This is a genomic window from Actinomadura fulvescens (assembly GCF_039533225.1).
GTDB lineage: Bacteria > Actinomycetota > Actinomycetes > Streptosporangiales > Streptosporangiaceae > Spirillospora > Spirillospora fulvescens.
In genome coordinates this window covers 684,356-742,026 of record NZ_BAAATD010000004.1, presented here as the reverse complement: position 1 = coordinate 742,026, position 57,671 = coordinate 684,356, and the positions used below count along the sequence as shown (strand labels likewise).

General features: G+C 70.1%; 48 protein-coding genes (2 of these 48 running past the window's edge). 18 read left to right on the top strand and 30 right to left on the bottom strand.

Translation table 11 applies throughout. The features are described 5' to 3' along the window. From ABD333_RS19005 to ABD333_RS18950, 12 genes are all read right to left on the bottom strand, one after another. Positions 1–2,866 carry the 5' portion of an Rne/Rng family ribonuclease gene (locus ABD333_RS19005; protein ID WP_344542624.1) on the bottom strand. 26 nt of this gene lie to the left of the window's left edge, so the window shows 2,866 of its 2,892 coding nt (coding positions 1–2,866); the start codon lies at positions 2,864–2,866; the stop codon falls past the left edge of the window. Between the two features lie 209 nt (positions 2,867–3,075). Then, positions 3,076–3,936, bottom strand: a complete 861-nt coding sequence (locus ABD333_RS19000; RefSeq protein ID WP_344542622.1) for a TIGR03936 family radical SAM-associated protein — start codon at positions 3,934–3,936, stop codon at positions 3,076–3,078. 115 nt (positions 3,937–4,051) lie between these two features. Next, positions 4,052–5,974: a TIGR03960 family B12-binding radical SAM protein gene (locus tag ABD333_RS18995; RefSeq protein ID WP_344542620.1), complete on the bottom strand. Its 1,923-nt coding sequence runs from the start codon at positions 5,972–5,974 to the stop codon at positions 4,052–4,054. A 171-nt stretch (positions 5,975–6,145) separates the two neighbouring features. Beyond that, positions 6,146–7,351: a rod shape-determining protein RodA gene (gene rodA / locus ABD333_RS18990; RefSeq protein WP_344542618.1), complete on the bottom strand. Its 1,206-nt coding sequence runs from the start codon at positions 7,349–7,351 to the stop codon at positions 6,146–6,148. Continuing rightward, positions 7,348–9,456: a penicillin-binding protein 2 gene (mrdA, locus tag ABD333_RS18985; protein ID WP_344542616.1), complete on the bottom strand. Its 2,109-nt coding sequence runs from the start codon at positions 9,454–9,456 to the stop codon at positions 7,348–7,350. Before mrdA ends, rodA begins: the two co-directional genes overlap by 4 nt. Beyond that, positions 9,453–10,046, bottom strand: coding sequence for a rod shape-determining protein MreD (gene mreD / locus ABD333_RS18980; RefSeq protein ID WP_344542614.1), 594 nt, complete (start codon positions 10,044–10,046; stop codon positions 9,453–9,455). The genes mrdA and mreD overlap by 4 nt, the downstream gene beginning before the upstream one ends. 1 nt (position 10,047) lies before the next feature. Continuing rightward, positions 10,048–11,046, bottom strand: coding sequence for a rod shape-determining protein MreC (gene mreC, locus ABD333_RS18975; RefSeq protein WP_344542612.1), 999 nt, complete (start codon positions 11,044–11,046; stop codon positions 10,048–10,050). Positions 11,047–11,089: 43 nt separating this feature from the next. Further along, positions 11,090–12,124, bottom strand: coding sequence for a rod shape-determining protein (locus ABD333_RS18970; protein ID WP_410557728.1), 1,035 nt, complete (start codon positions 12,122–12,124; stop codon positions 11,090–11,092). A gap of 231 nt (positions 12,125–12,355) precedes the next feature. Then, the gene (gene ndk, locus ABD333_RS18965) at positions 12,356–12,766 is read right to left on the bottom strand and encodes a nucleoside-diphosphate kinase (protein ID WP_151571204.1); all 411 of its coding nucleotides are present in this window, start codon (positions 12,764–12,766) and stop codon (positions 12,356–12,358) included. Positions 12,767–12,805: 39 nt separating this feature from the next. Next, a complete protein-coding gene (locus tag ABD333_RS18960; RefSeq protein WP_344542608.1) occupies positions 12,806–14,260 on the bottom strand; it encodes a hypothetical protein in 1,455 nt (484 codons plus the stop codon). A 979-nt stretch (positions 14,261–15,239) separates the two neighbouring features. Beyond that, positions 15,240–15,566, bottom strand: coding sequence for a DUF4233 domain-containing protein (locus tag ABD333_RS18955; RefSeq protein ID WP_344542606.1), 327 nt, complete (start codon positions 15,564–15,566; stop codon positions 15,240–15,242). Between the two features lie 19 nt (positions 15,567–15,585). Beyond that, complete coding sequence (locus ABD333_RS18950) at positions 15,586–16,956, bottom strand: bifunctional folylpolyglutamate synthase/dihydrofolate synthase (protein ID WP_344542660.1); 1,371 nt, start codon at positions 16,954–16,956, stop codon at positions 15,586–15,588. Positions 16,957–17,105: 149 nt separating this feature from the next. Between ABD333_RS18950 and ABD333_RS18945 the strand changes: the two genes are divergently transcribed. Continuing rightward, the gene (locus tag ABD333_RS18945; RefSeq protein ID WP_344542604.1) at positions 17,106–18,338 is read left to right on the top strand and encodes a folylpolyglutamate synthase/dihydrofolate synthase family protein; all 1,233 of its coding nucleotides are present in this window, start codon (positions 17,106–17,108) and stop codon (positions 18,336–18,338) included. 133 nt (positions 18,339–18,471) lie between these two features. On the opposite strand, the gene sigJ is transcribed toward ABD333_RS18945, so the two are convergent. Beyond that, positions 18,472–19,341 (bottom strand): RNA polymerase sigma factor SigJ, encoded by an 870-nt coding sequence (gene sigJ / locus ABD333_RS18940; protein WP_344542593.1) that lies wholly within the window; start codon positions 19,339–19,341, stop codon positions 18,472–18,474. Positions 19,342–19,511: 170 nt separating this feature from the next. On the opposite strand from sigJ, the gene ABD333_RS18935 reads away from it, so the two are divergent. Continuing rightward, positions 19,512–20,969 (top strand): MFS transporter, encoded by a 1,458-nt coding sequence (locus ABD333_RS18935; RefSeq protein WP_344542591.1) that lies wholly within the window; start codon positions 19,512–19,514, stop codon positions 20,967–20,969. A 56-nt stretch (positions 20,970–21,025) separates the two neighbouring features. Here the strand turns inward: ABD333_RS18935 and ABD333_RS18930 are convergent, their stop codons facing one another. Then, the gene (locus tag ABD333_RS18930; RefSeq protein ID WP_344542589.1) at positions 21,026–22,486 is read right to left on the bottom strand and encodes a hypothetical protein; all 1,461 of its coding nucleotides are present in this window, start codon (positions 22,484–22,486) and stop codon (positions 21,026–21,028) included. 135 nt (positions 22,487–22,621) lie between these two features. After that, on the bottom strand, positions 22,622–25,237 hold the full coding sequence (locus ABD333_RS18925) for a valine--tRNA ligase (protein WP_344542587.1): 2,616 nt from the start codon (positions 25,235–25,237) through the stop codon (positions 22,622–22,624). 134 nt (positions 25,238–25,371) lie between these two features. On the opposite strand from ABD333_RS18925, the gene ABD333_RS18920 reads away from it, so the two are divergent. The 4 genes from ABD333_RS18920 to ABD333_RS18905 all read left to right on the top strand — a co-directional run bounded on the left by ABD333_RS18920 (position 25,372) and on the right by ABD333_RS18905 (position 28,832). Beyond that, positions 25,372–26,367 (top strand): collagen-like triple helix repeat-containing protein, encoded by a 996-nt coding sequence (locus tag ABD333_RS18920; protein WP_344542585.1) that lies wholly within the window; start codon positions 25,372–25,374, stop codon positions 26,365–26,367. Positions 26,368–26,515: 148 nt separating this feature from the next. After that, positions 26,516–27,250 (top strand): hypothetical protein, encoded by a 735-nt coding sequence (locus ABD333_RS18915; RefSeq protein WP_344542583.1) that lies wholly within the window; start codon positions 26,516–26,518, stop codon positions 27,248–27,250. 141 nt (positions 27,251–27,391) lie between these two features. Beyond that, positions 27,392–28,219 carry a sensor histidine kinase gene (locus tag ABD333_RS18910; RefSeq protein ID WP_344542581.1) on the top strand — a complete coding sequence of 276 codons (828 nt, stop codon included), beginning with the start codon at positions 27,392–27,394 and terminating at the stop codon, positions 28,217–28,219. Continuing rightward, a complete protein-coding gene (locus ABD333_RS18905) occupies positions 28,182–28,832 on the top strand; it encodes a response regulator transcription factor (protein ID WP_344542579.1) in 651 nt (216 codons plus the stop codon). The genes ABD333_RS18910 and ABD333_RS18905 overlap by 38 nt, the downstream gene beginning before the upstream one ends. A gap of 213 nt (positions 28,833–29,045) precedes the next feature. On the opposite strand, the gene ABD333_RS18900 is transcribed toward ABD333_RS18905, so the two are convergent. From ABD333_RS18900 to ABD333_RS18875, 5 genes are all read right to left on the bottom strand, one after another. After that, on the bottom strand, positions 29,046–29,225 hold the full coding sequence (locus ABD333_RS18900) for a DUF397 domain-containing protein (RefSeq protein ID WP_344542577.1): 180 nt from the start codon (positions 29,223–29,225) through the stop codon (positions 29,046–29,048). A gap of 47 nt (positions 29,226–29,272) precedes the next feature. Further along, positions 29,273–29,458, bottom strand: coding sequence for a DUF397 domain-containing protein (locus tag ABD333_RS18895; RefSeq protein WP_344542575.1), 186 nt, complete (start codon positions 29,456–29,458; stop codon positions 29,273–29,275). A 208-nt stretch (positions 29,459–29,666) separates the two neighbouring features. Further along, complete coding sequence (locus tag ABD333_RS18885; protein WP_344542573.1) at positions 29,667–29,837, bottom strand: DUF397 domain-containing protein; 171 nt, start codon at positions 29,835–29,837, stop codon at positions 29,667–29,669. 155 nt (positions 29,838–29,992) lie between these two features. Beyond that, a complete protein-coding gene (locus ABD333_RS18880) occupies positions 29,993–30,178 on the bottom strand; it encodes a DUF397 domain-containing protein (protein ID WP_344542571.1) in 186 nt (61 codons plus the stop codon). Beyond that, complete coding sequence (locus ABD333_RS18875; protein WP_344542570.1) at positions 30,169–30,975, bottom strand: helix-turn-helix domain-containing protein; 807 nt, start codon at positions 30,973–30,975, stop codon at positions 30,169–30,171. The genes ABD333_RS18880 and ABD333_RS18875 overlap by 10 nt, the downstream gene beginning before the upstream one ends. 157 nt (positions 30,976–31,132) lie before the next feature. Here ABD333_RS18875 and ABD333_RS18870 point away from each other — a divergent pair, with 157 nt between their 5' ends. The 3 genes from ABD333_RS18870 to ABD333_RS18860 all read left to right on the top strand — a co-directional run bounded on the left by ABD333_RS18870 (position 31,133) and on the right by ABD333_RS18860 (position 32,612). Continuing rightward, positions 31,133–31,582 (top strand): ATP-binding protein, encoded by a 450-nt coding sequence (locus ABD333_RS18870; RefSeq protein ID WP_344542569.1) that lies wholly within the window; start codon positions 31,133–31,135, stop codon positions 31,580–31,582. After that, positions 31,561–31,941 (top strand): hypothetical protein, encoded by a 381-nt coding sequence (locus ABD333_RS18865; protein WP_344542666.1) that lies wholly within the window; start codon positions 31,561–31,563, stop codon positions 31,939–31,941. Before ABD333_RS18870 ends, ABD333_RS18865 begins: the two co-directional genes overlap by 22 nt. A gap of 188 nt (positions 31,942–32,129) precedes the next feature. Then, positions 32,130–32,612: a hypothetical protein gene (locus tag ABD333_RS18860; RefSeq protein ID WP_344542568.1), complete on the top strand. Its 483-nt coding sequence runs from the start codon at positions 32,130–32,132 to the stop codon at positions 32,610–32,612. A 55-nt stretch (positions 32,613–32,667) separates the two neighbouring features. On the opposite strand, the gene ABD333_RS18855 is transcribed toward ABD333_RS18860, so the two are convergent. The 3 genes from ABD333_RS18855 to ABD333_RS18845 all read right to left on the bottom strand — a co-directional run bounded on the left by ABD333_RS18855 (position 32,668) and on the right by ABD333_RS18845 (position 36,641). Further along, positions 32,668–34,923: an Orn/Lys/Arg family decarboxylase gene (locus ABD333_RS18855; RefSeq protein ID WP_344542566.1), complete on the bottom strand. Its 2,256-nt coding sequence runs from the start codon at positions 34,921–34,923 to the stop codon at positions 32,668–32,670. Positions 34,924–35,079: 156 nt separating this feature from the next. Further along, entirely contained in the window at positions 35,080–35,568 is a 489-nt protein-coding gene (locus tag ABD333_RS18850) for a carboxymuconolactone decarboxylase family protein (RefSeq protein ID WP_344542565.1), read from the bottom strand. Beyond that, entirely contained in the window at positions 35,565–36,641 is a 1,077-nt protein-coding gene (locus ABD333_RS18845; protein WP_344542563.1) for an NAD(P)H-dependent amine dehydrogenase family protein, read from the bottom strand. The genes ABD333_RS18850 and ABD333_RS18845 overlap by 4 nt, the downstream gene beginning before the upstream one ends. Positions 36,642–36,793: 152 nt before the next feature. On the opposite strand from ABD333_RS18845, the gene ABD333_RS18840 reads away from it, so the two are divergent. Then, positions 36,794–37,153 (top strand): DoxX family protein, encoded by a 360-nt coding sequence (locus ABD333_RS18840; RefSeq protein WP_344542561.1) that lies wholly within the window; start codon positions 36,794–36,796, stop codon positions 37,151–37,153. Between the two features lie 206 nt (positions 37,154–37,359). On the opposite strand, the gene clpX is transcribed toward ABD333_RS18840, so the two are convergent. From clpX to tig, 4 genes are all read right to left on the bottom strand, one after another. Continuing rightward, a complete protein-coding gene (gene clpX / locus ABD333_RS18835; RefSeq protein ID WP_344542559.1) occupies positions 37,360–38,634 on the bottom strand; it encodes an ATP-dependent Clp protease ATP-binding subunit ClpX in 1,275 nt (424 codons plus the stop codon). Between the two features lie 175 nt (positions 38,635–38,809). Next, positions 38,810–39,481 (bottom strand): ATP-dependent Clp protease proteolytic subunit, encoded by a 672-nt coding sequence (locus ABD333_RS18830; RefSeq protein WP_344542557.1) that lies wholly within the window; start codon positions 39,479–39,481, stop codon positions 38,810–38,812. A gap of 28 nt (positions 39,482–39,509) precedes the next feature. Continuing rightward, positions 39,510–40,142, bottom strand: a complete 633-nt coding sequence (locus tag ABD333_RS18825; RefSeq protein WP_344542658.1) for a ClpP family protease — start codon at positions 40,140–40,142, stop codon at positions 39,510–39,512. 364 nt (positions 40,143–40,506) lie between these two features. Further along, positions 40,507–41,985: a trigger factor gene (tig, locus tag ABD333_RS18820; RefSeq protein WP_344542555.1), complete on the bottom strand. Its 1,479-nt coding sequence runs from the start codon at positions 41,983–41,985 to the stop codon at positions 40,507–40,509. A gap of 281 nt (positions 41,986–42,266) precedes the next feature. On the opposite strand from tig, the gene ABD333_RS18815 reads away from it, so the two are divergent. After that, positions 42,267–43,514: a hypothetical protein gene (locus ABD333_RS18815; RefSeq protein ID WP_344542553.1), complete on the top strand. Its 1,248-nt coding sequence runs from the start codon at positions 42,267–42,269 to the stop codon at positions 43,512–43,514. Between the two features lie 6 nt (positions 43,515–43,520). Here ABD333_RS18815 and ABD333_RS18810 read toward each other — a convergent pair whose 3' ends face one another. Both ABD333_RS18810 and ABD333_RS18805 read right to left on the bottom strand, forming a co-directional pair. After that, complete coding sequence (locus ABD333_RS18810; protein ID WP_344542551.1) at positions 43,521–46,094, bottom strand: Tex family protein; 2,574 nt, start codon at positions 46,092–46,094, stop codon at positions 43,521–43,523. 57 nt (positions 46,095–46,151) lie between these two features. Next, positions 46,152–48,380 carry an MMPL family transporter gene (locus ABD333_RS18805; protein WP_344542550.1) on the bottom strand — a complete coding sequence of 743 codons (2,229 nt, stop codon included), beginning with the start codon at positions 48,378–48,380 and terminating at the stop codon, positions 46,152–46,154. Between the two features lie 261 nt (positions 48,381–48,641). Here ABD333_RS18805 and ABD333_RS18800 point away from each other — a divergent pair, with 261 nt between their 5' ends. Together ABD333_RS18800 and ABD333_RS18795 are read left to right on the top strand one after the other, a co-directional pair. Then, a complete protein-coding gene (locus ABD333_RS18800; protein ID WP_410557757.1) occupies positions 48,642–49,910 on the top strand; it encodes a sensor histidine kinase in 1,269 nt (422 codons plus the stop codon). Next, positions 49,862–50,506 (top strand): LuxR C-terminal-related transcriptional regulator, encoded by a 645-nt coding sequence (locus ABD333_RS18795; RefSeq protein ID WP_344542547.1) that lies wholly within the window; start codon positions 49,862–49,864, stop codon positions 50,504–50,506. The genes ABD333_RS18800 and ABD333_RS18795 overlap by 49 nt, the downstream gene beginning before the upstream one ends. 40 nt (positions 50,507–50,546) lie before the next feature. Here the strand turns inward: ABD333_RS18795 and ABD333_RS18790 are convergent, their stop codons facing one another. Further along, positions 50,547–50,963, bottom strand: coding sequence for a cupin domain-containing protein (locus tag ABD333_RS18790; RefSeq protein ID WP_344542546.1), 417 nt, complete (start codon positions 50,961–50,963; stop codon positions 50,547–50,549). 63 nt (positions 50,964–51,026) lie between these two features. Here ABD333_RS18790 and ABD333_RS18785 point away from each other — a divergent pair, with 63 nt between their 5' ends. The 5 genes from ABD333_RS18785 to alaS all read left to right on the top strand — a co-directional run. Further along, a complete protein-coding gene (locus tag ABD333_RS18785; protein ID WP_344542544.1) occupies positions 51,027–51,497 on the top strand; it encodes a MarR family winged helix-turn-helix transcriptional regulator in 471 nt (156 codons plus the stop codon). Between the two features lie 78 nt (positions 51,498–51,575). After that, positions 51,576–51,962 carry a tautomerase family protein gene (locus ABD333_RS18780; RefSeq protein ID WP_344542543.1) on the top strand — a complete coding sequence of 129 codons (387 nt, stop codon included), beginning with the start codon at positions 51,576–51,578 and terminating at the stop codon, positions 51,960–51,962. A 316-nt stretch (positions 51,963–52,278) separates the two neighbouring features. After that, positions 52,279–54,102 carry a glycosyl hydrolase family 18 protein gene (locus ABD333_RS18775; protein ID WP_344542542.1) on the top strand — a complete coding sequence of 608 codons (1,824 nt, stop codon included), beginning with the start codon at positions 52,279–52,281 and terminating at the stop codon, positions 54,100–54,102. Between the two features lie 224 nt (positions 54,103–54,326). Further along, positions 54,327–55,142 carry an alpha/beta fold hydrolase gene (locus tag ABD333_RS18770; RefSeq protein WP_410557759.1) on the top strand — a complete coding sequence of 272 codons (816 nt, stop codon included), beginning with the start codon at positions 54,327–54,329 and terminating at the stop codon, positions 55,140–55,142. Positions 55,143–55,382: 240 nt separating this feature from the next. Next, positions 55,383–57,671 carry the 5' portion of an alanine--tRNA ligase gene (gene alaS / locus ABD333_RS18765; RefSeq protein WP_344542539.1) on the top strand. Its footprint extends 366 nt past the window's final position, so 2,289 of the gene's 2,655 nt are visible here — the first part of the coding sequence; the start codon lies at positions 55,383–55,385; its stop codon lies beyond the right edge, outside the window.

The window sequence follows — 57,671 nt, the reverse complement described above, 5'->3', positions numbered from 1 at the left end:
TGGCGCGGGGACGACGGGTGCGGCTGCGGCGGCGGCCGTTGCCGACGGCGGCCTCCTCGTCGGGGGCGGCGCCGTTGAGGTCGGCCTCGGCCGAGCCCGGCTCCAGGGTGCCGGGAACGGTCTCGGTGGCCTCGACCGCGGCCTCGGCGGCCTCTTCGACGGCCTCCTCGGCAGGCTCGTCGTTGCCGTTCCTGGCGAGCTTGTCCTCGACGGCCTTCTCGATGTCGCCCTTGCGCTTGCGGCGGCGCCCGCTCTCCTTGGCGGTCTTGCCGTCCGGCTTGGGCTCGACCGGCGACAGGTGAACGTGGATGCCGCGGCCGTTGCACGACTCGCAGGTCTCCGAGAACGCCTCCAGGAGGCCCTGGCCGACCCGCTTGCGGGTCATCTGCACCAGGCCCAGCGAGGTGACCTCGGCGACCTGGTGTTTGGTACGGTCCCGCGACAGGCACTCGACCATGCGGCGCAGGACCAGGTCGCGGTTGCTCTCCAGGACCATGTCGATGAAGTCGATCACGACGATGCCGCCGATGTCGCGCAGCCGGAGCTGGCGGACGATCTCCTCGGCCGCTTCGAGGTTGTTGCGGGTGACCGTCTCTTCGAGGTTGCCGCCCTGGCCGGTGAACTTGCCGGTGTTGACGTCGATGACCGTCATGGCCTCGGTGCGGTCGATCACCAGGGAGCCGCCGGACGGCAGCCACACCTTGCGGTCGAGGGCCTTGGCGATCTGCTCGTCGATGCGGTAGGCGGACAGGACGTCCTGGTCGCCCTCCCACCGTTCGACGCGGTCGGCCAGGTGCGGCGCCACGTACTGGACGTAGTCGGAGACCGTGTCCCAGGCGCCGGCGCCGGCGACGACGAGCTTGGTGAAGTCCTCGTTGAAGATGTCGCGGACGACGCGGATCGTCAGGTCGGGCTCGCCGTGGAGCAGGGAGGGCGCCGAAGCGGACTTGACCTGCTTCTGGATGTGGTCCCACTGGGCGGCCAGGCGGGAGACGTCGCGCGAGAGCTCCTCCTCGGTGGCGCCCTCGGCGGCGGTACGGACGATCACGCCCGCGTTCTCCGGCATGACCTTCTTGAGGATCGACTTGAGCCGGCTGCGCTCCTTGTCGGGCAGCTTGCGGCTGATGCCGGTCATCGAGCCGTCGGGCACGTAGACCAGGTAACGGCCGGGGAGGGACACCTGGCTGGTCAGGCGCGCGCCCTTGTGGCCCAGCGGGTCCTTGGTGACCTGGACCAGGACGGACTGGCCGGACTTGAGCGCGGACTCGATACGGCGCGGCTGGCCCTCCAGCCCGGCGACGTCCCAGTTGACCTCGCCCGCGTACAGGACGGCGTTGCGGCCCTTGCCGATGTCGACGAACGCCGCCTCCATCGAGGGCAGCACGTTCTGGACCTTGCCGAGGTAGACGTTGCCCACGTACGACTGGTGCGTCGCGCGGTTGACGTAGTGCTCGACGAGCACGTCGTCCTCCAGCACGGCGATCTGGGTGCGCTCGCCCTCCTGGCGGACCACCATGACGCGCTCGACCGACTCGCGGCGGGCCAGGAACTCGGCCTCGGTGATCACCGGCGGGCGGCGGCGGCCCTGCTCGCGGCCCTCGCGGCGGCGCTGCTTCTTGGCCTCCAGGCGGGTGGAGCCGCGGACGGACTGCACCTCGTCCTCGGCCGCGCGCGACTCCGCGCTCCGCACCGCGCGGACGTGGGTGACGGTGTTGGGCGGGTCGTCGACGATCTCGGCGTCGGTGGTGCCGGAACGGCGGCGACGGCGACGGCGGCGACGGCTCGAACCGCCGGCCGAGTCGTCCTCGTCGGTGTCGTCGTCGCCCTCATCGGCCTGGTCGCTCTCGGCGGCCTGCTCCTCCTTGGCCTCCTGGGCGGCCTTGCGGGAACGGGTGGCCTTCGTGCCCGTCTCCTTGGGCTCGTCGGCCTCGGCCTCGTCGGCGCCCTCGTCGTCGCCGTCCTTGCCGGTGCGGCCACGTCCGCGGCCGCCCCTGCGGCGGCGGCGGCGCGACGGGCGGTCGCCCGACTCGTCGTCCTCGTCGTGCTCGTCGTGCTCGGCTCCGGCCTCGTCGGTCTCGTCCTCGGCGAGCTCGGCGTCCTTGGCCTCGTCCTTCGGCTCCTCCTTGGGCTTGGCCTTGGACTTGGACTTGGCCGGTGCCGCGGTGGGCTCCGGTGCCTGGAAGACGACCATGGGCGGCTGGAAGCTCACCGAGGGCACTCCCCCGGCGGCCGTCTCGTCCTCGTCCGCCTCGGCCTCCGGCTGGACGGGAGGAACGACGGGCACCGCGGGAACGGCCGGAGCCTCGGCGGCGCTCTTGCGGCGCGTACGAGTGCGGGTGGCCTTGACAGGCTTGTCGGGTTTGTCGGCCGGGGCCGCGGACTCGGCGGCCGGGGCGTCAGCGTCCGCGGCCGGAGCGTCGGCGGCCGGGGCTGTGGACTGGTCGGCGGGCGCCTCGTCGGCCTTGGCCTTGGACTTGGCGGTCTTCGCGCGGGTCGCGCGGGTGCGGGTGGTCTTCTTGGGCGGCGCGGCCTCCTCGGACGCGCCCTCCTCCGGGCCTGCCGCGGCCGGTGGCGGCGGGGGCGGCGTCTCCGACGCGGCGGCCGCCGCGGCCGCCGCACTGGTCGCGGTCTCCGCCCCGGCGGTGGTCGCCCGGGCGGGGTCCGCCCCGGCGGTGCTCGTGCCGGGGGCGGTCGCCGCCGGAGGGGTCTCGTCGATCTCGGGCGGTGGACCGGCCGGACGGCTGGCCGCACGGCGGCGTGTCCTGGTGGTCTTCACACCGGCCGGCTGCGCGCCGGTCGGCTGTGCGCCGGTCGTGGCGTTATCGGTGCCTTCGGCATTCGCCGAATCGGCTTCGTTATCAAGCATTCGGGCAATCTCCCGTCAGGCTCCCGGGCGCGACCGTCCGTATCCGCCTCGGGCGGTACGGTGCGGTGCGCCGCACGGGAACACTCCGTCAGTCGTCGGCGCCGTCGCGTCCGGGCATGGCCCGGCAGCGACGACAAAGTCGTCGGGGGTGCGCCGATCTTTCCCTGCGGGCCGGTTCCGTGGCGGCGCCACGGCTTCGGCTCGTTCGATCAGGCGCTGACCACATCCGCGCTCACGGCTTCGCCGGAGATCGGGAGAGCGGACCCCGAAGCCGCTCCGGCTTCGTCGCCGGACGGCTGGCCGTTCTCCCGGTCGGAATCCAGCGGATCCGCGAGGCCACCGGTGGCCGCGTCGAGGGGCCCCTGCGCCAGCCTGGTCACCAAGGGCGGTGACGGCGGCGCTAGGTCGGCGACCTGGCGCAGTCCGGTGAGGATGTCGTCGGGTCGTACGGCAGGTGTGGTATGCCGAACAACCATTCGAAGTATCGCACAAGGGGCATCCGCCGTCTCCTCGGCACGCCGGTCCAGCTCCAGAGCGGACACGGCGGCACGGACGTCGAAACGGCGTCGTCCCTTTTTCGTGAGGCGTTCCACCTCGATCTCGGTGGCGGCCAAGAAGGCGGCCACGGCCGCGGCGGCGTCGTCGGAGGCGACACCGTCCAGCCGGATCCGCCACTCGGACGCCTCGAGCCGATCCGCCAGCGCGCCCGGCTTGGCCTGGGCTTCACCGGTGCGCACCGGCCGGACCGTCACGACATCCACGATGTCGAGACCGTCGGGCAGGGCGGCGTCGAGATCGGCCCGTACCCGCGCAGGGTCGCGGGGCTCGGTGAGCCCGATCTCGAGGTACTCGGCCTCACTGGCCACCCCGGTTGCCGCCGCACCCGCATACGAGATCTTGGGGTGCGGAGTGAATCCCGCGCTGAACGCGACAGGAATCCCGGCACGCCGAACGGCGCGTTCCACGGCCCGGGAAATGTCGCGATGGCTTGTGAACCGCAGCCTGCCGCGCTTGGCATAGCGCACGCGCAGGCGTTGGGTCACAGGGGCCGGCGCAGGGCCCTCCGGCATGGGAGCCAGGGCACTAGTCCTTCCTACTCGCGTCGAGTCGAAAACGTCTCCCTATAGAGTACGGGGCTCGCGGCGATGCTGCGTTTGTCGCCGGCGGCGGTCCTGTACTACGAGGTCAGACTACAGAGAGCGGAAGCAGGCGCTTGCCGGTGGGGCCGATCTGGATCTCGGTGCCCATGGTCGGGCAGACCCCGCAGTCGTAGCAGGGCGTCCAGCGGCAGTCCTCGACCTCGGTCTCGTCGACCGCGTCCCGCCAGTCCTGCCAGAGCCATTCACGGTCCAGGCCCGCGTCCAGGTGGTCCCATGGGAGCACCTCGACCTCGTCGCGTTCGCGGGTGGTGTACCAGTCGACGTCGACGCCGTGCTCGGCCAGCACCTGCGCGGCGCTCCCCAGCCAGCGTTCGAACGAGAAGTGCTCGCTCCAGCCGTCGAAGCGGCCGCCGTCCTCCCAGACCGCGCGGACGACCCGGCCGACGCGCCGGTCACCGCGCGACAGCAGGCCCTCGACGATCGACGGCTGGCCGTCGTGGTAGCGCAGGCCGATGGCGCGGCCGTACTCCTTGTCGCCGCGCAGGGCGTCCTTGAGGGCCTTCAGGCGCCGGTCGACGGTCTCGTGGTCGCACTGGGCGGCCCACTGGAACGGGGTGTGCGGCTTGGGCACGAATCCGCCGATGGAGACCGTGCAGCGGATGTCGCGGCGGCCGGTGGCGTCCCGGCCCGCCTTGATCACGCGCTTGGCCATGTCGGCGATGGCGAGGACGTCCTCGTCCTCCTCGGTGGGCAGCCCGCACATGAAGTAGAGCTTGACCTGGCGCCAGCCGTTCTCGTACGCGGTGGTCACGGTCCTGATCAGGTCGTCCTCGGTGACCATCTTGTTGATCACCTTGCGCAGGCGCTCGGAGCCGCCCTCGGGCGCGAACGTCAGCCCGGACCGGCGCCCGCCGCGCGAGAACTCGTTGGCCAGTGTGATGTTGAACGCGTCGACCCGCGTGGACGGCAGCGACAGCGAGGTGTTGGTGCCCTCGTACCGGTCGGCCAGGTCCTTGGCCACCTCGCCGATCTCGCTGTGGTCGGCGCTGGACAGGCTGAGCAGGCCGACCTCCTGGAAGCCGCTCTGCTTGAGGCCCTCGTCGACCATCGCGCCGATCGTCGTGATCGAACGTTCCCGCACCGGCCGGGTGATCATGCCCGCCTGGCAGAACCGGCAGCCGCGCGTGCAGCCCCGGAAGATCTCCACGCTGAAGCGTTCGTGCACGGTCTCGGCCAGCGGGACCAGGGGCTTCTTGGGGTAGGGCCACTTGTCCAGGTCCATGACGGTGTGCTTCTCGACCCGCCACGGCACGCCGGGCCGGTTGGGCGCGACCCGCTGGATGCGCCCGTCCGGCAGGTACGTCACGTCGTAGAACTTCGGCACGTACACGCCGCCCGAGGCCGCGAGCCGCATCAGCAGCCCGTCGCGCCCGCCGGGGGCGCCGTCGGCCTTCCACTCGCGGATGACCTCGGTGATCGCGAGCGCGATCTCCTCGCCGTCGCCGAGCACCGCCGCGTCGAGGAAGTCGGCGATCGGCTCGGGGTTGAACGCCGCGTGCCCGCCGGCCAGCACGATCGGGTGGTCGTCGCCGCGGTCGGCGGCCTCCAGCGGGATGCCGGCCAGGTCGAGCGCGGTCAGCAGGTTGGTGTAGCCGAGCTCGGTCGAGAACGAGACGCCCAGGACGTCGAACGCGCCGACCGGGCGGTGCGCGTCGACCGTGAACTGCGGGATGCCCTCCTCGCGCATGATCGCCTCAAGGTCGGGCCAGACGCTGTAGGTGCGCTCGGCGAGCACGCCCTCGCGCTCGTTGAGGATCTCGTAGAGGATCTGGACGCCCTGGTTGGGCAGCCCGACCTCGTAGGCGTCGGGGTACATCAGGGCCCACCGGACCTCGGCCTCGTCCCAGTCCTTGATCTGTGAGTTGAGCTCACCGCCGACGTACTGAATCGGCTTCTGCACGCGTGGGAGCACCGGCTCCAGGCGCGGGAAGATCGACTCAACAGGCATGGGGAGCCCTCCAGGGGAAGGATTCGTGGGAACAATCAAGCCTACCCCCACCCGTCTCCCGGTTCTCCCGGGAACAACGGGGGTACGGCGCGATGGCGGACGTGTTGCCGGGTTGCGGCCGGGCCGCTTCAGCTTGGCCGGGCCGGGCCGCTTCAGGCGGGCCAGGAGGTCTCAGTCGAAGGCCCGGCGGCGGACGTGGACGGCCTGGAGCAGGCCGAGGGCGATCATGTTGGCGAACGTGGCGGAGCCGCCGTAGGAGACGAACGGCAGCGGCAGGCCGGTGATCGGCATGATCCCGAGCGTCATGCCGACGTTCTCGAACGTCTGGAAGCCCAGCCAGCACACCACGCCGGTGGCGACCAGCGTGCCGAAGAAGTCGGCCGCCTGCGTCGCGATCCGCAGCCCGCGCCAGAACACGATGCCCAGCAGGATGATGATCACCGCGGCCCCGAGGAAACCGAGCTCCTCCCCCGCCACGGTGAAGATGAAGTCGGTCTGCTGTTCGGGGACGAAGTGGCCGCCGGTCTGCTCGCCCTGGAAGAGCCCCTTGCCGGTGAAGCCGCCCGAGCCGACCGCGATCCGGGCCTGCTGGGCGTTGTAGCCCGCGCCGCGCGGATCGGCCGACGGGTCGAGGAACGCCGTGAAGCGGGCGAGCTGGTAGGGCTTGAGCAGGCCGAAGAACCAGGTGAGGAACGCGGTCACCACCGCGCCGCCGACCAGCCCGGCCAGCCAGCGTTTCCGCACGCCCGACACGGCCAGCATGCCGAGCACCACGGCGGCGAAGACCAGCGTCGTGCCGAGGTCGGGCTGCAGCAGGATCAGCACGGCCGGGACCCCGGCCAGGGCCAGCGCCAGCAGGATGTCGCGCCGTCCGGGTCCGACCTCGCCGTCGCGCGGCTCGCCGAGGATCATGGCGAGCAGCACCACCAGGCCGACCTTGGCGAACTCCGACGGCTGGATCTGGAACCCGCCGCCGATCACGATCCACGAGTGCGACCCGTTGATCGTCGAGCCGACCGGCGAGAGCACCAGCACCAGCCCGACGCACGCGAGCCCGTACAGGATCGGCACGTACGCGCGCAGCAGCCGGTAGTCGAGCACGGTCACCACGCCGCCCAGCACGAACCCGATGACCAGGTTGAGGATGTGGCGCTTGAGGAAGCCCTCGGGGTCCTTGCCCTGCTCGGTCAGGAGCTGGAACGTGGCCGAGCGCACCAGTAGCGCGCCGACCAGCGACAGCGCCACCACGACGAGGATCAGCGTCCAGTCGAGCCTGTGCAGGCTGCTCAGCCGCCGCCGCCAGAGCCCGCGTTCGCCGTAGCCGCCGACCGGCCCGGCGCCGCCGAGACCTCCGAGACCCCCGATGCCGCCGATCATGAGGTCGCTCCGGAGCCGCCGCGGCCCGTGAGGCCGGCCGTGCCGCCGCCCAGCCTGGGCAGGGTCTCGGGGAGCTTGCCGTCCTTGAGCGCCGGCTTCTTGTTCTTCTTGCCCAGGCCGTACATCGCCTCCCAGATCTCCCGGACGGCGGGCGCCGCGGTCGAGGCGCCCGTGCCGCCCTGCGAGAACATCGCCACCACCGCGAAGCGCGGCTTCTTCGCCGGGGCGTACGAGGCGAACCACGAGGTGTCGTCCTTGCCGTAGACCTCGGCGGTGCCGGTCTTGCCCGCCACGTGGAGCTTGCCGAGGTCGAAACCGGCGAACGCGCCGCGCGCGGTGCCCGACTTGGTCACGTCGGCCAGGCTGTCGCGGATGTACTTGAGCACCTTGGCGTCCACCGGCAGCCGCTGCGGCTGCGGCGTCTCGATGCGGCGCGCGACCGAGCCGTCCGGGCGCACGACCGCCTGCGCGATCCGGGGCACGACCAGCTTGCCGCCGTTGGCCACGGCCGCGTACGCCCTGGTCAGCTGCAGCGGGGTCACGAGCATGTCGCCCTGGCCGATGGAGAGGTTGGCCGCGTCACCGGCACGCCACTGGAAACCCTCGACGCAGTTTTCGGCCGCGATCTGCTTGACGTAGGCGGCGCGGCTCGGGTCCTTGCGTTCGAGATCGGGGTAGCCCTCCTTGGCCGCCTTGCAGTCGGCGGCCTTGGTGGCGTTCCAGTAGTCGCGCTTCCATTTGCGGTCGGGAATCCGGCCCGTGGTCTCGCCGGGCACGTCGATGCCGGTGCGGCTGCCGAAGCCCCACTGGCGGATCATCTTGACGATCGGGTCGGACGGGTTCTTCTTCGGCTTCATGCCGCCGTCGCGCAGCCACGCCTCGTACGCGAACTTGTAGAAGATCGTGTCGCAGGAGACCACCAGGGCGCGGTGCAGGTTCATGCTGCCGTGGCCCTGGCCCTCGAAGTTGCGGAACGCGCGGCTGCCGACCATGTAGGAGCCGGGACAGCTGTAGGTGGCGTGCAGGTCGTAGCCGTCGGCGAGCGCGCCGGTGAGGGTGGCGACCTTGAACGTGGACGCGGGAGCGAACTGGCCCTGGGTGGCCCGCGAGATCAGGGGCTCGCCCTTCTTCTTGCCGAGCAGCCCCTCGTACTCGTCCTCGGAGATCCCGCCGGTCCAGACGCTCGGGTTGTACGTCGGGTGGCTGGCCAGCGCCACGATACGGCCGGTCTGCACGTCCATCACGACCGCGGCGGCCGAGTCGGCCTTGTGGCCCTGGCTGCGGGCGTTCTTGATCCCGTTCTCCAGCGCCTTCTCCGCCGCCTCCTGCACCTTGGCGTCGATGCTGGTGACCAGGTTGCCGCCGGCGATCGGCGCCTTCTCCGCGGCGGTGCCGGTCACGCGGCCCTGGCTGTCGACCAGGACCTTGCGGAAGCCCGGCACGCCGCGCAGGTCGCCGTCGTAGGTCGCCTCCAGGCCGTCGCGGCCGATCAGGTCGACGCCGCTGTAGCCGGTGACCTTGAGGCCCTTGCGCTTGTCGAGCTCCTCCTGCGTGATCGGCTGGAGGTAGCCGAGGGCCTGCACCGCGCTGGCGCCCTCGGGCTCGGGGTATTCGCGGACGGGCTGGACCGCGGCCGACACGCCGGGGTACTCCTCCTGCCGCTCCATGATCTGCAGTGCGCGCTTGGGGTCGACCTTGTCGTCGACGGGGATCGGCTGGAAGGGAGAGCCCGGCCAGCAGGGCCGCTTGACCGTGGGGCTGCAGAGGCGGATGCGCTTCTCCAGCTCGGCGGTCGAGGTGCCGAGCGTCGCGGCGAGCCGGGCGAGCACGCCCTTGCCCTTGTCCTTCTGCCGCGACAGCGAGGTGCGGTCGACCGACACGACCAGCGCGGTGCGGTTGCGGACCAGCGGCCGGCCCGTGCCGTCGAGGATCATGCCGCGGACGGCGGGCACCACGATGTCGCGGGTGCGGTTCTCGGCGGCGATCTGCCGGTAGTGCGCGCCGTCGAGGACCTGCATCGTCCACAACCGCCCCATCAGGACCAGCACCATCGCCCCGAAGAGGACGTACAGCACGACGAGCCGGAAGTGGGTCCTGGAATTCACAACCGCGTCCCCACTCCACTGCGGTAGCGGGCGGCGGGGAGCATGGACCGGTCCCTGGAGGACCGTTCGCCGCGTTCGAAGCGGTGGGTCACGCGTAGCACCGCCCACACCACGAACGGGCTGGCCATCACGTCGTAGAGCACCTGCAACGGCACGATCCGCGACACGATCGTCCAGCTCGCGCGCGGGTCGCCGAGCAGCATGCCCGTCGCCGCGTACAGCACGGTGGCGACCAGGGCGCCCGCCGCGACCGCGAAGAACGGCACCAGCGACTGGCGGTCCATCTCGTCGGACGCCAGCCCGCAGATGTGGCCGATCAGGCAGTAGACCAGCGCGTACCGCCCGATGGTGTGGTCGGCGGGCGGGATGATGTCGGCCGCCAGCCCCGCGCAGAACCCGGCGACCAGGCCGGTCAGCGAGCCGTTGACCAGCGCCAGCGCCACGACGGTCAGCAGCACCAGGTCGGGCGTCACGCCCCCGGGCAGCGGCAGCCGGTTGGCCACCGACACCTGCAGGATCAGCGCGACCACGATCACGGCCGCGGTCAGGACGTTGCGGCCCGCCGGCGATACCTCCGGTGTGTTCAGCACATCAATCCCCCGATGACGGCTTTGTGGACGGCTTCTTGGACGGCCTGCCGCGCTCGCCCGGCCTGTCGTCGTCCGGCTTGCCGCTCGGTTTGGCCGACGGGGTCGCGGAGGGCGCCGGCTTGGGCTTGGGCGGCAGCACCGCGTCGCGCGGATCGACCTTGGGCGGGGCCACCACGACCGCGACGACGTCGAGGCTGGTGAATCTGGCGAACGGGCGCACGTAGGCCGTGCGGGTCAGATCGCCGACCGGCTGGTCGATGCGTTCGATCACGCCGATCGGCACGCCCGGCACGTACGGCCGCTCCGCCTGGGAGCCGAGCGTCACCAGACGCATGCCCACCCGCATCGGCGCGTTGGCGTTGAGCAACTGGAAGCGCAGCGGCGTCTCGCCACCGCCGCCGAGGCCACGGCGGCCGCGGCCCTGCACGATGCCGATCTCCTGGGAGTCCTCCAGGCGGCTGCCGACCTGCGAGGTCACGTCGGTGGCGAGCAGCACGGTGGAGGTGGCCGGGCCGACCCGGACGACGCGGCCGACCAGGCCGTCGGCGCTCATCACGGTCATCTCGGGCCGGACGCCGCTGCGCGAGCCCACGTCGATGGTGACGGTGTCCTCGAAGCCCTGTCCCGCGGAGATCACCTTCGCTGCCGCGATCTTGTAGCCGCCCATCCCGGCCGAGCCGAGCAGCCGGTCGAGCTGCGCGGCGCGGTGCTGGTCGAGCCGGCCCGCCCGCAGTTGCTCGCGGAGCCGCTGGTTCTCGCGTTCGAGCCGGTCGGCGCGGCGCCGTTCGCCCGGCGCGTCGGTGATCGCGTCGACCGTGTTGCCGATCGGCCGCACGACCGCCGCCGACACCCGCTCCACCGGGCCGAACACCGCGGCGCCGACACCGCGCAGCCCGCGCAGCGGCGAGCCGTCGCCGCCCCGATAGTCGATCGTGATCAGCGCGAGCGCCACGACGAGGAGCAAGCCGAGGACCGTGCGGGTCCGCCGGGTGTCCTTCACCCACTGACCTCCCGTTTTCCGTGCGCGAAGGGGGATTGGGTGGTCAGTGTCGCGGCTCGGGGACCAGGACCTGCCGCAGCGACTCGAAGTCCTCGACGCACTTGCCGGTGCCGAGGACGACCGAGTCGAGGGGGTTGTCGACGAGGTGGATCGGCATGCCGGTCTCCTCGCGCAGCCGCTCGTCGAGGTTCTTGAGCAGGGCGCCGCCGCCGGTCAGGGCGATCCCGCGGTCCATGATGTCGCCGGACAGCTCGGGCGGGCACTTGTCGAGGGTGGTCTTGACCGCGTCGACGATGGAGTTGACCGGCTCCTCGATCGCGCGGCGCACCTCCTCGGCGGAGATCACCACGGTCTTGGGCAGCCCGCTGACCAGGTCGCGGCCGCGGATCTCCGCGTGCGGCTCGTCTTCGCCGCCGGGGTAGGCAGACCCGATCGCCATCTTGATCTCCTCCGCGGTGCGCTCCCCGAGCATCAGGGAGTACTCCTTCTTGGAGAACGAGATCACGGCCTGGTCGAGCTCGTCACCACCGACACGCACGGACTGGCTGGTCACGATGCCGCCGAGCGAGATGATGGCGACCTCGGTGGTGCCGCCGCCTATGTCGACGACCATGTTGCCGGTGGGCTCGTAGACGGGCAGCCCGGCGCCGATCGCGGCGGCCATGGGCTCCTCGATGATGTAGACCCGGCGGGCACCGGCCTGGTAACCGGCCTCCTTGACGGCGCGCTGCTCGACCCCGGTGATGCCGCTGGGCACGGCCACCACGATGCGCGGCTTGGCAAAATGCCGGCGTTTGTGCACCTTCTGGATGAAATAGCGCAACATCCGTTCGGTGACGTCGAAGTCGGCGATCACGCCGTCCTTGAGCGGGCGGACGGCGACGATGTTGCCCGGAGTGCGGCCGATCATGCGTTTCGCCTCGATGCCCACCGCGACGATCTTTCCCGTGTTGGTGTTGATCGCCACCACGGAGGGCTCGTTCAGGACGATGCCGCGCCCGCGCACGTAGACCAACGTGTTGGCGGTACCGAGATCGACCGCCATGTCACGGCCAAGAAAAGACAGCTTGTTACCCATGAAGAAAGGGAGCCCTTCATGTTGGCGGGCGTGCAGAGCGGCGTACCCATCGTAACGCGCTGAAGCGGTGCGAGGCAGACACCGACCCGGGGCGTCTTGAATAAAAATCAGGTGCCCACCAGGCCAGTTTTGGCAAAAAGGCACGCGGGCCGGATCACTCCGGCCCGCGTGTGTCAGCCGTTCTCGCGCCCGTGCGCCCCGGGATTCGCACGGGACGGACGGGGCGCGCGGTCAGCCCAGCTCGGGGAAGAACAGCTTGATCTCGCGCGCGGCGGACTCGGGCGAGTCGGAGCCGTGCACGATGTTCTCGCCGATCTCCAGGGCGTGGTCGCCGCGGATGGTGCCCGGCGTCGCCTTGACCGGGTCGGTGGCGCCGGCGAGCGCGCGGAAGGCCTCGATCGCGCGCGGGCCCTCGACCACCATCGCGACCAGCGGGCCGCCGGTGATGAACTCGACCAGCTCGCCGAAGAACGGACGCTCGCGGTGCTCGCCGTAGTGGTCCTCGGCGGTGTCCCGGGACAGCGTGCGCAGCTCCAGCGCCACGATCTTCAGGCCCTTGCGCTCGATGCGGGAGATGACCTCACCGACCACGGCACGGCGGACGCCGTCGGGCTTGACCAGAACAAGAGTGCGCTCGGACACGGGTAGTTCTCCTCGTACAGGTGGGATTACGCGAGAAGGTTACCCGGCTCGGCGGCCTCCGGCGTGCGGGTCGCGTTCGCGCGCCGCGGTGACGCGGACGCACGCGGCGACCAGCACCACGGTCAGCACGCCCGCCGCGATCAGCCAGACGCGGTATCCGGCGGTGAGCCCGTACAACTGCTCGGCGCCGGTCTCCGGGCGCAGACGCTGGATCTGGCCCGACTGGAGCGCGAGCACCAGAAGCTGGCCGACCAGGACGGCCGGGAACGCCAGCGTCAGGCCGAACAGCGCCGCGCCCGCCCCGGCCTCCCGGAGCGAGGCGGCCAGCGCCATGCCGAGACCCGCGCCGAGGGGAACGAGCGGCGCCAGGAGCGACCAGGGACCCGAGGCCACGTCGGTGGCGAGGAAGACGAGCACCGCCACCAGGACCAGGCCGTGCCCGCCCAGCACCGCGCCGCGCGCGGCGTCCCGTGACATCCGCACGGTGGCGAGTGCGCCCAGCAGAGCGGCGAGGGCCGCGGCGGCGAACGGGACGAGCTGGAGACGCGGATCGCCGGTGCCCCGGAGCGCCGCGGACCCGTTCGCCAACCCGGCCAACGGCCCGGCCAGCGGATAGGTGAGCAGCCCGGTCGTCACCATCACGACCGCGCAGCCGAGCGGGCTGCCGGTGGTCGTGTCGCCGCTGCCCACCACCGCCAGGCCGAGGAGCGCGATCATCGCGATGCCGCCGACGACGAGTTGCGCGCCCGGCGACCAGCCGTAGGTCGTGACGACGGCGAGGAAGGCGAACCCGGCGGCGGGAACGGCGGGCAGCAGCAGCTGGCCGCGCTCGGCCCGCCGCGGCGCGGGCAGCGGGCGGCGGCCCCGGAGGATCACGCAGAGGAACGCGGCGCCGAGCGCGGCACCGGCGATGCCCGGGTACGGACCGAACGCCGCGCGCCAGTCACCGGGCGGGCTCCCACCCACAGGCAGCGGCGTCGCATAAAGCGCCAGCGGCATCGCAAGCAGAAGCACGCCGACAAGCGTGCCCGCCCAGATCGAGGCAAGAGCTCGGCTCCGCCTCTCCGCGACCAGCACGACGACGGCGGGCAGCGCGACACCGGCGCCGAGCCCCTGCAACGCCCGTCCGATACCGATCATCGGAACCGTTCCCGCGAACCGAGCCACGCCGAGCCCACCCAGCAGCAGAACGAGGCCGAACAAGAGAACGAAACGCGGCGAGAACCGTCGGGACGCCACGGCCGCGACCGGAACGGCCAGCAGCAGCGCGGGCAACGTGAACCCGGCGGCCCGAATCAGCCCGGGCAGACCGGCGTCGTCAAGGCCGAGACCGTCCCGGGCGGGCACCAGCACGTTCAGGCTGGTGTTGGGAAGCGCCAGCGCGACCGCCGGCACCACGGTGAACGTCGCCAGAAGAACACCAAGCGCCGCCAACCCCTCCCGCACCCGCCCCGCCGCACCCACGATCTCCCCGACACCCTGCTCGACCTCCACCCCAACACCCGAGCCGCCGTCCAAGCCAACGCGAGAGTCGACACCCGACCCAACACCCGAACCGACGTCCGAACGGACGTCCGAACGGACGTCCGAACCCACACCCGAGCCGACGTCCGAACCGACGCCAGAGCCGACGTCCAAGCCAGCGGCCGAGCCACCGCCCCAACCGACGTCCACCGCAACGCCTGAGCCGACGTCCGAACCGACGCCCGAACTGACGCCCGACCCGACGTCCAAGCCGCCGCCCGGACCGACACCGGAACTGGCGGCCGAGCCACCGCCCGAGCCGACGTCCAACTCGACGCTCGAACCGACATCCGAACTGGCACCCGAACCGACACCAAGCCCGGCGCCCGAGCCAACGCTCGGACCGGCGCCTGTATCGGCGGCCAGACCGGCGCCCGAGTCGACATCCGAACCGACGCCCGACCCGACGCCAAAGTCGGCACCTGAACCGGCACCCGACCCGGCGGCCGAGCCAACGCCCCTACTGACGCCCGAGTCGACGCCAAAGTCGTTGCCCGAACCGATACCCGAGCCAACGACCGACCCAATGCCCGTACCGACGCCCGAGTCTGCGCCAAAGTCGACACCCGGCCCGACAGCTGAGCCGACGCCCGTACCGGCGCCCGGGTCGGCGGCTGGGGTGATGTCCGGTTCGGCGTTCGCAGCGAGGCCTGGAGCGGCGCCAGGGTCGGTGGGTTCGTCGGCGGGCTGGATGGTGGGAAGTTCGGCGGTGGGGTGCTCGCGCCAGGTGGGGCGGTCGAGGGGGATGGTGAAGCCGTCGGGGCGGTCGAAGGTGACGGTGCGGTCGGTCGGGGAATCGGTCGGGAACTCGCTGGGATCGTCGTGGGGGGACACGGCCTTCTCCTTCAGAGGGCGTCATCCACCGAAGCAGTTTCCCGATTGTCGGATTTGCGCGTTAAATAGAGAACGCGAAAATCGGCGGATAAATTGAAACGCCGTTCCCGCGAATTTAGCGCGCCTGGACGCCGTCCGCCTTGCGTCCCATCCAAATGGCCGTACCCCAGAGCAGGCCGAAAAGGGCACCGAGGAAGAACATGGTCGGCACCATGAAACCGGTGGCGATGACCAGCACCTGCAAGCCGCTGCCCGCCGCGATCGCCCACGGGAAGCGCAGCATCCCGGCCAGCAGGAGGCAGCCCACCGCGAGCCCGCCGCAGACCAGGCCCGCGAGCCCGCCGTCCACGTCCAGCACCGAGACCGCCACCGGGATCGCGAGCGCGATCACGATCGCCTCGCAGGTCAGCACCATCGCGAGCAACCTTCGTGCCGCGCTCATCGGCTCGCTCCGCTCGCGTTCACTTCGTTCCCTCCACGCGCAGCAGCGTCCGGGCGTCGCCGGCGGTGACCACCGAGCCGGTGATCAGCACGCCCGCGCCCTGGTACTCGCCGGTCTCCTCCGCCAGGCCGATCGCCCGGTCGATGGCGTCGTCCAGGCGCGGGGACACGTGCACCCGGTCGACGCCGAAGATGCCTTCGGCGAGCTCGCCCAGTTCCTCGGCCGGCAGGGAGCGCGGCGAGGAGTTGCGGGTCACCACGAGCTCGGCCAGGACGGGTTCGAGCTGCTCCAGCATGCCGGCGAGGTCCTTGTCGGCGAACGCGGCGAAGACGCCCACCAGCCGGTTGAAGTTGAACTCCTCGGTCACCGTGGCGACGCTCGCCGCCATGCCCGCCGGGTTGTGCGCCGCGTCCAGCAGCACCGTCGGCCCGGTCCGGACGACCTCCAGCCGCCCGGGCGAACCCGCCTTGGCGAAGCCGCTGCGGACCAGCGCCGGGTCGAGCTGTCCCTCGTCGCCGCCCCCGTAGGTCTCCCCCGCGGCGATCCGCGTGGTCGCCTCCAGGTTGGCCTCTCCGCTGGTCGGGGTGCCGCTGGCGAACGCCTCCACGGCGGCCAGCGCGCAGGCGGCGTTGCTCGCCTGGTGGTCACCGAACATCGGCAGGAAGATGTCGTCGTACGCCGCGTGCAGGCCCTGGATGCGTATCAGCTGGCCGCCGAACGCGATGTCGCGGTGCACCGCGCCGAACTCGATGCCCTCCCGCGCCGCCACCGCGCCCACCTCGGCGACCCTGCGCAGCAGCACCTCGGCCGCCGCGACCGGCTGCTGGGCCAGAACGGCGATCGCGCCGGGCTTGATGATCCCGGCCTTCTCGGCCGCGATCTCCTCGATCGTGTCGCCGAGATAGCGGGTGTGGTCCAGGCCGATCGGCGTGATCACGGCCACGGTCCCGTCGGCCACGTTCGTCGCGTCCCAGGCACCGCCCATGCCGGTCTCGACGATCGCCACGTCCACCGGCGCGTCGGCGAACGCCGCGTACGCCATCGCCGTCAGCACCTCGAAGAACGACAGCCGGACGCCGTGCTTGTCATCGATCAGCCGCACGTACGGCAGCACGTCGCGCAGGGTCTCGACGAACCCTTCCTCGGAGATCGCCTCGCCGTCGATCGCGATCCGCTCGCGCAGGGTCGTCAGCTCCGGGCTGGTGTAGAGGCCGGTGCGCAGGCCGCGCTCGCGCAGCAGCGACTCGATCAGCCGCGCGGTGCTGGTCTTGCCGTTGGTGCCCGCGATGTGGATGACGGGGTAGGAGCGCTGCGGCTCACCCAGCAGGTCCACCAGATCGCGGATCCGGTCGAGGGTGGGATCGATGTCCCATTCGACCCCGCGGCCCATGATCTCGTTCACGGCGTCGCGGTAGTCGAGCGGCTCGGTTACCTGGCTCACGTTGCTCCATGCCTGCGGAAAGTGACCTTTGCAGCCTACTTGCCCCGGGTGCGCGGCCCGGCCGCGACGCCCGGGAAGGCGCCTGGAACGATGGGCGCGTGACGGCCGACGAGGTGTTCTACCGGGAATGGCAGGCGCGGAACCCGGGCGAGACCCGCAGCCTCGCCCGCGCCCGCGCCTTGGCTGAGGAGCTGGGCCTGCTCCCGGCGGGCGTTCCCGTCGTGGTGGTGGTCGGCTCGAAGGGCAAGGGCACGGCGGCGACCTACGCCTCCGCGTTCCTCGCCGCGGCGGGCCTGCGCGTCGGCACGGTGACCAGCCCGGGCCTGCGCGGCGACCGCGATCGCATCCGCGTGAACGGGCAGGCGGTCGGCGAAGCGGAGTTCGCGTCCCTGGCCGAGCGGCTGGATCGGGCCATCGGCGCTCTGCCGCCGCAAACCGACGGCTACCTCGCGCCCACTGGCCTCTTCACGTTGTCGGGAGTCGTGCATGCCCGCGAGTGCGGCGCCGACGTCCTCGTTCTGGAGGCGGGCATGGGCGGGCGGGGCGACGAGGTCTCGCTGTTCGCACCGCGGGTCGTCGCGGTCACTCCGATCTTCGGCGAGCACCTCGGCGTCCTCGGCGACACCCCCGCGGCCATCGCCATCGAAAAGGCCGGTGTGGTGGACGCGCTGACCAGGCGCGTCGTGTCGGCTCCGCAGACCCCGCCGGTCGCGGCCGCCCTGGAACGAACGGTCGAGGCAGGCACAGGCGGGAGGGCACCGGTCGAGTACGTCGAGACCACTGACATCCCACCGGAACACCTGCCCTCCGGGCTCGGCCGCCGGAACGCCGAGGCCGGTTGCATCGCCGCGCTGCGGCTGCTTGAAACCGAGGGGCTCACGCCCCCTGACGCGCAACAACTGAAGGCCGTTCTGTCCACGGTCGTCCTGCCGGGCCGCCTCTCGTGGCACCGGCTTCCGGGCACGGACACCGAGGTGCTGGCCGACTGCGCGATCAACGGCGGTGGCGTGGCCACGGCGCTGGAGACCGCACGCGAACGGTGGGGCGACGTCGATCACGTCGTGCTGTGCCTGCCCGACCACAAGGACGTGGACGGCGCCGTGGCCGCACTCGGCGGGCTGCCGGTGACGTTCGTACGGCTGCCATACGAGCGGCTGCGCTTCACCCGTCCGCTCCCCGCCCACTGGAACGTGATCGACGCCGCCGACCTGACTCCCGGACACCTGGCCGGGCTGGGACGGCACGTCGTCGCCCTCGGCACGGTCTACTTCATCGGCCGGGTCCTGGATCTCGTAGACGCCGACACCGGACATCTCTTCACAACGCCGTAGCGCCGCGACGCCGGCGCCGTTGCCCCCGTGCCTACGGCCCGCAAGAAATATGGAAATGGCTGAATTCCATGCGCCCACCTGAGTGCCACGCGCCCTAGCTGAATGCCAGGCGCCCACTTGAATGCCACACACCCTAATCGTCGATATGCGCGAGCTTGTCGGGGTTGGTAACGGCATAGATACCCCGGACCCTCCGGCCGTCAGGCGTGAGGTCCAGGACGACCACGGCGAACGGGGCGTCGCCCGTGAAGAGCAGTGCCGAGGGGTCGCCGTTGACCTCGCGGTAACGGATACAGAGATCGGGGATGGGACGGAGGGTCGCGTTGGCGCTGATCAGGCGGGCGACCCTGGCACGGCCGTGGACGGGCCGGAGACCGGCGGCCCGGGCCTTGCCGCCGCCGTCCGCCCACAGCGTGACGTCGGGCGCGAGGATCTCCATGAGGGCCGCGATGTCGCCGTCGAGCTGGGCCGCCAGGAAGCGCTCGGTCACTTCCCGCTGCAGCCGGGGATCGGCCTGGTGACGGGGGCGGCGGGCGTGGACGTGCTCGCGGGCACGGTGAGCGAGTTGCCGTACGGCCGCCGGGGTCCGATCGATGATCTCCGCGATCTCGGTGTGCGGGTAACCGAACACCTCGTTCAGCACGAAGACCGCACGCTCCAGGGGGGTGAGCGTCTCCAGCACCACCAGCATCGCCATCGACACCGACTCGGCGCGCAGCGCGGGCTCGGCGGCGTCCGTGGCGTCGGTGACCAAGGGCTCGGGCAGCCAGGGCCCGACGTAGGCCTCGCGGCGGCGGCTGACCGTGGCCCGGCGGGCGAGGGCATGGTTCACGGCGACGCGGACGAGATAGGCGCGGGGATTGCCGATCTCTCCCGTACGGTGCCTCGGCTCCCACGACAACCAGGTTTCCTGGAGCACGTCCTCGGTGTCGGCGACGCTGCCGAGCAGGTTGTAGACCACCGAGAACAGCAGCTCACGATGGGCGGCGAAGACGTCGGTCATGGGGTTCTCCCGTCTGGATGTCTCCCCCTATGAAGGTTCGGGGCGCGGAAACGTGACATCCGGGCGGGCGGTTGTGAGTTACCTCTCACCGGCTCCCGGTGCTGTCACGTTCCGAGGGGCTCACCCGCTCATGGGTCGCGAACGGATTCACACCGAGAGGGCCATCCATCGTGACCACACACAGCCTCGCCACCGGGCGCGGCAAGCTCATCCTGCTTCTGCTCTGCACGGTGGCGTTCCTCGATTTCGTGGACGCCTCGATCGTCAACATCGCGTTGCCCGCGATCCAGCATGATCTCGATCTGTCGGTGCAGAGCCTGCAATGGGTTCCCAGCGCCTACCTGCTCACGTACGGCGGGTTCATGCTCCTGGGCGGCCGGGCGGCGGACCTGCTCGGCCGCCGCCGGATACTCGTCACGGGCACCGTCGTCGTGGGGATCTCCTCGGCCCTGGGCGGCATCGCGGAGACGAGCGAGCTTCTGATCGGCGCCCGGCTCGCGCAGGGCGCGGGCGCGGCGCTGATGTTGCCCGCCGCGCTCTCGCTGCTCACCACCACGTTCCCCGAAGGCGCCGACCGCAACAAGGCGATGGGCGTCTGGGGCGGCGCCGCGGGGCTCGCGTCCGCTGCGGGCGTCTTCTTCGGCGGGCTGTTGAGCTCCGGCCCGGGGTGGCGCTGGGTCTTCTACGTCAACACGCCGGTGTGCCTGATCGTCCTGGCCGCGATCCCGCTGCTGCTCCCCCGCGACGTGCCCGCCTCCAGGAAGCGCGGCTTCGACGTGCTGGGCACCGCGCTGGCGACCGGCGGGATGCTGCTCCTGGTGTACGGGCTGGTCAAGGCACCCGACCAGGGATGGGGAGACGTGCGTACGGTCCTGCAGCTGAGCGTGGCCGCGGTGATGCTGGGAGCATTCGTGATCAACGAGAAGCTGCACCGGAACCCGCTGGTGCCATTGTCGATCTTCCGGGTCCGGGGGCTCGCGGCCGCCAACGTCACGCAGCTGATCGCCGTCGCCGGGTTCCTGGCGATGTTCTTCTTCATCACCCTCTACATGCAGAACGTGCTCGGCTTCGACGAGTTCGAGGCCGGCACCGCGTTCCTGCCGGTGTGCCTCGGCGTCGGCATCGCGGCGGGGATCGCGTCCAAGCTGTTCGGCCGGATCGGCACCCGGCCCGTGATCGTGACGGGCGCGCTGCTCTCCGGCGCCGGCGTGCTGCTGCTCGCCCGGATCCCGGTCGACGGCTCATACCTCACCGATCTGCTGCCGGGCCTGGTGATCATGTCGCTCGGCCTGGGCGCGGTCTTCGTCGGCGTCACCACCGCCGCGAACGCGGGCGTCCCGGCCGAACAGGCCGGACTCGCCGCCGCGCTCCTCAACACCTCGCAGCAGCTCGGCGGCGCCCTCGGGCTGGCGATCCTCACCGCGATCGCCACCTCCCGCACCAAGGACGAGCTCGCCGCCCGCGTTCCCCCGTCCGAGGCATTGACCTCGGGCTTCCAGCGGGCGCTGTTCGTGGGCGGCGTCCTGCTGATCGTGGCCGCCATCGTCGGCCTCCGTACCGCCAACTCACGCGGCGAACCCGACAAGCCCGACATCACCGAGCCTGCCGAGCCGGTTCTGACCGTCTGAACGCGCAGCCGCGGATGGCCAGGTCGCATGGACGGCATCTCGGCGGTCGTGCGCCTCTAGGAGGCCTTCTTCTCCAGGTCGGCCCGCATCTTGGCCATCAGCGTGGCCATCGCGGCCGTGTCAGGTGCAGAGGTCGGCGCGTTGTCGGCGATGACGCCGAACGAGGTGCGTGTCGCCCAGGCGCAGTACACGTGCACATCGGCCAGGACAGCGAACGTGCCGCAGACGCCCTGGCCGCCGCCTCGGCCGGGATTGGCCTTGACGGTGGCGATGGCGGTGCTGGGCCGGGACTTCCTGAGGAACGCGTCGGGGTCTCCGAGGTCTCCCGTGCCGCCGTAGAAGACGACGTTCTGGGGGGCCATCGGGCTTCCGGCGTAGACGGCTGCGACATTGCGCGGAAGTTCGGCACCGGCGGCCCGTACACCCGCCTGGACGAACGGGTAGGCGGCGGTAGCCGCGGCGGGCTCAGGGCTCTTGGTCAGGCCGCCCGCCGTGGGCACGATCGCGATGGCCCGCGTCAGCTTGGGCGGGGACGCCGAATCCCCGTCGAGCCTGGAGTAGAGCACCCCGGCGGCGATGAGGGCGAGCAGGCAGATCCCGGCGCTCAGGGCCGTGCCGATCAGCAGGCCGCCGCGGCTGCGCCGTTTGGCCTCGTACGGCGCGGGGAGCGGCGGAGCGGGTCCGTCGACCGGGCCGTCCGGCACGACCTGCCAGCCACCCGACGTCAGGGCGTCCGGCACCCGGTGCTCGGGCAGGGGTGGCGGGGCTTGGACGGGCAGGATCGGCAGCGGGCCGGACGCGTGCCCGCCGTCCATCAGCGTCGCGGGCGGTCCCGGCACCGGCCCCTCGGCGACCTTCACGTCAGGCGCCGACATCCACCAGGGCTCGCCCCCGTAACCACGGTCACCCCGCTCGTCACGCGAGCCTGCACCCTGCTCGTCGTACGCCCCCTCGACTTGCTCGTCACGCGCCCCTGCACTCTGCTCGCCGCCCGGCCGTTCGCCCCGTTCGTCACGCGGATCTACAACCTGCCCGTCACCCGGACCCGCGCCCTGTTCGCCACGCACCGCCGCGGCCTGCCCGTCACGCGCCGCCGCGAACTGCCGATCACGCCCCGCCGCGACCTGCTCGTCGCGCGATTCCGCGACCTGCTCGTCGTACAAGCCCGCGGCTTGCTCACCGCGCGGCCTCGCGGGCTGCTCGCGCGGGCGTTCGACCCGTTCGTCGCGCCAGCCTGCGACCTGCACGTCACGCGGGCCCGCGGCCTGTTCGTTGCGCGGGCCTGCGGCTTGTTCGTTGCGCGGGGCTGCGGCCTGTTCGTCGGGCGGGGCTGCGATCTGGTTGTCGCGTGGGCCGTCTCGGAAGTCGTCGTGGAGGAGTTCGAGGTCCGGCGGTACGTCGGGGGCTTCGACGTCGTCGATCATCTGCGGCAGGACCCGCGGAGCGTCCAGGTCATCGTCACGTTCGACGTCCTCCGGAGCATCCGGCAGGTCGGGTTCGGCGACCGAATCCGCCATCACACCCCCACATCCCACCCAAAGCGCAGTCGATCAGAGAGATCGTAGCCTGGCGCGCACGCAAAGCCGCCCTGTTCGGGACAGAGCGGCCGAAATGACACCGCCGGGGCCTCGCGCGCTCGTTCGCCCGCCGGGTCAGGCGGCGGGCAGGGCCGCCAGTTGCGCCTCCAGGCGCTGGATGTCGGCCTCGGCCTGGGCGAGGCGCTCGCGGTTCTTCGCCACGACGGCCTCGGGGGCCTTGGCCATGAACGCCTCGTTCCCGAGCTTCTTGCGGGCCTGGTCGACCTCCTTGCGGGCGGCGGCCAGGTCCTTGTCGAGGCGCTTGCGTTCGGCCGCGACGTCGATGGCTCCGGCGGTGTCGAGCTGGACGGTCACGCCCTCGACGGGAAGCGACGCGGTCGCGGCGAAGCCCTCGCCCGGGACGGTGAGGCGCACCAGCGAACGGATGCCCTCCTCGTGGCCCGCGAGCGGCGAGCCGCCGAAGTCGAGCGCGGCGGCGACCTTCTGGCCGGGCTTGAGACCCTGGTCGGAACGGAACCGGCGGACCTCGGTGACCAGCCGCTGCAGCGACTCGACGACCTCGGTGGCGTCCTTGTCGAGGAAGTCTTCGGCAGCGGTGGGCCAGGCGGCCGTGACGAGGGTTTCCGCGCCGGTCAGCGAGGTCCAAAGCTCCTCGGTGACGAACGGGGTCACGGGGTGGAGGAGGCGGAGGAGCGTGTCGAGCACCTCGCCCAGCACGCGGCGGGTCGCCTCGGCCCGTTCGTCGTCGAACTGGACCTTGGAGAGCTCCACGTACCAGTCGCAGACCTCGTCCCAGGCGAAGTGGTAGAGCGTCTCGCACGCCTTGGCGAACTCGTAGTGCTCCAGCTGGTCGTCCACCTCGGCCACCACCGTCTGGAGGCGCGACAGGATCCAGCGGTCGACGGTCGTCAGCTCGGCGGGCGCGGGCAGCGGGCCGCGCACGTGCGCACCGTTGAGGAGCGCGAACCGGGTGGCGTTCCACAGCTTGTTGCAGAAGTTGCGCGAGCCCTGCGCCCAGTCCTCCGCGACCGGGACGTCGCCGCCCGGATTGGCGCCGCGCAGGAGGGTGAAGCGGGTGGCGTCGGCGCCGTAACGGTCGATCCAGTCGAGCGGGTCGACGACGTTGCCGAACGACTTGGACATCTTCTTGCCGTGCTGGTCGCGCACCATGCCGTGCAGGGCGATGGTTGAGAAAGGCACGGCGCCGTCCATCGCGTACACGCCGAACATCATCATCCGGGCGACCCAGAAGAAGAGGATGTCGTAGCCCGTGACCAGCACGGACGTCGGGTAGAAGCGCTGGAGGTCGGACGTCTCGTCCGGCCAGCCGAGCGTCGAGAACGGCCACAGCGCCGACGAGAACCACGTGTCGAGGACGTCGGTGTCCTGCGTCCAGCCGGCGGGCGGCTCCTCGTCGGGCCCGGCACAGAACGTCTCGCCGTCCGGCCCGTACCAGACGGGGATGCGGTGGCCCCACCACAGCTGGCGGCTGATGCACCAGTCGTGCATGTTGTCGACCCAGCCGAAGTAGCGCGCGGCCATCTCCGGCGGGTGGATCTCGACGCGGCCGTCACGGACGGCGTCGCCGGCGGCCTTGGCCAGCGGCGCGACCTTGACGAACCACTGCAGCGAGACGCGCGGCTCGACGACCGTGGCGCAGCGCTGGCAGTGGCCGACCGCGTGCTCGTACGGGCGGACCTCCTTGACGATCCGGCCCTCCTCGCGGAGCGCGGCGACGACCGCCGGGCGCGCCTCGAAGCGGTCGAGCCCCTCGAACGGGCCGTGCGCGGTGATGACGCCGCGTTCGTCCATGATCGTGATCGAGGGCAGCGCGTGCCGGCGGCCGATCTCGAAGTCGTTGGGGTCGTGCGCCGGAGTGACCTTGACGCAGCCCGTGCCGAACTCGGGGTCGACGTGCTCGTCGGCGACGATCGGGATGCGGCGGCCGGTGAGCGGCAGCTCGACCTCGGTGCCGACCAGGTGCTTGTAGCGCTCGTCCTCGGGGTGGACGGCCACGGCGGTGTCACCGAGCATCGTCTCGGCGCGCGTCGTCGCCACCACGATGTCGCCGGAGTAGCGGATCGAGACCAGCTCGCCCTCGCGGTCGGAGTGCTCCACCTCGATGTCCGACAGCGCGGTCAGGCAGCGCGGGCACCAGTTGATGATCCGCTCGGCCCGGTAGATCAGACCGTCGTCGAACAGCCGCTTGAAGATCGTCCGTACGGCGCGGGCGCGGTCGTCGTCCATCGTGAACGCCTCGCGCGACCAGTCGACGCTGTCGCCGAGCCGCTTCATCTGGCCGAGGATGCGGCCGCCGGACTCCGCCTTCCACTGCCAGACACGTTCGACGAACGCCTCGCGGCCGAGGTCGTGCCGGGACTTGCCCTCCTTGGCCAGCTCACGTTCGACGACGTTCTGCGTGGCGATCCCGGCGTGGTCCATGCCCGGAATCCAGGCCGTCTCGTATCCCTGCATACGGCGCCGGCGGATCAGGGTGTCCTGGATCGAGTGGTCCAGGGCGTGGCCCATATGCAGCGAGCCCGTCACGTTGGGCGGCGGGATGACGATGGAGTATGCGGGAGCACCCGGATTCCGAGCAGCGTCCGCGGCGAAGTAGCCTGCGGATACCCAGCGTTCGTAGAGCCTGCCCTCGACATTCGCCGGCTGGTACTGGGTGGGCAGATCGACGTCGGCGGCGCCCTGGCCGCGCTCATTGCTGGGCTGAGTCACGGGACCGGATTCTACGGGGCGCCGACAGGTAGAACATGCCGCCCTCTGGGTGCGTCAATAGAAGCAGAACCAGCCGGTGCGGCTTCCTCCCCGGACCCCGAGGCGGGATCCGCTCCGGTGGCTGAGGAGATGACATGAGCGGTTGGAACCCCCCGCCGGGTCAAGGCGGTCCGGGCGAGCAGGGCGACCCCGGTGGCTATGGCCAGCAGCCACCACAGCAGCCGGGCTACCCGTCACAGCCGTCGTCGGCGTACGGCGGCGGGCACGTTCCGCCTGACGGGTACGGGCAGCAGCAGCCCGGCCAGTACGGGCAGCCAGGCTCGTACGGCCAGCCAGGGCAACCGGGGCAACCCGGCTCCTACGGGCAGCCAGGGCAGGCTGGGCAACCCGGCTCGTATGGCCAACCGGGGCAGGCTGGGCAACCCGGCTCGTACGGGCAGCCTGGGCAACCCGGCTCGTACGGGCAGCCAGGGCAGCCTGGCGCGTACGGGCAGCCAGGGCCGTACGGCCAGCCCGGCCCGTACGGTCCCCCGCCGCGCCGCAAGTCGGGCACGGGCCTGATCATCGGACTGATCGTCGGCGCGGTCGTCGTGGTCCTGGTCGCGGGCGTGGCGGTGTTCATGGCCGTCGGCGGCTCCGGACCCGAGTACACGATCAGCACCCCGCAGTCCGTGGCCGGCATGCAGCGCGACACCTCCACCGAGAACCAGCTCGCGTCGAGCATCCAGGCACTGCGCGGCCAGATGGAGAAGGAGACCGACGGCAAGATCACCTCGTTCCGCTCCGCCTTCTACAAGGACCCGAACGGGACGTCGGCCGGCACCACGCCCGCCGGGGTGATGTTCATCGGCGGCACCGGCGACATCGGCAGCGGCGTCGACGACTTCATCAAGGGCTTCAAGGAGGCCGCCGCCAAGACCGGCGCGCCGACGACCGACGCCTCGCCCGGGCCGAACGGCGGCGAGGCCGCCTGCAGCCAGATCAGCCAGTCCGGTGTGACGATCTCCGAATGCGCCTGGGCCACGAAGAGCTCGTTCGGCGTCGTCGTGCCGACCAGCCCCAACACCTCGATGGCCGCGACGGCCGACATCATGCGCAAGTTCCGGCAGGACGTGGAGACCGAGGAGTAGGCACCGAGCCGACCCCACGAGGACCGACAAGAATCGAAACCGCTCCGCGAGGCGAAACGCGACGGACGCCGCGTACGTCCAACGCATCGGAATCCACCGGGCGAGCCTCCCCCTGAATCGCTCGCCCGGCCCGACAAGGAGCCTTGATATGAGCGGTTGGAACCCTCCTCCGGCACCCGGCGGCCCGCCTGGACAGCCCGGACAGCCCTACGGTTATGGCTACGGCGCGCCACCGCCGATGGCGTACGGGCCGCCGCCGCGGCGGAGCTCGTCGAACGCGGGTTGCGTGCTGGGCGTGATCTTCGCCGCGGTCGCTGCCGTCGTGCTGGTGATCGTCGTCGCCGTCGTGGCCATCAGCATGAACGAGCACACGATCGACACCCCGGCCGTCGCGGGGAGCCGAAGCCGCGACTACGCGGCCGAGACGCGGATGAGCTCGACGATCAGCAGCCAGCGGCGGATCATCCAGCAGGTCACCGGCTACAAGGTCGACACGGTCAAGTCCGCCGTCTACGGCACCGGCTCCGACCGCTACGTCTTCGTCGGCGCCGAGGGCGACTTCGACCCCGACGACCTCGTGCCGAGCTTCCGGCGGGCGGTGGACCGCGAGATGAACTCCAGCCGGTTCAGCACGCTGACGATGCCCATCAGCAACGGCGGCGGCGACGGTAAGGCGGCCTGCGTGAGCATCCGCTACATCTCGTCCACCACCAGCATCCCCTCGGTCTCGACGGCGATGTGCGGCTGGATGACCGGCAGCACGTTCGGCCTCGTCTACCCGGCGGCGGACGCCTCGTCCTCGACCCTCTCGTCCGTCCGGGTCCACAGCACCCTGAGCGTGGCCGCCGTCATGCGCGACCTGCGCGACGACGTCGAGGACTGACCACCCGGACCATGATCAGAATGCGTTTTCCCGTTGCGCTCGGGACACAGGTCACCTGACACCGGGTCACCCCACCGGACAGGGTCGTTCCGGACGGGGGACGGCCCGGTCAGGGCGCACACCTGCGAGGGGAAGGACGGGATGCTACGGCTACTGGCGCGTGCGGCCGGCGTGGCCGGCGCGTTCATCGCGGGGGCGGTGACGGCGCACCTGGCGAGCATCCCGCATCTCGTACGGCTGACCGCGAAGTTCCAGCGCTCCCGCACGCGGATGATCGCCGCCCACGAGGAGGAACGCCGGCGCCTCCGCCACAGCCTGCACGACGAGCTCGGCCCCACGCTGGCCAGCGCCGCCATGTCCCTCGATGAAGCCAGGATCATGCTCGTCACCGATCCCACGCGGGTCGACCCGCTCCTCTGCGAGATCCGCGACCGGCTCGCCGCCGCCGTCGGGGAGGTCCGCGACCTCGCGCACGGGCTGCGCCCACCGGCACTGGACGACCTGGGCCTGGTGGGCGCGATCAAGTCTCTCGCCGAGGGCGCCTGCGAACGGGTCGACGTGCAGTTCGACGGTGATCCCACCAACCTGCCCGCGGCCACCGAGGTCGCCGCCTACCACATCGTCGCCGAGGCCCTCACCAACGTCCGCAGGCACTCCGAGGCCTGCACCGCGACCGTCCTCCTGAGCCGTGACACCGAGCTCCGCCTCATGGTGGCCGACACCGGCAAAGGCCTGCGCAACGGCCACGCCGACGGCGCCCAGCTCCGGCCCCGCGGCGGCCGGGGCCTGATCGCCATGCGCGAATGGGCGGCCGAGGTCGGCGGCGGCTGCACGATCACTTCGCGGGCCGGCGGTGGCACGGTCGTCTCGGCACGGCTTCCCCTCGCCGTGCCGGGTAGCATCGGCCTTCGACCGGCAAAGGCGGACGAACATGAGCGCAGAGGGCATCCGCGTCCTCATCACCGATGATCACCCTGTCTTCCGCCAGGGCCTCAAGGGGCTCCTGACGGCCCTCGGCGTCGAGGTCGTGGCCGAGGCGGAGAACGGGCCCGAGGCCGTCAAGCTCGCCGCCGAACTCCAGCCCGACGTCGTCGTGATGGATCTCCACATGCCCGGCGGCAACGGCATCGAGGCCACCCGCACGATCACGCGCACGAGCCCGCGGATCGGCGTCCTCGTCCTGACGATGTTCCGCGACGACGACTCGGTCTTCGCCGCCATGCGCGCCGGGGCCCGCGGCTACCTGCTCAAAGAATCGGGCGCCGAAGAGATCGCCCGGGCCGTCAGAGCGGTGGCCGCCGGCGAGGCCATCTACGGCCCCGAGATCGCCCGCCGCGTCCTGGCCTACTTCACCGACATGCCCGACCCCCGCCAGGCCGCGTTCCCCCAGCTCACCGAACGCGAACGCGAAGTCCTCGAACTGATCGCCCAAGGCCGCAGCAACCAGGACATCGCCGCCGCCCTCTTCCTGAGCCAGAAGACGGTCCGCAACCACGTCTCCAACATCTTCATGAAGCTCCACGTGGCCGACCGAGCCCAAGCCATAGTCCTAGCCCGAGAAGCAGGCCTAGGCGGCTCCTAACCACACAAAAGCAAGGCCCTCGCTAGCGCTCGGACAGCCCCATTGGGGCTCCCGCCCCAATCCCCAAGCTGGGGGCAAGCCCCCAGACCCCCACCCCTTCAGTGGTACACCCCTCCGCACCACGCCCCAGTGGCAACAAGTCGAGGACCGAGTCCAAGCAAAAGCCCCTCTCTCTGTTTCTTGCGGAGCGAGGGGCCTTTCGTGCTTCCTGCGTCATGAGCTCTTGATGTTGCCCACGAAGCACCGGAAAGCGTCAGGAGCGAAGGTCAGTTTCGAGCCGCTGGGGTCCTTGCTGTCGCGTACTGCGATGACATCCGGAAGAGATGCGATCTCTACGCAGTCACCGCCGTTGGCCGTGCTACGTGATGACTTCCGCCATACGGCCTTAGCCAAATCCGGCTGTAGCCGGGGCTCTTGGCGGACGGGTTTGCTTCTTGCCTCTACAGGTCCAGCTCTGCCCGCTTCACGCGGACCACAAGCTCCGCGAAGCTTTTGACGGACATGGTGAGGTGTCCGCTTTCTGGAGCCCTGGAGTCCCGTACGCCAACCGCCAGGGCGAGGCGCGCCAACTCAACGCAGGCGCCCTGCTCGCCATCGCTGTACGACGACTTACGCCACTCAACCATCTAGGCCCTCTCTGATCTGCCGCAACACGGCCAACGAATCCGGCGCACTCAGCGCCATGTCGCGGCTCTGCTCCAGCCACGTGTACCAGGTGACCCCGACACCGGTCAGCAAGGCGACCTCCTCGCGACGCAGGCCTGGGGTTCGGCGGCGCACACCCGCCGGCGGCAGACCCACGTCCTGCGGCGAGACCTTGGCGCGCTGCGTACCTTAGAGCTTCCGGTGGATGGCCTTGCGCAGATCTGCGCGGGCCGCCAGCAAGATGGCGCCCTGAGGGTCTTTGCTGTCCCGCACAGCCAGGATTTCCTGGAAGCTGGCTAGCTCTACACACTCGCCACCGTTGCTAAGGCTCTGAGATGACTTCCGCCACTTCAATTCCATCGTTGCTCGATCGCCCTTCTCATCAACCCTCGCGACGCTCGCGCAGGTTGTGGTTGCGGGTATACACCACCAGGTCCGCGTCTGGGCCTCTGTCAGAGTGATAAAGCCCCTCGTTCCGTGTTACGCGGAACGAGGGGCTTTATCTGATTCCTGCGTCACGCGTTCTTGATGCCGTCCATGAAGCGCCGGAAGGCATCGTGGCCAAAGGTCAGAACTGGCCCTTGAGGGTCCGTGCTGTCGCGGACCGCGATGATGCTGGGAACCTCGGCAAGTTCAACACACTCGCCGCCCTGTGAAGTGCTGCGTGAAGACTTCCGCCACGTGACGTCGCTCAGGTCCATTTGCGCTCAACCACCTTGTTAATGATCTCTACCGACTCGTCCACATTGTACGCCAGGCTTCGAATCTCCTCCAGCGCCTTATGTATCCTCCCAAGTTCCGCCGACTCTGCAAGAGTAAATCCACGGCCGATCGTCTCGACATAGGCGACCTCAGCCAGGTTGTCTAGCCGGGCGAGCGTGACTGACCCTGCGTTGCCGTCGTGTTCGCCTCGTGCCGGGACGACCTGGATCGAAAGCTGGTCGGACACACGACTCACCAGGTGTAGCAACTGATCGCGCATGATGCCGGGCGAGCCGACTCTGCGGTGCAACACTCCCTCTTCTAGCAGGAGAGTGAACCTAGGCGGGGGAGGTTCGTCCCTCGTCAGGATGGTTTGTCGCTGCATGCGTGCTTCGACATCGGCTGTGTTGCCTCGAAGGATCGCGCCCGCGTACGCCTCGGTCTGCAACAGACCATGCACCACCATGGGTTGCCATGAGATCAGCATGACGGCCTCTGCCTCGACAGGCGCCCAGTCAGACCAATCGGGGAAGGCTAGCGCTTGATCGCTCGCCAGGTCGTCGTAGAGCGAGAGCAGGACCCCGCCAGCCTTCAACAAGCGATCAGCAGTCTCGACGTGGCTGCGCTTCGGTCGTTTCTTACCTCTCTCGACCTGGGAAACGAAAGATGTGGTCACGTCCCAGCGATTGGCGATCACCTCTTGAGTTAACCCGGCTTCGTCCCTACAACGCTTGAGTTGGCGCCCGAATGCCTTGAGGCCGGGCGACGTAGACGCAGGACGTTTAGGGGTAGCCATGATCGCCCTTCGTAACCGAGGTTAACTGAGTTGGACTTCGGTTCCGATGCTAGCAACGTTTTCTTGCAGGTTCCCGGCAGTTGATAGAGACCAGAATTGAACCGTGGCTAGATGGTGACAGGCAGCAACACACCTTCAACCGTCGAAGGTCACCCCGATGATCGACACAGAAACCGGGATAGAGGCTCCACCTCTTTTCCTCGCATCCACCGATAGAGCGGCGTGGGCAGCGCGCCAATACATCAAAGATCAGTTCGCGGCCTGGGGCATCGAGAACGATCCGCAGTCCGGGCTGTCAGCGGATTACACGTCGCGCGTTGTGGTCTCCGAGCTGGTGACGAACGCGTTCCGACATGCGGGCGGTGAGGCGATCATCGTTCGGGTCTCTCTGGAGAAGGCAGCGCGTCCGCTGGGCAAGCGCGGCTACGTCCTGATCGAAGTCTGGGACCCGTCTCCCGTGCAGCCAGAAGCCCTTCCAGTTGACCTCGTGGGCGAGAACGGTCGCGGGGTTGCGATGGTGGCGAGCCTCGCGGAGGCGTGGGGGATCCGTCCGGTAAGCGATAGCGAGGGAGGAGGAAAGGTCGTATGGGCTCGGATGTGCGTCTGAAGCCTCCGGAAAGTCGTCAGCGCCTCTTGTGGTACCGCCTCACGCGCAGGCACGGCAAAGCGATTCGCCTTCTCGATCGTCTCGAAAGGGCCGCGGTCGTCGAAGGGAAAGAGCACCTGCAGTTCGCTGATCACTATGGTCAGTCCCCGCCGGTGCTGGTGGTCGGGCTCCGACGATCCGAAGCGATGGTGTGCGTTACCGCTTCCTTGGCTCCCTACTGGGACGACGAGGTGCGGTGGTGCTACTCCTCAAGACTCGGTGTCGTGCATTCTGCCCAGGACCCCGCCACGGCTCTCAGAAAGCTAGAACTGATCTTGCTGCGGATGAGCGGCGATCAAGCCGGAGGCGTAACGGGTTAACCCCTCCATGAGCGGAGGAGCCTTCGTCGTGCCTTGCGATGGTCACGTTTCATGTCGTGGGCTTGGCGGCGCGTGGGCTCAGCTGCGCTGGAGACAGCTCGGAGACGTCGTCGAGACGGGGTGGCAGTGGACTTGTCTCCCGTAGCCCAAACAGGGGCTGCGAGCCAGTGCAATCGGAAGGAGAAAGGGTGAACAATTCCCGAGCGCTGAAGACGGGTCTCGCCGGGCTGGCGGCGACCGCGTCCGTACTCACAGTCGCCGTCGCTCCGGCGCAGGCCTCTGCCGCACCGGCCAAGCCAGTGGCAGCGCAGTCATCTGCCGCTGCGTCCGACGCCCAGGCCAAGCGCGGCTACTACGTCACCCTTCGGCACCAGACGAAGAAGTTCAAGGGGAAGTGGAAGGGTAAGGCGTTCTCTCGCAGGGGCCACCCGTACGTGCAGATCGTCGTCCGCTGCTGGTCCGGTGGGGACGGAACCAAGTTCTCAGTAGGCATGGCATGGCGGTACTACGGCATCTGGAACGGACTGTGGTGGAAGGGTAAGTTCCCGTGCGACGGCAAGAAGCGCTACTTCGGCACTAACTTCAAGCACAAGACCCTGCGTGCGGAATTCGTCCTCCACGGCAAGAAGCACACCCTCGAATACTGGGCCCAGAATTACATCCGGACCTGACCGCTCGATGAGCGTAGAGAGGCTCCTGGCGCGGACCGCAGCCAGGAGCCCCGCGCTATGTGGTTACGCAGTCGATCCAGTAGTGGCCGGATTCGTCGCGGGCGGCTCCGTGGATGTCGGTGGCCAGGTACGGGAAGGTGCGGTCGAAGTCCTCCAGGGCGTACAAGTAGCTCATCAGGGGGCCGTCGTCGGGGCCGGTCGACTCGCCTGGCATCAGCATCGGGATGCCGGGTGGGGTCACGACGACGATCGCGGCGGAGGTGCGGTTCGCGAGCTCGCGTAGGGGGACGCGTTCGGTTTTGGAACGGATGAGGGCCTGGTAGCAGGCGGCTGGGGTGAGGACGGGTTCCGGTAGGTCGGTGAAGACCTGATCTAGGAGGTCGTCCAGGTTCGCGTCGCGCAGCTTGTTGTGCACCTGTGTGCACAGGGCGCGCAGGGTGATCCCGGATGGACCGAAGTCGGGCAGGACTTCAGCCAGGGGCAGGTCGGCGTCGTAGGCGCTCTTGAAGTCGATCAGCGCGTCGATGAGAGTGCCCCACTTGCCCTTGGTGATGCCGAGCGAGAACAGCACCAGCAGGGTGTGGTCCCCGATCTTCTCCACGACGATGCCGCGACGCTCCAGGTAGGCGGCCACGATCTTGGCGGGTATCCCCCACTCCGTGGTGCCGCCGGTGGCGTCGGCGCCGGGGCAGGTGATCGTCACCTTGATGGGGTCGAGCATGCAGTGGCCGTCGTCCAGGTCGTCGAATCCGTGCCAGGCCGCGCCGGGCGCTAGGGTCCAGCACTCGGGGCGGGTGGAGAGCAGCTCCAGATCGGCGTTCTCGAACGGCAGGGAACGTCCGGTGCGCGGGTCGGTCACCTCGTCGGGCTGCCACACGCCGAAGAACCAGTCCGGGCGGGCGGTGTCCTCGCGGATGCGGCCGGCGAGCCGCACCATCGCCTGCCGGAAGCGGATCGCCTCGACGATGGCCTCCCCGGTCAGGAACGGCCCGGACGGACCGTCCATCATCGCCGCCGCCACGTCCAGCGAGGCGATCATCGGGTACAGCGGCGACGTGCTGGCGTGCATCAGGAACGTCTCGTTCAGCCGCTCGTAGTCCAGGGGTGCCCGGGGAGCCGGGCGGACGTGCAGCATCGACGACTGCGACAGCGCCGCCAGGAGCTTGTGCGTGGACTGTGTGGAGAACACCGTCGGGCGGCTCGGGCCGGGCAGGGACTCTTCGTCGACGGCCATACCGTACCGCCGGTCGTACAGGGGGTTGAAGCGGCCATAGGCGAACCACGCCTCGTCGAAGTGCACACGTGGGGCCGAGGCGCCCAGCAGTTCGGCGACCCGGACGGTGTCGTAGCACAGGCCGTCGTAGGTCGAGTTGGTGACCACGGCGTACGCGGGCTCGGGAGTTGCTGCGGAGGCGGTGAACGGGTGGTCCGCGAGGCGTTCGCGTACGGCCTCCGCCGAGAGCTTTCCGGCTGGGATGGGTCCCGCTAGGCCGAGCCCATTGCGCTCTGGGACCAGGTAGACCGGGCGGGCGCCGCTGATGGTGAGGGCGTGCTGGATCGACTTGTGGCAGTTGCGGTCGACCAGCGCCAGTTCGTCGCGGGCGATCGCGTGATGGCCGACGATGCGGTTGGCGGTGGAGTTGCCGTTGACCACGAAGAACGTCCGGTCGGCGCCGAAGATCCGGGCGGCGTTGCGTTCGGCCTCACCGATCGGGCCGGTGTGGTCGAGGGGCGATCCGAGCTCGGGAACCGAGATGGACAGGTCGGTACGCAGCAGCCGTTCGCCGTAGTAGTCGAAGAACGCCCGGCCCACCGCCGACTTGAGGAACGCCACGCCACCGGCGTGGGCGGGGGTATGCCAGGAGTAGCGGTGCCGGTCTTCGAGCTTGCGCAGGGCTTCGAAGAACGGCGGGAGGATCCGCTCGGTGTACTCCTCGGCCGCATGGGCGATGCGTCCGGCGATGAAGCCGGGGGTGTCCTCCAGCAGGAGAACGTAGCCCTGGATCACCTCGTACACCCACAGCGGGAGGTCGCGCGGCTCCTGCTCGGCGGCCATCAGGAAGACCGGCAGGCGGTGGAACCGTTTGGTCACCGCGTCGAGGACCTTCTCGCCGCCCCCGTCCCAGCCGGCCAGCATCCCCATCAGCATCGACTCCGACCGGATCACCGCGAGCGCGTCGGTGGTCCGGTGCGTCCATCGGACGCGCAGCCCGTGCTCCTCCATCGCCGTGCACAGACGACGCAGCTGTTCGGCTACCGCCGAGTCCGCATCAGGCCGCTCGTCTCCGGCGACGAGGATCGTTCCCTCCACGGCTGACCTCCATTGCGTCTTGGTGATCCTTCACTCGTGTGCGCTCAGGCAACACGTGACGCAATTTAGGCCAGTCGTGACTTTCTGTGTATGTGTATTTACTAACAGTGTCCGCAAGGACAGTCTTAACACCCCATGGCCGCAAGGGCGCGGACGTCAGCCAGGGCGATGCCCTGGGAGGACGCACATCGTGTCCAGGCCTAGCACACGGTTGAGACGGCCGAAGGCCAGCCAGGAGCCCAGGCTCATGCTCAGCTCGACGACCTCTTTCTGGGTGTAGTGGGCCGACATGCGTTCCCAGAAGTCGTCGTCCAGGTTGTGATGGTCGAGGGCGTAGCGCTCGGCGTACTCGGCGGCGAGGCGGGTGCGGTCGTCGAAGGCGTCCGTGGTACGCCAGTTGATGACGGCCTCGGGGAAGTCGTCCTCGACCTTCTCGCCGTCGCGTTCCGTACGCCAGTCGAGGCAGAAGACGCAACCGTTGATCTGGGCGATGCGCAGGCGGGCGGCTTCGAACTCGCGGAGGCCGAGCGTCGTATGGGCGTAGACGGCGAGGGAGAAGTTGGCGGCGGCGGGGCCGATGCCCGGGATCATCTCGCCCCACACGTACTCGATCGGGTCCTTGCCCTGCGGGATGTCGATGTTCATGGCTTCCTTCCGAGCTTGCCGACCGCGGGACGCAGGGGGACGTCGAGCGCGTCGTAGAGGCCGGGTTCGGCGTCCACCAGCCAGTCGACGGCGCTGACGAGGCGGCCCACCGCGGTGGCGTTGCCTCCCGCGGCACGGTTGCCGCCCTCGTCGGTGGCCTCGACCGTGACCTCGATCCGGGGCCGGCCCTCGATGATCACGCGGTGCGCGCCGTCGCCGTCCGGTGGGGTCGGCCAGTCCGGGGCGCAGGACGGGTGGATGCGGGTGACGTGCTCGATTACGATGCGCGGCTCACCGCCGATGATGCCCTGCACCTCGAAACGCAGGGCGCCCTGGGTGCCCTTCTCGAACTCGCCCATCGTGGTGGTGCTGACGGTGGTGTCCAGCTCGCGCCGGGCCAGCGTCTCGCGGATCTCGTCGAGCTCGACGCCGAGGGCGCGGGCCATCAGGCGGATCTGGCCGCCCCAGACCATGGTCGGGATCGTGGGGGCGACCATGGGCGGCTCGTAGTCCATCGGCTGGCCCATACCGACCAGGTAGCGGACCGAATCCTCCTGGTCGTACGTGGAGTAGTCGAAGATCTCTTGGCAGCGGATCACGTCGATGGTGCCGCCGAGACCGCTGACGAGCAGCGGGAGAACGTCGTTGCCCCAGCCGGGGTCGACGCCGGAGACGAACAGCGAGCCGCCGCCCTCGGCGATCGCGTCCAGAACCGGGGCGCGGAGCTCGGGCGGGGCGTTGCGCTGGTCATAGAGCGCGTAGAGGGACGGGGTGACGACCACCGCCCCGGCCCGGATCGCCTTGGTGATGTCGGTGACGGCGTCATCGGGGCGCAGCTCACCGGACGCCGCGTAAACCACCGCCTGGGGGCGTGCGGCCAGCACCGCGTCGATGTCGTCGGTGGCCGTAACGCCCAGGGCGCGGTCGAGCCCGCCGAGGTCGCCGGCGTCGCGGCCGACCTTGTCGGGGTTGCTGACGAGTACGGCCGTGAGGGCGAGCGCCGGATGTGCTTCGACGGCGCGAATGGCCAGGCGGCCGACGTTGCCGGTCCCCCAGACGATCGTGGAGATCATGACCGGAGCCTAGCAAGCGTTTGGTTGCGATGTGAAGAGGGTCACAGTGGTACCGGGCGCACGTGCGCGCCGAGCCTCACCTTTGCCCGCGCTGTCCCGTCGGACGGAGGAACGAGCCAAGACAGCACAACCAACTCGACAGGAGAACCCCCGTGTCAGTCGCTTACGTGATCGTCACTGTCCTGGCGGCCGCCGCCAATCTCTTCGCCGCTGGTCTGGACTTCGTCCGCCACCCCATGATCGTCTCCAATCTGGCGAAGACGGGACTGTCGGAACGGTGGGTGATTCCGGCCGGCGTCCTGAAAGGCGCGGGCGGGCTCGGGCTGCTGCTCGGCTTCGCGGTGCCGGCGATCGGAACGGCCGCGGCGATCGGCCTGGTGTTGTTCTTTGTCACGGCCTTCGCGTTCCACCTGTGGGCGCGCTTCTACGCGCTGGCCAACTGGTCGGTCTTCTTCGCGCTGTCCGTGGCCGCTCTGGCCGTGGATATCGCCTACCGCGGAGCGTGGGCCTAGCCGTTGGGAACGGCGCTACGGCCCGGCTGACGTGCTCGTGTCATCCCCTGGGCTGGCATGGCGAAGGGCAGTGGGTCCGCGCTCTCCGCGGACACACTGCCCCTACTGCCCCCGGGGGTTCCAGGGGGTCGCCCCCTGGGCAGGCATGGCGAAGGGCAGTGGGTCCGCGCTCTCCGCGGACACACTGCCCCTTCTGCCCGAAGGCGTCAGGCCGACTTCTCGCGGGGTTCGCGCTTGGTGCGTTCGCGCGGGACGAGGGTCGGGTTGACGTGTTCGAGGACGGCCTCCCGCGTGATGACGACACGGGCGACGTCATGGCGGGACGGGACCTCGTACATCACCGAGAGGAGGACCTCCTCCATGATGGCGCGCAGGCCACGGGCGCCCGTGCCGCGGAGGATGGCCTGGTCGGCGATCGCCTCAAGGGCGTCGTCGGTGAACTCCAGGTCGACCCCGTCGAGCTCGAAGAGCCGGTGGTACTGGCGGACCAGCGCGTTCTTGGGCTCGGTGAGGATGTTGATCAAAGCCTCACGGTCCAGGTTGTGCACGCTGGTGATCACCGGGAGCCGGCCGACGAACTCGGGGATCATGCCGAACTTGAGCAGGTCCTCCGGCATGACGTCGGCGAGGACGTTGACCGACTCGTCGAACTCGGTCTTGGAGCGGATGACCGCGCCGAAACCCATGCCCTGCTTGCCGACCCGGGACTCGACGATCTTTTCCAGACCGGCGAAGGCGCCACCGCAGATGAACAGCACGTTCGTGGTGTCGATCTGGATGAACTCCTGGTGCGGGTGCTTGCGGCCGCCCTGCGGCGGGACGCTGGCGGTCGTTCCTTCCAGGATCTTCAGCAGGGCCTGCTGGACGCCCTCCCCCGAGACGTCCCGGGTGATCGACGGGTTCTCGCTCTTGCGAGCGATCTTGTCGACCTCGTCGATGTAGATGATCCCGGTCTCGGCCTTCTTGACGTCGTAGTCGGCCGCCTGGATCAGTTTCAGCAGGATGTTCTCGACGTCCTCGCCCACGTAGCCGGCCTCGGTGAGGGCGGTGGCGTCCGCGATGGCGAACGGGACGTTGAGAAGCTTGGCGAGCGTCTGCGCGAGCAGCGTCTTGCCGGAGCCGGTCGGGCCGAGCAGCAGGATGTTGGACTTGGCCAGCTCGACCGCGTCGTCCCTGCCGTTGTCACCCGACTGGATCCGCTTGTAGTGGTTGTAAACGGCCACCGAAAGGGCTTTTTTGGCCGTCTCCTGCCCGATGACGTACGAGTCGAGGAAATCAAAGATCTCCCGCGGCTTGGGCAGGCTGTCCCACTTGAGGTCGGAGGTCTCGGAGAGCTCCTCCTCGATGATCTCGTTGCAGAGATCGATGCACTCGTCGCAGATGTACACGCCCGGACCCGCGATGAGCTTTTTGACCTGCTTCTGGCTCTTCCCGCAGAACGAGCACTTGAGCAGGTCACCACCGTCGCCGATGCGTGCCACCCAACTGTCTCCTTTTCGTGGGGCCGCCCGCCTGAGAGGATGCGGCGCAGCTCGGTTGCGTCCCGAAGGCTCTCGACGTTGGATTCGACGTTACCGTCTCCAACGGACTTGGTAAGCCCCTCGCCCGGAAGTATGACGACCGGGCTCGGGGTCTCCCCTCATCCGGGTTGCCGTCTCAGGACGACACTACCTCGGCCTTGCGCTTCCTGCTGAGGAAGACGTCGTCGATCAAACCGTACGCCTTGGCTTCCTCGGCAGTAAGGATCTTGTCACGCTCGATGTCGTGCCGCACCTCGGCCAGGTCCTTGCCGCTGTGCTTGGCCAGGATGTCCTCAAGGAGCTCCCGGATCCGCATGATCTCGCGGGCCTGGATCTCGATGTCGCTGGACTGCCCGTAGGTGCCCTCGGTCGCGGGCTGGTGGATCAGGATCCGCGAGTTGGGCAGCGCGGCCCGCTTGCCGGGCGTGCCGGCGGCGAGCAGGACGGCCGCGGCCGAGGCGGCCTGGCCGATGCAGACGGTCTGCACGTCCGGCTTGACGAACTGCATCGTGTCGTAGATCGCCGTCATGGCGGTGAACGAGCCGCCGGGCGAGTTGATGTAGATGCTGATGTCACGGTCCGGGTCGATCGACTCCAGCGTGATCAGCTGGGCCATCACGTCGTTGGCCGACGCGTCGTCGATCTGCACCCCGAGGAAGATGATCCGCTCCTCGAACAGCTTGTTGTACGGGTTCATCTCCTTGACCCCGTACGTGGTCCGTTCGACGAACGACGGAATGATGTAGCGGTTGTCGACGGGCGTCACGCCCCCCGCCGTCACCAGGTTAGGCCTGATCAGGTCGCTCACTGTGTGCCTCCGATAAAGGATTCAGTCGTCAGGAGACGGGGCCCTCGGAGGGCACCTGCGTCGCGCTCTCCACCACGTGGTCGACGAAGCCGTAGTCCTTGGCCTCGGCGGCGGTGAACCAGCGGTCACGGTCGGAGTCGCGCTCGATCTGGTCCAGTGGCTGGCCGGTGTGTTCGGCGATCTTCTCGGCGAGCGTTCGCTTGACGTACAACATCTGCTCGGCCTGGATCTTGATGTCGGAGGCCGTGCCGCCGATGCCGCCCGACGGCTGGTGCATCATGATCCGCGCGTGCGGCAGGGCGAAGCGCTTGCCGGTCGTGCCGGCGCAGAGCAGGAACTGCCCCATCGAGGCGGCAAGGCCCATGCCGACCGTCACGATGTCGTTCGGGACGTACTGCATGATGTCGTAGATCGCCATGCCGGCGGTGACGGAGCCACCTGGCGAGTTGATGTAGATCGTGATGTCGCGGCGGCCGTCCTCGGCGGACAGCAGCAGCAGCTCGGCGCAGATGCGGTTGGCGATGTCGTCGTCGACCTGCTGGCCGAGAACGACGATCCGCTGACGCAGCAGGCGCTGGAAAAGCTGCTCACCCAGGGGAAGCAGGGGCGCCTCGGCCACCCGCGCCTGGATCGGCGACGACTCGTTGAAAGTCGGAGGCATGCTCACCGGGTGTTCCTCCGGTCCTTTAATCGGTTCGGATGATTGGACATTAACGCGCTCCCGACCCCGTTTAAGCCGCCAGGCCCGCCTTTTCGCTGGGGGCGTATCGCTGTGCTGTCTTCTTCTGCGGCCTCGGGGACCTCGCCTGGCGGCTCGGCCCCGAACCGCCGAAGGGTGGCGGGTGGGGGGTGTAGAGGGCGGGCGACATCGCTTCGCGATCTTCGCCGAAGCTTCGCTGGCGCTCGCTTCGGCTCAGCGCCGCGCGTTCGCGTGCGGGGCCGGGCGTCTAGGGCGGCGGAACGGCAAAAGCCCGGCCTGGTCCCTGCGGTGGGGCCAGGCCGGGCTCAGGAAGCCTCAGATCGCGTCAGGCGTCCTTCTTGTCGTCGTCCTTGGTCTCGGGGACCTCGGCGGCCTCTGCCTCGTCTGCGGCGGCCTCAGCGGGCTCCGCCGTGTCGGCGGTGTCGGCGGTGTCCGTCTCGGCGGTGTCCGTCTCGGCGGTCTCGGCTTCGGTCGTCTCGCCGTTCAGTTCGCGGCGGACGGCCTCCACGTCGATCACGTTGCCGTCCTCGTCCTTGATCGTGACGTGCTCGACCACGAGGTTGAGGGCCTTGCTGCGCAGGACCTCGGACACGATCGCCGGGAGCTGGTTGTTCTCGGTGAGGTACTCGGCCAGCTGCTGCGGGGCCACGCCCATCTGCATGGCCTGCGTGACCACGTACTCGCTGAGCTCCTCGTTCTCGACACCCAGCTCCTCCTGAACGGCGAGCTGGTCGAGCACGAAGCCGCCCTTGACGGCCAGCGCGGCGGCGTCGGCCACCTCCTGGTCGAAGTCCTCCTCGGACTTCTCCTCGTCCTTGAGGTAGTCGGCCTTGCTCATGCCGGCCATCTGCAGCTGCTGCTCCAGCTGCTGGTTGCGGCGGCCGATCTCCTCCTCGACGACCTTCTCCGGCAGCGGGATCTCGACCTTGTCCAGCAGGGCCTCCAGCGCCTTGTCACGGGCGGCGGAGAGCTGCTGCATGCGGGTCTGGCGGTCGAGGCGGGACTTCACGTCCTCGCGCAGCTCGCCGATGGTGTCGAACTCGCTGGCCATCTGGGCGAAGTCGTCGTCCAGCTCGGGCAGGTTCTTGACCTTGACGCTCTGCACCGTGGCGGTGACCTCGGCCTCCTCGTCGGCGCGCTCGCCGCCGACCAGGGTGCTGGTGAACGTCTTGCTCTCGCCGGCCGAGAGGCCGACCAGCGCCTCGTCGAGGCCCTCGATGGCCGACTTGCTGCCGACCTCGTAGGAGTAGCCGTTGGTGGAGGCGTCCTCGATGTTCTCGCCGTCGATCGTGGCGGTCAGGTCGATGGTGGCGAAGTCGCCCTCCTCGACGGCGCGCTCGACGGTGGTCAGCGAGGCGAACCGCTCGCGCAGGTTGTCGACGGTCTCGTCGATCTGCTCGTCGGTGACCTCGGCGTTCTCGACGGTGACCTCGAGGCCGTCGTAGTCCGGCACGTCGAACTTGGGCCGGATGTCGACCTCGGCGGTGAACGCGAACTGCTCACCGTCGTTGAGCTCGGTCACCTCGACGTCGGGCTGGCCGAGGACGAAGAGCTCCTTCTCCTCGACGGCGCGCCCGTACAGCTCGGGCAGCGCGTCGTTGACCGCCTCCTGCAGGACCGCACCCCGGCCGACGTACTTGTCGATCAGCGGGGCGGGAACCTTGCCGCGGCGGAAGCCCTTGATGCTGACCTGCTGCGAGATCTCCTTGTACGCCTTGTCGAGGTTCGGCTTGAGCTCGTCGAACGGAACCTCGACGGTGAGCTTGACCCGCGTGGGGGTCAGCTCCTCGACATCGGTCTTCACTGGGGTAGGTCTCCTTGGATCCGGCGCTGTCTCGGCCGCGGCGTTCGAGGTTCGACGCGTACTCAGCCAATCAGTCTCTAGAGTCGGGCGCGGGCACGCCGAAGGACCGGCTCCGCGCCTCGCGCGCCAAGTCTATGGGGTCCCGGCCCCGGCTGAGGACATCGGTGGCGGAGAAGACGCAGGGAAAAACCAGGATGGGCCCCCGAGCGTCGATCTCTTTCCGTGACGGATGTTGTGCAAGGGTGTGACATACCGCACGTCAACCCTCATACTCGTTCGGGATGAACGGGATAGTTGCGGCCTTTGGGGCGACCGGGCTCTATTACATCGGCTTCGCCATCTTCAAGCTCGCCGCGGACCGGATGGAGCCGGTCCGGGGCAACCGGATCCCGCACATGGCATGGGTGATCGTCACCAACTGGATCTTTCTGGTCGGCCTGGCGCTCGTCCTGGGCGGGCTCAGCCTGCAGATCCTCGCGCTGAGCAAGGTGTCGCTGGGCATCGCCGTCCCGATCTTCATGTCCGGGGTCATCCCGCTGATCCTCATCGCGATGGCGTTCTTCGGCGAGCGCATGACCGCGCGCGAGTGGCTCAGCCTGCTGCTGATCGGCGCGGCGATGGCGCTGCTCGCACTGTCGATCGGCGACCCGCCGCCGCTGGAGGCGGTCGACGTGCCGCTCTGGAAGCTCGGCGTGGTGGTCGCACCGGCGATCGTGGTGCCGCTGCTGATCATCGTGCTGAGCGACTACCGGCCGGACGGACGGCACGCGCGGCCGATCACGGGCATCGCCTACGGGCTCAGCTCCGGCTTCCCGGTGGGGACGGCCGAGCTCGCGATCAAGGGGTGGAGCGACAACGGCGCCAAGGGCCTCGACATCCTGTCGACCCCGTACCCCTACATCACGGTGCTGTCGGCCGCGCTCGGCTTCGGCATCATGGTGGCCGCGTTCCAGCGCTGCCGGGTGACGATCGTGGCGACCGTGATGACGGTGAGCGCCAAGTCCTACCTGCTGCTCATGGGCACGTTCATGTACGCCGAGCCGTGGCCGAGCGACCTGCGCCACTTCTCGCTGCGGCTGGGCGCGCTGGCACTGGGCGCGATCGCGGTGCTGCAGTTCCCCCGGCACCATCCGGTACGCGCCGACGAGGGGCCGGAGTACGAGGAGGTGCCGCCCGCTCAGGATCCTTACGGCCAGGCGTCACCTGCTACGCGCGCCCCGCTGACGCGGGCTCCCCTCCTTCGGGACCCGCTGGCCGGCATCCAGCTTGCGGGCGCCACCCCGCTGGCGGCACCGACACCACCGCAGCCGGACGTGCCTCCGCATGGCCAGCCGCCGGTTCAGCCGGACGTGCCGCCGCCAGGTCAGCCGCCTGCCCCACCTCAGCCCGGCCAGGCGTACGGCCATGAGCCCGACCCGGCGTACGGCCAGCCGCAGGCACCGCCGCCGCCCGCACGGCCGGAGGGGACGCAGACCGGACGGTATCCCGCCCGGCCGACGCCCCCTCAGCATGGCCCTTACGAACGCTAGGAGCGCCTAGCGGCGCTTGTCGCGTCCTTTACCGCCGCCCTTGCCCTGGCTAGGGAGGCCCTTGTCGAGGCCTGCCCGCCGCAACGCGTCGGCCATGGCCCCGCCACCGCCGCCGCCCGAGCCCGAGCCCGAGTCACGGCCGCCGCGGCCACCCTGACCGCCTTGACCGCCGCGACCGCCTTGACCACCCTGGCCGCCTTGACCGCCGCGGCCACCCTGACCGCCGCCGCCTCGCCTGCCCTGCTGGCCGCCTTCCTGGCCGTTCCGTGGCCCACCGCCGCCGCGCTGGCCGCCGCCCCGCTCGCCGCCGCGCTCGCCGCGGCGGGCTGAGCCTCCGCCCTGCTGCTCGCGGCCACCGGCCGGCCGCGGCGACTCGTCCTCAAGGCGCAGCGTGAGCGAGACGCGCTTGCGCTGCAGGTCGACGTCCAGCACCTTCACCCGCACGATGTCACCGGGCTTGACGACGTCACGCGGGTCCTCGACGAACTTGTCCGACATCGCGGAGATGTGGACGAGCCCGTCCTGGTGCACGCCGACGTCCACGAAGGCACCGAACGCCGCGACGTTCGTGACGACGCCCTCCAGGATCATCCCGGCCTTGAGGTCGGCGAGGGTGTCGACGCCCTCCTTGAACGTGGCGGTCCTGAAGGCGGGCCGCGGGTCACGGCCGGGCTTCTCCAGCTCGGCGAGGATGTCGGTGACGGTCGGCAGGCCGAACGTGTCGTCCACGAAGTCGGCGGGCCGCAGCGAGCGCAGCACCGCCGTGTTGCCGATCAGCGCGCGGACGTCGTTGCCCGCCGCGTCGATGATGCGCCGCACGACCGGATACGACTCGGGGTGCACGCTGGAGGCGTCGAGCGGGTCGTCGCCGCCGGGGATGCGCAGGAAGCCCGCGCACTGCTCGAACGCCTTGGGCCCGAGCCGCGCCACGCCCTTGAGACCGGCGCGCGTGCGGAACGGCCCGTTGGCGTCGCGGTGGGCGACGATGCTCTCGGCCAGGCTCTCGCCGATGCCCGACACGCGGGTGAGCAGCGGCGCGGAGGCGGTGTTGACGTCGACGCCGACCGCGTTGACGCAGTCCTCCACGACGGCGTCCAGCGAACGCGAGAGCTTCACCTCCGACAGGTCGTGCTGGTACTGCCCGACCCCGATCGACTTGGGGTCGATCTTGACCAGCTCGGCCAGCGGGTCCTGGAGGCGCCGCGCGATCGAGACGGCGCCGCGCAGCGACACGTCCAGGTCGGGCAGCTCCTTGGAGGCGAAGGCCGAGGCCGAGTACACCGACGCCCCCGCCTCCGACACCATGATCTTGGTGAGCTTGAGGTCGGGGTGGCGGGCGATGAGGTCGGCGGCGAGCTTGTCGGTCTCGCGCGACGCCGTGCCGTTGCCGATCGCGACCAGGTCGACCTTGTGCTCGCGGCAGAGCCGGGCGAGGGTCTCGATCGACTCGTCCCACTTGCGCCTGGGCTCGTGGGGGAAGATCGCGTCGGTGGCCACGACCTTGCCGGTGGCGTCCACGACCGCGACCTTCACGCCGGTGCGCAGGCCGGGGTCGAGGCCGAGCGTGGCGCGCGTCCCGGCCGGGGCGGCCAGCAGCAGGTCGCGCAGGTTGGCGGCGAACACCTTGACCGCCTCGTCCTCCGCCTCCTGCCGCAGCCGCGTCCGCACGTCAAGACCCAGGTGAACGAGGATGCGCGTGCGCCAGGCCCAGCGCACCGCGTCGCCCAGCCAGCGGTCGGCGGGCCGCCCCTGATCGACGATCGCGAAGCGGCGGGCGATCTCCGTCTCGTACGAGCTGCGCCCCTCGGCCGGCTCGGGCTCCGGCTCCAGGTCGAGGTCGAGGATCTCCTCCTTCTCGCCGCGGAACAGCGCGAGGATCCGGTGCGAGGGCAGCTTGGTGAACGGCTCGGCGAAGTCGAAGTAGTCGGCGAACTTGGCGCCCGCCTCCTCCTTGCCCTCGCGGACCTTGGACACGATCCGGCCCCGCGACCACACCTGCTCGCGCAGCAGGCCGATGAGGTCGGCGTCCTCGGCGAAACGTTCGACCAGGATGGCCCGGGCGCCCTCCAGCGCCGCCGCCGTGTCCGTGACGCCCTTGTCGGCGTCCACGTACGCGGCGGCCGAGGCCTGCGGGTCGTTCGACGGGTCGGTCAGCAGCAGCTCGGCGAGCGGCTCCAGCCCGGCCTCGCGGGCGATCTGGGCCTTGGTGCGGCGCTTGGGCTTGTACGGGAGGTAGATGTCCTCCAGCCGGGCCTTGGACTCCGCGGCCATGATCTGGGCGCGGAGCTCGTCGGTCAGCTTGCCCTGCGACTCGACCGATTCGAGGATCGCCGCGCGCCGTTCCTCCAGCTCGCGCAGGTAGCGCAGGCGTTCCTCAAGGGCGCGGAGCTGCGCGTCGTCGAGCGCGCCGGTCGCCTCCTTGCGGTAGCGGGCGATGAACGGCACCGTCGATCCGCCGTCGAGCAGGTCGACGGCGACCTGTACCTGCCCCTCCCGGACGCCGAGCTCGTCGGCGATCCGGCGGCTGATCGAGACCGGCGCGACGCCGGTGGTGCCTGTCTGGCTGGTGGACGCTGTCACGACTGGAATCCCGCTCTCTTCCCTGGGTATCGCCAGTGCATTGTGCAGGAACGTGCCTCACTTGTCGCGCGGAGATCCAGGAACGTGGCGCCGGGGGGCAGGTAGGCCGGGCCACCAGTTGGCCGGGCCGAGCAGCGTCATCAGGGCGGGTAGCACCACGATCCGGATGACCACGGCGTCGATCAGGACGGCCACGGCGAGCCCGATGCCCATCTGCTTCATGTCCATCAGGCGCATGGCGCCGAACAGCGCGAAGACCGAGATCATGATCACGGCGGCGCCGGTGACCACGCCCGCCGACCGGGTGATGCCGTCGGCGACCGCCTGCCGGGTCGGCAGGCCCGCCGCGGCGGCCTCGCGGATCCGGCTGACCAGGAAGACGTGGTAGTCCATCGACAGCCCGAAGAGCACCGCGAACAGGAACAACGGGATCCAGGCGATGATGTGCCCGGTCGAGGTGAAGCCGAGCGGCCCCTCGGCCCACGTGTGCTGGAAGACCAGCACGAGCGCGCCGAACGCGGCGCCCACCGACAGCAGGTTGACGGCGATCGCGGTGAGCGCGACCACGACCGAACGGAACATCGCGGCCATCATCACGAACGTCAGGAGCAGCACGAAGCCGATGACCAGCGGCAGCCGTTCCTCCAGGCGCTTGCCGAAGTCGTGGCTGTCGGCGGCCTCTCCGCCGGTCCAGTGCTCGGCCCCCGCGACCCGGCCGGCGGTGGCGGGCAGCAGTTCGGCGCGCAGCCTCCGCACGGCGTCCTGGGCCTGGTCGGAGCCGACGTCGTACGGGGAGGCCAGCACGAGCGTGTGCACGCGGCGGTCGGCGGACTGCCGCACCTGCGTCGTGACCGGGGCGAAGAGACGGTCGTCACGGGTCATGGCGGCCAGCCCGCGCAGGGCCTGCCGCGCCTCCCCCGCGCGTTCGGCGGGCGCGCGGACGACGACGAGGTGGGAGGTCGATTCGCCGGGGAACGAGGCGGTCAGGCGGTCGTAGGTCCGCATGGCCGGGATGGCGCGGGACAGTTCGTCGGTCGTGGTCGACCTGAGGTCCATGCCCAGGGCGGGCAGTGCCAGCGCGCCGAGCCCGAGCACCGAGACGAGCAGCGTGGCGGCCGGGCGGCGCAGCGCCGGGCGGAGCAGCGCGGGCCACAGGCGCGGCGGCCCCTGCCGCGTCGCCGTCAGCCGCCAGACCAGCGGCACGCGAGGACGGTCGACGCGCGGGCCGAGCTTGGCCAGCACGGCCGGGAGCACGGTGACCGAGCCGAGCATCGACACCGCGACCACGACGATGGCGGCGGAGGCGAGCGAGGTGAAGATCACGTGGCCGGTCAGGAAGAGCCCGGCCATGGAGACGATCACGGCGACGGCGGAGACGACGACCGCGTGGCCGGACGTGGCCGCCGCGATCTCGATGGCGGCGAGGTGGTCGCGTCCCCTCGCGCGTTCCTCACGTTCGCGCCGCAGGTAGAACAGCGAGTAATCGACGCCGACCGCCAGCCCCATCAGCATGGTCATGCTGGTCGCCGAGTCGTACATCGGGACCAGGTGGGAGACCAGCGCGGTCAGCCCGACCGCGCCGACCACGGCGGTGATCGCCAGCAGCAGCGGCACGCCCGCGGCGATGACGGCGCCGAACGCCACCAGCAGGATGACCAGCGTGATGGGCAGCCCGATCAGGTCGGCCTTGAGCAGGTCTTCGACGATGAGCTCGCCCATGCCGTGCTGGATCGAGGCGTCGCCCGCCTGCTCGATCCGCAGGCCGGGGTGGGCCCGCTGGACCTCGGCCGTCTGCGCGAGCAGTGGCTCGACCCGTTCCTTGGCCGTCTCGGGGTCGCCGCGCATGGTGATGGGCAGCAGGATCGCGTCGCCCTTGGGTGAGGGGGACGGCTGTCCCACGGCGGCGACGTCGGGCAGCTTGCGCATCCGCTGCGCGACCTCGCCGGCGGCCTGCGCGGCGCGTGCCTGGTCGAGCGCGCCCTGCCGCGCCGAGATGAGCACGTTCTCGCCCGCCGGTTCGGCGACGCCGTGCGCGTGCGCGACCGCGGCGGCGCGGCCGGACTCGCCGGTGCCCTGATCGATCAGCGTCGCCTTGTCGGTCCCGGCCGCGCCGCCGATGACCACGCAGGCCACCACGAACGCGAGCCACATCCCGATCGCGCGCCACGGATGGACGGCGCTCCACCGCGCCACCCGGACCGTCGCGCCCTGCCCCGGTTCGCGTCTGGCCCGCTTCGTCCGCCTCGCCCGCCGCCTTGGGCGCTGTCTCGGCTCCTGCGTGCCCATCGACCGCATGTTCATCGGCCGCCCTCGCTTCTCGTCCTCGCGGAATGGAAACCCACGACCTCGATGCTCTTGGCGGCCGGAACGGCGGGCACTGGCCTCAACTCCCCCTCCGGGGTAGGGCTTCACCTCCCCTTTCCGGCGCCGAAAGGAGGACCTAGCACCACCCACGCGCGCCGGCGGACGGACCACAATGAGCTGATCGGCGGTAGAAGGAGGCAGGAAACGGTGAGTGACCGCGACGGCAGCGACGCCCCCGAGGGGATGGTCCACCGCTGGTTCCTCTCGGCCGTACGCGGCCTGATCCAGGTGGTGCTCTCGCAGGCGGTGAACATCCCCCTGTTCGTGCTCGCCGTCGTGTCGTTCGCCCTGATCCCGATCGGCGTCGGCGTCTTCCTGCTGCCGCCGACGCTGCTCGCGCTGCGCGGGCTGGCCAACCAGGAGCGGAGGTGGAGCGCCGAGTGGTCGGGCGTGGCGATTCCCGTCCCGTACCGGCCCGAGCCGCCCGCGTCGGCCAATCCGTTCCGCCGTCTGGGGTGGCTGCTCAGGGACCCGGCGACGTGGCGCGACGTGCTGTGGTCGCTGGTGAACGTCCCGGTCGGGCTGCTGCTCGGGCTGCTTCCGGCCGCTCTGGTGGTGTACGGGATCGAGGGTGTCCTCGTCGCTCCCTTGCTCGCCGAGATCATCGGCTACGGCTGGGGGCCGTTCTGGCCCCTGGACGAGTGGGGGCTGGTCGGCACCGTCGGCTCGATCGTGCTGGGCGGCGCGCTCACGGCGGCCGGGGTGCCGCTCGGCCCCCGCTTCCTGCGCGCGCACGCGCTGTTCAACCGCTCGCTGCTCTCCCCCACCCGCGGCGCGCTGGAGCGGCGCGTCCAGGAGCTGACCGAGACACGGTCGGAAACCGTGGACGCCTCCGCGGCCGAGCTGCGCCGGATCGAACGCGACCTGCACGACGGGGCGCAGGCCCGGCTGGTCGCGCTCAGCATGAACATCGGCCTGGCCGAGGAGCTGATGAAGTACGACCCCGAGGCCGCCCAGAAACTGCTCGTCGAGGCGCGCGAGGCCAGCGGCACGGCGCTCAGCGAGCTGCGCGGCCTGGTGCGCGGCATCCATCCGCCCGTGCTGGCCGAACGCGGCCTGGAGGGCGGCGTGCGGGCGCTCGCGCTGTCGCTGCCGCTGCCCGTCGACGTCGTGATCGACCTGCCGGGCCGGGCCGAGGCGCCGGTGGAGTCGGCCGCCTACTTCGCCGTCGCCGAGATCCTCGCGAACGTCGCCAAGCACAGCGGCGCGCGGCGGGCCTGGATCGACGTCCACCACGCGAACGGCGCGCTCAAGATGATCGTCGGCGATGACGGTCTCGGCGGCGCCGACCCGGAAGCGGGCTCGGGGATGCGGGGAATCGAACGCAGGCTGGCGGCATTCGATGGGACGATGGCGGTGTCCAGTCCGCGGGGCGGACCCACCGTCGTGACCATGGAGCTTCCGTGCGCGTTGTCATCGCCGAGGACCTTGCCCTCCTCCGGGACGGACTGATCCGCCTGCTGGAGGCGTTCGACTTCGAGGTCGTCGAGGCGGTCGACAACGGGCCGTCGTTGCTGCGCGCGCTGACCGCCCATCGCCCGGACGTGGCCGTGGTCGACGTGCGGCTGCCGCCGACGTTCACCGACGAGGGGCTGCGGGCCGCGCTGGAGGCGCGCAAGGAGATCCCCGGCCTGCCCGTGCTGGTCCTGTCGCAGCACGTCGAGCAGCTGTACGCGCGGGAGCTGCTGAGCGACAGCTCGGGCGGCATCGGCTACCTGCTCAAGGACCGCGTCTCGGACGTGAGCCAGTTCGTCGACGCCGTCCGCCGGGTCGCCGACGGCGGCACCGCGCTCGACCCCGACGTGGTGGCCCAGCTGCTCACGCGCCGTGCCCGCGAGGAGCCGCTGCAGGCGCTGACCCCGCGCGAACGCGAGGTGCTCGGGCTGATGGCCGAGGGACGGTCGAACGCGGCGATCGCCGGCAAGCTCTTCATCACCGAGAAGGCGATCAGCAAGCACACCAACAACATCTTCGGCAAGCTCAACCTGCCGCCGTCCGAAGACGACAACCGCCGCGTCCTGGCCGTCCTCACCTATCTCAACGCGTGACCGCTCACCAGCGTGTGAGCAGTCCCCAGGAGGCGGGTGCTCACCGCACCCACGGCGGAACGAGGCGTTCGGCCGCCTTGGGCGCCAGGTCGCACGGGTCCTGCGGGCCTTGGCCGTCGGGGTTGTAGACCTGGCTGCCCGCGGGCGCGACGACCACGGCGACGAAACCGTGGTCAGGCTCGGTGAACACCTGGCGCGTCACGTCGGCGGGCATCACCAGGGTGTCGCCGGCGGTGACGGTCAGCTTCTCGTCGCCGAGCCGGACGGTCGCGCCGCCCTCGACGAACGTCCACACCTGCTCGGTGTCGAAGGCGTGCAGCGGGCCTTCGCGGCCGGGCAGCATGTCCACCCGCCACATCGCCGTTCCGGCGCCGCCCTGGGTGGGCGAGGCGAGGGTCGTCATGACCCCGTTGGGGGTCTCGGTACGGCGTGCGTCGGCGTTCCGGATCACAGTCATCGGAGTCCCATCCGTTAGAGTTAGACAACGTTGTTGTCCATATAGTTAACGAGGTTGTCTTTTATGTCAAGCCCGCCTGGCTTCGAGCTGCCGCTGCGCCTGCTGCTCGGCTTCCGCGTGATCATCGATGAGCTCCACGCCGAGCTGGCCCGGCGCGGCCATCCCGGGATGAAGCCGATGTACGGGTTCGCCTGCCAGGCCATCGGCCGCGGCGGGGGCGTGACCGCCGTCGAGCTCGGCCGCGCGATGGGCGTCTCGAAGCAGGCGGCCGGCAAGACCATCGACCAGCTGGAGAAGCTCGGCTACGTCGAGCGCGCGACCGATCCCGCCGACGCGCGCCGCAAGATCGTCCAGCTCACCGCGCGCGGCGTCGAGAGCCTGACGCTGTCCGAGCAGATCTTCGACCAGATCCGCGCGCGCTGGGCCGAGACCCTCGGAGCCGACCGGGTCCGGGCGATGGAGGAGGATCTGCGCCGGATGACGCCTCCGGACCCGTTCCAGCTCGACATGCCGCGATGGTTCGGCACGTTCTGAGACATCCGGCGACGGGGCCCGATGCCGTCGCGCCCGGCGGGCGGACCTAAGATCACAGGTTCCGGCGAGAGGACGTTCATGACCCAGGTGAAGATCTACGCACGGCGTGACGTGTGGGCGGAGCGGCGCGGGGAGATCTCCGACCTGGTGCAGGAATGCCTCGCCGAAGCGTGGCGGCTGCCGGACGACAAGCGGTTCCAGCGGTTCCTGTGGCTCGGCTCGGACGACCTCGTCGCGCCCCAGCGCGGCGAGCGTTACCTCGTCATCGAGATCCTTTGCTTCACCGGCCGTGGCGAGGACGCCAAGCGCGCATTGATCCGCACGTTCTATGAACGCCTCTGCGCCGCGCTCGATCTCGGCGCCGCCGACCTGGAACTGACGATCATCGAGATGCCCGCGGTCAACTGGGGCATCCGCGGCGTCCCCGCGGACGAGCTCACGCTCTCCTATCCCGTCGAGCTCTGACCGCTCCGCCACCGCTCGCTGTCGAGGTAACCCGAGGTGAAGCAACCGCTCTAGACCAGTGGAGCGGCTTTTCGGCCTGCCCGTTGCATGCGCTTCGGCTGGCCTGATTCGCCAACTCTGGCACGCTCCCGCCGAACGTCCGCAGGCAGCCGACAGGACCAGTGCGACGGCGTGAACGGCCACGTCACCAGGGGTTGAACGCTCCAGAGGGCGAGGTTACGATCCCCCCAACTCTTAGGAAACTTTCCTAAGAGTGATGGAGCGCTCCATCGATCGGGGTTCCTATTGGGTTCGGAGTGAACTGAACAGGAGAACCATGTCCAGACCCCGCGGACGGCGAGCGATCGGGCTGGCCGGCGCACTGATCATCATGATGGCCGGTTCGCTGGTCGCGGCGCCGCAGGCGTCGGCGGCGGCGGTGACCGCGACCTGTACCAAGACCTCCGACTGGGGCAGCGGCTTCGGCGGCCAGTGCACGGTCAAGAACGGCACGACGGCCTCGGTGTCCGGCTGGAAGGTGGAGTTCGACCTGCCCGCCGGAACGTCGGTCGGCTCGACCTGGGACGCCAACAAGACCGCTTCGGGCAACCACTACACGTTCACCAACGTCGGCTGGAACGGGACACTCGCGGCGGGCGCCTCCGCCAGCTTCGGGTTCAACGGCACCGGCCCCGGCTGGATCACCGGTTGCAAGGTCAACGGCGCCACCTGCGACGGCAGCGGCGGCCCGGGCGACGACACCGAGGCCCCCGCCGCTCCCGGCGGCCTGCGCTCCACCGGCAAGACCTCCAGCAGTGTCTCGCTGGCCTGGACCGCCGCCACCGACAACGTCGGCGTGACCGGATACGACGTGTACCAGGGCGGCACGCTCGCCGACACCGTGACCGGCACCAGCGCCACGGTCTCCGGGCTCTCCCCCAAGACGGCCTACTCGTTCACGGTCAAGGCACGCGACGCGGCCGGCAACGCCTCTCCCGCGTCGAACGCCGTCAGCGTCACGACCGACGAGGGCAACACCGGGCCCGGCGGCGACAAGGTGATCGGCTACTTCGCGCAGTGGGGCGTCTACCAGCGCGCCTATCACGTGAAGAACATTGACACGAGCGGCTCGGCGGCCAAGCTCACCCACATCAACTACGCCTTCGGCAACGTCCAGAACGGCCGCTGCACCATCGGCGACAGCTACGCCGACTACGAGAAGGCCTACACCGCGGGCGAGAGCGTAGACGGCGTGGCCGACACCTGGGACCAGCCCCTGCGCGGCAGCTTCAACCAGTTGCGCAAGCTGAAGAAGAAGCACCCGCACCTCAAGGTGATCTGGTCGTTCGGCGGCTGGACCTGGTCCGGCGGCTTCGGACAGGCCGCGGCCAACCCCGCCGCGTTCGCCCAGTCCTGCTACTCACTGGTCGAGGACCCGCGCTGGGCGGACGTGTTCGACGGCATCGACATCGACTGGGAGTACCCGAACGCCTGCGGCCTCAGCTGCGACACCAGCGGCTTCTCCTCGTTCAAGAACCTGATGTCGGCGCTGCGCGCCAAGTTCGGCTCGAACAACCTGCTGACCGCCGCGATCACCGCCGACGCCTCGGACGGCGGCAAGATCGACGCGGCCGACTACGGCGGCGCGGCGCAGTACGTCGACTGGTACCTGCCGATGACGTACGACTTCTTCGGCGCCTGGGCGGCGCAGGGGCCGACCGCCCCGCACTCGCCGCTCACCTCCTACCCGGGCATCCCGCAGCAGGGCTTCAACAGCGACGCGGCGATCCAGAAGCTCAGGTCCAAGGGCATCCCGGCGAACAAGATGCTGCTCGGCATCGGCTTCTACGGCCGCGGCTGGCAGGGCGTGACGCAGAAGGAACCCGGCGGGACCGCCACCGGCCCCGCGCCCGGCACCTACGAGCAGGGCATCGAGGACTACAAGATCCTTAAGGGCCGCTGCCCGGCCAACGGCACCGTCGCCGGCACCGCCTACGCCCACTGCGGCACCCAGTGGTGGAGCTACGACACGCCGTCCACCATCGGCGGGAAGATGACCTACGCCAAGAACCAGGGTCTCGGCGGGTCGTTCTTCTGGGAGCTCAGCGGCGACACCGCCAACGGCGAGCTCATCACCGCCCTCAAGAACGGCCTCGGCTGACGACGCGACCCCCACACAGTGTCGAGCCGAGGCTCGGGCCCCTGACCTACCGCGCGGGTCAGGGGCCCGCCCATTAGTTCACCCCCGCAGCTCCGCGATGATCTCGGGCGTACGCGCGCAAAGGTCGCGGCGCGCTGGGCGACGAAGCGTTCGTGGCCGCCCTCCGCCCGTACGCTGCTTATGCGGGAAGTGCCGGAGCGTCCTGGGGAGGCGGCAGGTCAGTGGTGGACTGGAAGCTCGGCGAGACCTATCGGAGCACCTCCGGAGAGGTCCGGTGGGATGCGTTCGGTGACGGGGAGCCGCTCGTCCTGTTGCACGGCACGCCCTTCTCCTCCTACGTATGGCGCCGCATCGCGAAGGCCCTCGCCGACGGCCGCCGGGTGTACGTGTGGGACATGCCCGGCTACGGGTCGTCGGAGATGTCCGAAGGGCAGGACGTCTCGCTGGAGGCTCAAGGACGCGTGTTCGCCGAGCTCCTCGCGCACTGGGGACTGGACGAGCCGCAGGTGGTGGCGCACGACTTCGGCGGTGCCGTGGCGCTGCGCGCGCACCTGCTGCACGGTGCCCGTTACCGCAGGCTGGCGCTGGTCGATCCGGTGGCGCTGGCGCCGTGGGGTTCGCCGTTCTTCCGGCTGGTCGGGGCCAACGCCGAGGTGTTCGAGCAGCTGCCGCCTCATCTGCACCGCGCGCTCATCCGGGAGTACGTCGCGTCCGCGAGCGCTCCGGGGCTGCACCCGGCCACGCTCGACGCGCTCGTCCGGCCGTGGCTCAGGGACGGCGGGCAGTCCTCGTTCTACCGCCAGATCGCCCAGGCGGACCAGCGGTTCACGGACGAGATCCAGGCGCGGTACGGGGAGCTCGACCTGCCGGTGCTCGTCTGCTGGGGCACCGGCGACTCGTGGATCCCGGTCGCCAAGGCCCACGAGCTGGCCGCCGCGATCCCGGGCGCCCGGCTCCACCTCATCGAGGGAGCCGGGCATCTCGTCCAGGAGGACGCGCCTGCCGAGCTCACCGCCGCGCTGCTCGGCTTCCTCGCCTAATCGGTCTGAAGGGCCTTCCGCCCGAGGAAAATGGGAAGAATCCGGCGGCGGCGGCGCGTTAGCGTGAGTCAAGGGCGGGCCTGAGGGCCCGCGGTCACGAACGGGAGATCTGGCAGAGTCCGATGGGCTTTCACGAGGTGGGGCGGCGAGCTAGCCGCGCCGAGCCGGGGAACGAGGCGTCGTTCTCGGCCCGGCTCGGCGGTGTGCGCCGTCATCCCACCGACCTCGTGAGGCCGTCCCATGCGATCACCTGACATTCGCTCGACCTTTCTCGACTTCTTCTCCGCGCGCGATCACCGCGTCGTGCCGTCCGGCCCGCTGATCCCGGACGATCCGACGCTGCTGCTGACGGCGGCGGGCATGAACCAGTTCAAGCCGTACATGCTCGGCGAGCGGGTGCCCGAGCACAGGCGCGCGACGTCCGTGCAGAAATGCGCGCGGACCTCCGACATCGACAACGTGGGCCGCACGACGCGGCACACGACGTTCTTCGAGATGCTGGGCAACTTCTCGTTCGGCGACTACTTCAAGCAGGAGGCGATCGGCTGGGCGTGGGAGCTGCTCACCGGGCACTTCGGGCTCGACCCCGATCGGCTCTGGGTGACCGTCTATTCGGACGATGACGAGGCCGAACGGATGTGGCGGCGCCTCGGCGTGCCGGGTGAGCGTGTCCAGCGGCTCGGCATGGCCGACAACTACTGGTCCATGGGCGTGCCCGGACCGTGCGGGCCGTCGTCCGAGCTGCACTATGACCGGGGGCCGTCGTTCGGGCGCGAAGGCGGGCCCGCGGTGGACGGCGAGCGTTACCAGGAGATCTGGAATCTCGTCTTCATGCAGAACCTGCGCGGCGAGGGGCCGTCGAAGGAGGGCTATCCCATCGTCGGCGAACTGCCCGCCAGGAACATCGACACCGGGCTGGGCCTGGACCGGCTCGCGGCGATCCTGCAGGACGTCGACACCCTGTGCGAGACCGATCTCGTCGCGCCGACGTTCCGCCTGGCGCAGGAGCTGGCAGGACGCGCGTACCCCGGCCGGGACGGGAGCGAGGAGTCGGTGTCGTTCCGCGTCGTCACCGACCACGCGCGGTCGGTGGCGTTCCTCATCGCGGACGGGGTGCTGCCCGGCAAGGACGGCCGGGGGTATGTGCTGCGCCGCCTGATGCGCCGGGCGATCCGGCACGCGCGGACGCTCGGGATCGACGAGCCGGCGCTGCCGGCGCTCACCGCGAGTGTGATCGACAATCTGGGTCCGGCGTGGCCCGAGCTGGAACGGCGGCGCGAGCTCGTGCGGCAGGTCGTCGCGGCGGAGGAAGAGGCCTTCGACCGCACGCTGCGGCAGGGCTCGCGGTTGCTGGACGGGGCGATCGAACGCGCGCGCCGCAGCGGATCGGGCCTGTCCGGGCGGACCGCGTTCGAGCTCCATGACACCTACGGCTTCCCGATCGACCTCACCGTGGACGCGGCGCGGTCGGCGGGGCTGACCGTCGACGAGGACGCGTTCGGCGAGCTTCTCGAACGGCAGCAGCGCCAGGCGAAGGAGGCGGAACGCGACCGCAAGGGCGGAGCGGTGGCCCGCCAGGACGCCTACCGCCGGATCGTGGCGCGGCATGGCCTGACCGACTTCGTCGGGTACGACCGGACACGGGCGGACGTCCGGGTGCTCGCGCTGCTGGACGGCTCCGGCGTGGTCGAGGTGGCGGCCGAGGGGCAGGAGATCGAGCTGGTCCTCGACCGGAGCCCGTTCTACGCGGAGGCGGGCGGCCAGGTCGGCGACACCGGGCACGTCACGACGGCGGCCGGGACGCTGGTGATCCTCGACACCCGTCCCGGCCTGGACGGCCTGCACGTTCACCGGGCGCGCGTGCAGCACGGCGAGGTCCGGACCGGCGCTGAGGCGGAGGCGGTCGTGGACGCGGAGCGGCGAGCGGCGACCGCGCGCTCGCACAGCGCGACCCACGTGCTGCACGCGATGTTGCGCCGCGTGCTTGGCGAGCATGCCGTGCAGCGGGGTTCGCGGGTCGAGCCGGGCCGGCTCCGGTTCGACTTCACGCACTTCGGCGCGGTCGGCCCCGGTGAGCTCGCGGGCGTGCAGACGCTGGTCAACGACTACCTGCTCGACGATCCCGGCGTTCGGGTGTGGGATGCGAGCCGGGACGAGGCGGAGGCGGCGGGCGCGATCGCGCTCTTCGGCGAGAAGTACGGCGACCACGTGCGGATCGTCGACATCGGTGACGCGTCGCGAGAACTGTGCGGCGGCACCCACGTCGGCCACGGTTCGCAGGCCGGCCCGATGCACGTCATCGGCGAGTCGTCGATCGGTGTCGGCCTGCGCCGGATCGAGGCGCTCACCGGCGCGGACGCGCTCCGCCACCACGATCGGCAGCAGGCGTTGCTGACCGAGCTGGCCTCGCTGCTGAACGTACCGCCGGAGCAGGCGCCGGACCGTTTGCGGCGGCGGCTGTCGGCGCTGGCGGAGACCGAGCGCGAACTCGACCGGTTGCGGCAGGCGGAGCGAACGGCGACCGCCGAA

Excerpts from the sequence above, each read along its gene's own strand:
- ABD333_RS18930 (WP_344542589.1), bottom strand. The coding sequence starts at position 22,486 with ATGGCGGATTCGGTCGCCGAACCCGACCTGCCGGATGCTCCGGAGGAC.
- ABD333_RS18995 (WP_344542620.1), bottom strand. The coding sequence starts at position 5,974 with ATGCCTGTTGAGTCGATCTTCCCGCGCCTGGAGCCGGTGCTCCCACGC.
- ABD333_RS18805 (WP_344542550.1), bottom strand. The coding sequence starts at position 48,380 with ATGGGCACGCAGGAGCCGAGACAGCGCCCAAGGCGGCGGGCGAGGCGG.
- ABD333_RS18875 (WP_344542570.1), bottom strand. The coding sequence starts at position 30,975 with ATGGCTACCCCTAAACGTCCTGCGTCTACGTCGCCCGGCCTCAAGGCA.
- ABD333_RS18950 (WP_344542660.1), bottom strand. The coding sequence starts at position 16,956 with ATGGGCCGCGGGGTCGAATGGGACATCGATCCCACCCTCGACCGGATC.
- ABD333_RS18775 (WP_344542542.1), top strand. The coding sequence starts at position 52,279 with ATGTCCAGACCCCGCGGACGGCGAGCGATCGGGCTGGCCGGCGCACTG.
- ABD333_RS18920 (WP_344542585.1), top strand. The coding sequence starts at position 25,372 with ATGAGCGGTTGGAACCCCCCGCCGGGTCAAGGCGGTCCGGGCGAGCAG.
- ABD333_RS18885 (WP_344542573.1), bottom strand. The coding sequence starts at position 29,837 with ATGGAATTGAAGTGGCGGAAGTCATCTCAGAGCCTTAGCAACGGTGGC.
- ABD333_RS18970 (WP_410557728.1), bottom strand. The coding sequence starts at position 12,124 with ATGGGTAACAAGCTGTCTTTTCTTGGCCGTGACATGGCGGTCGATCTC.
- ABD333_RS18870 (WP_344542569.1), top strand. The coding sequence starts at position 31,133 with ATGATCGACACAGAAACCGGGATAGAGGCTCCACCTCTTTTCCTCGCA.
- ABD333_RS18785 (WP_344542544.1), top strand. The coding sequence starts at position 51,027 with ATGTCAAGCCCGCCTGGCTTCGAGCTGCCGCTGCGCCTGCTGCTCGGC.
- ABD333_RS18825 (WP_344542658.1), bottom strand. The coding sequence starts at position 40,142 with ATGCCTCCGACTTTCAACGAGTCGTCGCCGATCCAGGCGCGGGTGGCC.
- ABD333_RS18955 (WP_344542606.1), bottom strand. The coding sequence starts at position 15,566 with ATGAGCGCGGCACGAAGGTTGCTCGCGATGGTGCTGACCTGCGAGGCG.
- ABD333_RS18815 (WP_344542553.1), top strand. The coding sequence starts at position 42,267 with ATGAACGGGATAGTTGCGGCCTTTGGGGCGACCGGGCTCTATTACATC.
- ABD333_RS18905 (WP_344542579.1), top strand. The coding sequence starts at position 28,182 with ATGAGCGCAGAGGGCATCCGCGTCCTCATCACCGATGATCACCCTGTC.
- ABD333_RS18780 (WP_344542543.1), top strand. The coding sequence starts at position 51,576 with ATGACCCAGGTGAAGATCTACGCACGGCGTGACGTGTGGGCGGAGCGG.
- ABD333_RS18895 (WP_344542575.1), bottom strand. The coding sequence starts at position 29,458 with ATGGTTGAGTGGCGTAAGTCGTCGTACAGCGATGGCGAGCAGGGCGCC.
- ABD333_RS18865 (WP_344542666.1), top strand. The coding sequence starts at position 31,561 with ATGGGCTCGGATGTGCGTCTGAAGCCTCCGGAAAGTCGTCAGCGCCTC.
- ABD333_RS18850 (WP_344542565.1), bottom strand. The coding sequence starts at position 35,568 with ATGAACATCGACATCCCGCAGGGCAAGGACCCGATCGAGTACGTGTGG.
- sigJ (WP_344542593.1), bottom strand. The coding sequence starts at position 19,341 with ATGACCGACGTCTTCGCCGCCCATCGTGAGCTGCTGTTCTCGGTGGTC.
- ABD333_RS18910 (WP_344542581.1), top strand. The coding sequence starts at position 27,392 with ATGCTACGGCTACTGGCGCGTGCGGCCGGCGTGGCCGGCGCGTTCATC.
- ABD333_RS18790 (WP_344542546.1), bottom strand. The coding sequence starts at position 50,963 with ATGACTGTGATCCGGAACGCCGACGCACGCCGTACCGAGACCCCCAAC.
- ABD333_RS19000 (WP_344542622.1), bottom strand. The coding sequence starts at position 3,936 with ATGCCGGAGGGCCCTGCGCCGGCCCCTGTGACCCAACGCCTGCGCGTG.
- rodA (WP_344542618.1), bottom strand. The coding sequence starts at position 7,351 with ATGATCGGCGGCATCGGGGGTCTCGGAGGTCTCGGCGGCGCCGGGCCG.
- ABD333_RS18915 (WP_344542583.1), top strand. The coding sequence starts at position 26,516 with ATGAGCGGTTGGAACCCTCCTCCGGCACCCGGCGGCCCGCCTGGACAG.
- ABD333_RS18845 (WP_344542563.1), bottom strand. The coding sequence starts at position 36,641 with ATGATCTCCACGATCGTCTGGGGGACCGGCAACGTCGGCCGCCTGGCC.
- ABD333_RS18880 (WP_344542571.1), bottom strand. The coding sequence starts at position 30,178 with ATGGACCTGAGCGACGTCACGTGGCGGAAGTCTTCACGCAGCACTTCA.
- ABD333_RS18800 (WP_410557757.1), top strand. The coding sequence starts at position 48,642 with ATGGTCCACCGCTGGTTCCTCTCGGCCGTACGCGGCCTGATCCAGGTG.